Below are 57,671 nucleotides of genomic sequence, written 5' to 3'. Positions count from 1 at the left end.
TTCCTAGACTTTTTGTTTTAAACAATATTGATTTTACAGAAGGTGAGGGAAAACAGTGAAAAAAATTAGTTTAGCTGGCCAAATCTTTATCGGCCTGTTATTTGGGATTATAGTAGGTGCGATTTTTTATGGGAATCCAGAGGTTGCCTCATACCTGCAACCGATTGGAGATACATTTTTACGTCTGATTAAGATGATTGTTGTACCAATCGTAGTCGCCAGTATAGTCGTTGCCGTTGCTGGTGTTGGAGATATTAAGCAGTTAGGTAAAATTGGCGGTAAAACCATACTTTATTTTGAAATAATAACAACTATTGCCATCATCGTGGGAATTGCATCTGCAAATATTTTTCAGCCTGGTGCTGGTGTCAATATGACCGATTTGGAAACAACAGATATTAACAGTTATGTCGATACAGCTGAATCCGAGGAAAGTAAGACCCTGGTTGATAAATTAGTTCAGATTGTTCCGACTAATCCTATTGCAGCCATTGCAGAAGGAGACATGCTAGCGATTATTTTCTTCTCCCTAATGTTTGGATTAGGAGTAGCAGCCATTGGCGAAAAGGGAAAACCTGTTTTAGCCTTTTTCCAAGGAACAGCTGATGCCATGTTCTATATAACAAATATAATCATGAAATTGGCTCCATTTGGTGTATTCGCCTTAATTGGAGTGACCGTTTCAAAATTTGGATTATCATCACTTATTCCACTTGGAAAATTAGTGCTGACTGTATATGGAACGATGATATTCTTTGTACTGGCCATCTTAGGCATTGTTGCCAAAATGGCAGGATTCAGTATTTTTAAATTAATTAAGTTATTAAAAGACGAATTGATCTTAGCTTTTTCAACTGCAAGCTCAGAAGCGGTTCTTCCAAAGATAATGGAGAAAATGGAAAAAGCAGGTTGTCCAAAGCACATTACTTCCTTCGTCATACCGACCGGATACTCTTTTAACTTAGACGGATCTACGTTATATCAAGCATTAGCCGCTATTTTTATTGCACAAATGTTTGGAATTGATATGAGTATTTCCGAACAAATTTCCTTAATGCTAGTATTAATGGTTACGTCAAAAGGTATTGCTGGCGTTCCTGGAGTTTCATTTGTTGTCCTGTTAGCGACACTCGGAACAGTTGGGCTGCCGATTGAAGGTCTTGCCTTTATTGCAGGAATTGACCGAATCCTCGATATGGGACGTACAGCAGTAAACGTTGTCGGAAATTCCCTTGCAGCAATTGTCATTTCCAAATGGGAAGGCGTATTTAAACCGAAACAAGATAAAAATGTCTTAGAACAGGCATCGTAGACCATAAAAATAGTCAGGATTAGATCATACCTAATCCTGACTTTCTTTATTTTTGGATGAATTGGTTAGTTGTTTGACTCAGATTTGCTTGACTGTGTATGTCAGCCTCTGCTTCATTTTTGAGTTCTAACGCTTCTGGATTAAATCGGCGATTTTTCTTTTTGGAAATGATATCGGCAATGACGGCAAATGAAATTAATCCCCCTGAAAGAATTAAAATAACTGACCACAATGGCATAATCGCCACCTCCTAATCAATAATGACCCTACATATGCAACACTTCTTTATTTCTATTATAACACAAAAAGACTTAATTATCAGAAAACAAGTATAAAAGCAGGAGCCTGACTTTCATTGTGCTAAAGCCGACGCCAGGAAGCAAATTCTTTTATTGTACTTAATTTAAAAAGGAAACGCCTCTTTGATTCGCTTCGCAGCTTCCTGCAGCCGCGCTTCAGAGGTTAACAGCCCGGCTCGGACAAAGCCTTCCCCATGAGTCCCAAACCCGATCCCTGGTGCAACTGCAACATGTGCTTTTTTAAGTAAAATGTCTGAAAAGGCTTGTGATGTTTGTCCTTCTGGGACCTTTAGCCAAGCAAAAAAGGAGCCCGGTGGGGCCTGAACCTTCCAGCCAATTTCATGCAAGGCTGAAATAAAGGCATCTCGTCTTGATTCGTAGGTGACGCGAAGCTCATGAACACATGCCTGTGGTCCAAGCAGTGCTGCAGCAGCTGCTTCTTGAACGGCACCAAAAAGACTGACATACATATGATCCTGATAAAGCTCGATGGCTTGAATGACACTTTTGTTTCCGACAGCAAAACCGACACGCCAGCCAGCCATATTATACGTTTTGGAAAGTGTATAAATTTCAATTCCTACCTCTTTAGCTCCTTCAGCCTGCAAGAAGCTGGGTGGCTTTACTCCGTCAAATCCGACAGCTCCGTAGGCAAAATCATGGACGACACAAACATTATTCTTTTCTGCCCAATCCACTGTTTCTTTAAAAAAGCTGGAAGTGGCAACAGCGCCTGTTGGATTGTTTGGATAATTTAAAATCATCAGCTTAGCCCGTTTCCTCACGGCTTCGGGTATATCCTCATAAATAGGCAAAAATTGGTTTTCCTCTAATAGAGGCATTGTATACATTTCAGTTCGTGCCAGTGTAATACCAGACCAATAGTCAGGATATCCTGGATCTGGCACTAAGACGATATCACCCGGATTACAAAGGCATGTTGGCAATTCAACAAGCCCTGCCTTGCCTCCAAATAGCACAGCAACCTCTGTCGCAGGGTCTATTTTTACGCCATATTCTCTTTCATAAAAGGCTGCTACAGCCTCTTTTAAAAACAAATGGCCGCGAAAAGGTGAATATCTATGATGAATGGGATTACTTGCCGCCTTCTGCAGGGCTTCCACAATATGCGACGGGGTTGGAAGATCCGGATTACCCTGGCCTAAATTGATGACATCATGGCCTTGGGCTGTCAGACGCCCAACCTTTTCAACAAGAGCAGCAAAAAATTGCTTGGGCAGAGCATTGAGTATTTCCGAAGAAGGATAATGGACCAATGAAAACACCTCGTGAATTTATTTAAACTTTTTGAAAAGAAATTCTTTTCAATTTCTAGTTACAAATGGTATAACGGAAAAAGCAAACTGTAAAGAGTTCGTTTCAAAATAAAAAGGAGGAACAGGCCATGAAAATCGGTTGTATTCAAATGGATATCGCTTATGGAAAGCCGGAAATAAATTTTTCCAGAGTGGAACAATGGGTGAGCAAAGGTGCAAAAGATGGGCATGAAGTCCTTTTGCTTCCCGAACTTTGGAACACTGGATATGATTTAACGAGGCTTGATGAAATCGCAGATCAAGAAGCTCAAAAATCAATCGAATTTTTAAAGGGATTAGCCATGAAATGGAATGTCCATCTTGTAGCTGGTTCAGTTGCCAATCAAACAGAAGATGGGGTTAAGAATACACTGCTTGTTATTAATAAATCAGGAGAGCTTATTAAAAGGTATAGTAAGCTCCACCTTTTTAAACTTATGGATGAGCATTTGCATTTAACCGCTGGCAGAGAGGACGGGCATTTTGAGATCGAGGGGTTACCGGCAGCAGGATTTATTTGCTACGATATTCGGTTCCCAGAGTGGATTCGCAAACATGTGGTAGAAGGTGCTCATGTGTTATTTGTTGTAGCCGAATGGCCACTCCCTCGGATACAGCATTGGAAAAATCTTTTAGTGGCGCGTGCCATTGAAAATCAGGCGTTTGTGGTTGCTTGCAATCGAGTAGGAGAGGACCCGGCGAATACGTTTGGAGGTCACTCCCTGATTATAGATCCTTGGGGAGAGATATTGTCCGAAGGCGGAACGGATGAGGAGATTGTTTCAGCTGATGTTGACTTTTCAGTGATTGAAGATATTAGAAAAAGAATTCCTATTTTCGAAGACAGGAGACCAGATTTTTATTAGAATATTTGACATGGATTGTATTTCCTTGTATATTCAAAGACGAAACATATGAAAAACCAATAGTACTTTTTCTCTTATCAAGAGCAGGCTGAGGGAATTGGCCCAATGAAGCCCAGCAACCGACCGTAATACCATTGTGAGACGGGGCGAAGATTTCGCCATTTGTAAGGCACGGTGCTAAATCCAACAGAAAGATGACTTTCTGGAAGATAAGAGGTGAGAAGATTGTGACTTCAAGCCTCTTTCTTGTGAGAAAGGGGTTTTTTTGATTCCTTGTAACAAGGGAAAGAAAAAAGATCCCTGCCTCTTAAGAAAACAAGAAAAAGGAGCGGGACTCAGCATGAATATTCAACCTTTAAATCCACAATCAGTAGAATGGAAAGAAAATTATATCCAGGTTCTGAACCAACAATCTTTACCAGAACGCACTGAATATTTAAAACTGCACACTATTGAGGAAGTTCATGACAGTATCGCCACGCAAAAAGTAATAGAGGAACCAGACATTAGGGTAACTGCTGCTTTTGGCTTAGCCCTTGCAGCACAAGCTTATACTACTTGTGATTTAGAAGAATGGAAAGCCCAGCTAAAGAAAGACAGAGATTACATCGAAAAAGTAAATCCTACTGTGAATAAGCTTTCCGCAAGTCTAAATAGGATGATGAAATCTGTGGCTGATGCACGGACGCTTAATGAAGCCAAAACGGACATTATACATGAAGCGATCAAAATTCAAATCGAGGAAGAGAGCAAATTAATGAAACAGGCAGACCTATGAAGATCTGCCTGTTTCATTAATTATTGAACGAGCGGGAACCCAAATCCTGAGGCAATGTCATCCCCAGATGCTGCATATAGTCCGCCATTCACATCATTTGCACGTGCGCGGCTTTGCAGTTCACTTCGAAGCTGTAAATTTGAGAAATGAGGATTTTCAGCCCAGATTTTTGCTGCTAATCCTGAAATATGAGGCGTTGCCATTGAGGTTCCGCTAATTGTATAATAGCCCCCATCTTTCCAGGTAGACTCAATTGCTCTTCCAGGTGCTGAAACCTCAACATCTCCTTCTTCAATCACGTAATCTCCTGCCCCGCCAGACACTCCTCTTGAAGAGAAGTCGGCAACACGGTAATTTCCGTTTTCTTGAACATTTTCAAGAGCTGCTACTGCCACAGCATCGGCAAGGCCGCCTGGGTATCCAATTGTACCAGGGTTTGGTCCCTCGTTACCTGCCGCTGCAACAACTAATGCTCCGTTGTTGACCGCATAAGTCACGGCATCTGCAATAAGATCACTTTTGGTGCTAGAGCCTAGAGACATAGAAATCACTACATTTACACCAAGACGATTGCCTTCGTCCGCTGCGTGCTTAATAGCATTGGCAATATCGTCAGAATATCCGAATCCGCTGTTTCCAAGAACTTTATATGCCCATAGTTTGGCATTTGGGGCAACACCATAGACTCCCTGGCCGTCAGCGCCGCCATTGGCTAAAACAGTTCCAGCTACATGCGTTCCGTGCCCATTCTTATCTTCACAGGCCCCATTGATAATAGGTGAGCGGTTTTGACTAAAGTCTTTACATTGTTCTACATTTTGGGTGAGATCCACATGTGCAGTATAAGCACCTGTATCTAGTACGGCCACACGAATATTGTCACCACCGCTTGTAGCGCCAATAGTAGGATCCGCATAGATTGCTTGAATTCCCCACGGGGTTTGGTCAGAAGGAGTTGCTGTTCTAGTAGCCTCTGCGCTTACTTTTTCTAAATAAATTTTATCTACGAGTGAAACTTCAAGATTTTTATTATTCTTTAAGGCTTCTAATTGATTTTCATTAACATTGGTGGTAAACCCTTTATTGCCAAAATCCCAGCGTACACCGTATTCTTGTTGCAGATTTGCTTTATTTTGGCTATTTTTTGGCACAATCAAGACACGTAAATTTTTAGCCCCGCCATCACCAGCAGGTACGACCGCAAATGCACTGGAAGTGAAGCAGGAAGCTAGAAGAATAATAGTAAAGAGTAACCCGACCAATCTTTTCACAGTATCAACTCCTACATAATAGTGATGTGAAGTGAAAATCCAAAGTGCTTGTTTAATAGAAGATCATTTTTTGTGTAGAGTTTCTTATGTACGAAGAAGCAGGGGCTGCGGACGGAAGGTAATCCAGCGAAGATCATCACCTCCATTTTTCTGAAAGTTCAAAATCATCGTATCACGGTTAAGGATTTCCTTGTATTGGGAAAAAGGGGGTTATTTGAGAAGGATATCTTTCAAAAAAATAGGGCTGTTTTCCCAAGTCAATTGGGGCATACAAACCCAATTTTGTTCTAGTTCGATAGATTTCTTGATTTTGAAAATTTAAATTAATGGAGAAATGAAATTATCGATGTATCAGGGAAGTGGAGACTGCACCGTCGAGGTTGTGGTCCATAATGTCCCATTACGGGGGAAAAGTTCCTCAATTGCAGTTTTAAACTAAATTTCTATCCATTAACCTATTAAATGACGATCACCTTTACTGCAATTAGTGAAATAAGACCTAGATGCTTCCTAAAAAATGAGCAGAAATAACTATCTGATTTTTCAGACTAATTGGTATATCTAGGATATAATGAAATATACACTATGTAGTGAGGTTGATCACATGAAAATAGGGGAGAGAATCCGCTTTTATAGACTTCAGCAAAACAAAACCCAAGAAGAACTGGCAAGCGGGATTATTTCAGTATCTTACTTATCCAAAATTGAAAACAACCAATGCCTGCCTAGTGTAGAAGTTCTTACCTTGTTATGCAGCCGACTAAATATTTCATTGCATGATGGGGAAGAGTCCAATATTCATGAAAGACTAAAGGATTGGTATAAATCGATCATAAATCGGGACAAAGACTTTGCAGCTAAAGAGTATGAAGAGCTAAAAGGAATCATTAATCAAAAAGACTCTACAAGTTTGTTATATTTTATGATGTTTGAGCTGCGCTTTCATTTGCTAAATAGAAATATTCACTCAGCTGTTACACAAATCGAACGACTTCAAGAATACACTACCATTCTTTCAGGGGACTTGCTTTACTATTTTTTAAAATTTCAAGCTTTATGTGCGTATCTCCAAAACCAGTTTACAGATGCATATGAAAAATATAAAAAAGCTGAAGGTTTATTAGCCAGTAATGTATTCGAAAAATGGGAAGAGGCTGATTTATACTATTCAATCGCACTAACTAGCAGCCGATTGTGGAAAGTCAGTATATGTTTGCGATATACCAATCAGGCTCTTGGAATCTACCAGGCTATCTATGATTTTAAACGAAGTGCAGAATGCCAAGTTCTTCTCGGAATCAGCTATCAGAGAAGCGGGGAATGGAAAAAGGCAGAAGAAAGTTTATTGCTAACCAGCAAGATTGCCGATTCCTTGAACGATATAAATCTGAAAGGAATGGTCCATCACAATTTAGGCTATTTATTTTCTTTGCAAGAAAAATCTGACTTGGCAATCGAACATTATACAAAGAGTATTGAGTACCGAAATCAGGGCGATGACACGAGAAAATTGCATACGATTTTCTCTTTAGTTATGGAGTATTACAAGGTAAACGACTTTGACAAGGCACTTACGTGGGTTCATCTGGCATTTACAATTTTGGAGAGCCTGGATCAGAAATTAACTGAATATGAGTACCATTTTAAAACGTATTATTATTTGTTAAACCGGTGTGAATCTGAGGAATTTGAAAACTTCATGAAGGATGAAGTAATTCCATATTTTGCCGAACATAATATGTACGAATATTTGGCTACATATGCAGAAATTTTAGCGACGTATTATGAGAAGGCTTACCGATACAAGCTTTCATCTCAATATTTCAGGGTATCGAATGATGCCCTTAGAAATATATATAAACTTGTTTAAGGGGGTAGATGAAAATGAAAAAATGGTTTCTAGGATTCGCTCTGGCAGCCACTTTGATTACTGCTGCATTTGCCGGAGGCCAAGTTTTTGCCGATCAGGCCGATCATCCAGACCCAACTGGCTCGCCAGCTACAACAACTTTGTTAAAGATTACTCATAATTAGAGACGAAAAAAATCTCCATTCGTTACATCGAATGGAGGTTTTTTTGTTACAAAAATATTTCAATATGACCGTTACATGTTGAAAGTGGTTTTGTATAATAAATGAAAGGGAGCTTGTAAAGTCGTTATCGCGACAATTGCAAGAAATGGGGGAATTATATGGATTGGTGGATGTTTGTAATAAGTTATGTTTGCGGTTCTATTCCGTTCGCACTGATCATCGGAAAGACCTTCTATCGCATTGATATTCGGGAGCATGGCAGCGGAAATTTAGGAGCCACTAATGCGTTTGCTACACTCGGTCCTAAGGCGGGAATTGCTGTTTTTCTCGGGGATTTTCTAAAAGGATTCTTGCCCGTTTTGGCTTGTATATACTTTGGGCTTGAAGTTTCCCCGTTACTGGTCGGAATGGTAGCAGTAGCGGGTCACTGTTTTCCTGTTTTCGCTGGTTTTCGCGGCGGAAAAGCAGTTGCCACTTCTGCTGGTGTACTACTGGTTTATAATCCTTTGATGCTTATGGTCGCTGTGATCGTATTTTTCGGCATGATATGGATTACCAAATATGTGGTTTTTGGATCACTAACGAGCTGTTTTTCCATGATTGTTTATTCGTTTATTGATTACAATCAGCTAAATCTTATTGTATTTAGCGTTTTATTTATTGTTATGATTTATTTGCATCGGACCAATATCCGAAATCTATATCATAAAATCGAACCCACTATTTATGAGGGGAAACGGGTTGTATAAGGAGAGGCCATCCCGCAGGAGCTAATGAACGGTTAGCTTACGGGAGGGCCTCTTTTTAATTTTTTTTACTGCATCATATTTTGGTTTGTGGAAGGTGCGTAGGCATGAATCATAAAGTTTGTATCTTGTGCGCTTAATTGAGGTACCTGATAATATTGATGCTTATTCTGGTACAAGAATAATTCATAGCCCAGTTCAATATAGTTTGGCAGGCTATCTGCCAATACACGGCGTAATACCGGGTTGGCTGTTTCTAACGCAGCCATTGTCACCCCTGAACAAATTGCTTTCACCGATGCCATCATTTGCCCAGAAACCCATGCATCGTTAATCTCTGTGGCAGATTGAATCGGCTTTTTAGGCTGAGTCTGTTTGAGACCATACGTTACATCGTGGTTCTGTTTCATCATATAGGTAGTCGCATGATTGGACGGCTTTTGTCCAGTAGAAAGGGTTTCTACAATCCGGTTATACTGATCGGTTATAAAAGTGTATTGTCGATTTAAAATATCAGTTAACTCAGGATCTTTGGCATACTGACGGAACAACAAATATTGGTCCAATGTACCAACCAGGCATGATAAAACCTCGTGGGCATCAAAAATTTCATGTCCCCCATGATTTTGCTGGTATCCTACTTGATCGGAGTTACGAAGATTACCTAAGTTTTGACCTTGATTCATGTTCTGCTGATTCATGGTTTGTTGCTCCATTCGTATTCTACCCCCCCTAAGCATTTGGATAGAAAAAGCTATCCACGCTATAGTATTTGAAAGTGCAACGTAATCATTCAATTATAAAAAGGATATGAAGGGAAAAATTGCTGGAACAAATCATGAATTGATTTACTTCTCCCGTGAATGTGTGCAAAGTTCAGGCATACAATGTACAAGAACAGGCACGGGGGGATAGGGGCATGGATTTCATTCACTATATCGCAATGGGAATCAGTATGGCAGCTGTAGTGGGCCCATTCAATATAGAATTGATTAATCGGGGCATTAGAGGCGGCTTTTATCCCGTTTTGTTTTTAGCGTTTGGAGGAATAACCGCGAATATTTCCTTTTTTTTCATTATTTATTTTGGATGGTCCGAATGGATGCAAAATCAGGACATCGAGAGTGTATTTTTTACAATTGGTGCATTGATTCTTTTATATTTAGGTTATATGAGTGTTACATCTAGGTTTGTAAATAACAAAATAGCCCCTTCATTTTTATCTTCTTTTAGTACAGGCTTTCTTTTGGGATTTGCAAATCCTATCAATTTTATGGCTTGGTATAGCAGTTTTTCTCAAGCCTCTCATACTTTATTTGTTGAAAATCCGCCTATTACAATTTTTATTTATAGTTTTTTTATCATGATCGGTGTTTTTATTTGGATGATGAATTTATCATTGGCCGTTTCCTTTATTCGGGAAAGAATTAGTGATCCATACAGAAAAATATTGACACTTATTACTGGAATCATGCTTTTATGGTTCTGCTCTGAATATTTGCGACGCATTGCAGAAATGACTTTGAATTGGTAATAAAAAAATTTTTCTGACCCTATATCCTTTTTACTAGTTTAGCAGTAAAATATTTTTGAACTTGAGATGATTTTCTCCTTCTTACTTGTCCCTAAAGTCTGCAGCGCGTTCATATGGATGAAAGATGAGGGAAGGAATCGTGAAATTCGTTACGTTTAATCCGTTTCGAACCATTGGGATTGATGATGTTACTTACATCAAGCCAGAAAATAGTATGAAGGAAATAGATAAAATTTTAGAAGCAGATGTCTTGTTATTTCCCGAGTATTGGCAAGTAAATACTTTGGTATATGGGTTAAAAAAGAGAATTTTTCCGTCTATCGAAACGTATCATATTGGGCACACCAAAGTTGAACAGACTAGAGTCATGCAAGGTGTTTTTCCAGAACATGTTCCCTATACATTGATTAAAGGCTGTGCTGCCGATATGGAGAGGGACATTTTTGACCATATGCCATTTCCATTCGTTGCAAAAGAAATCAGGAATAGTATGGGACAAGGCGTCTATTTAATTCACAATGAACAGGATTTTATCGATTATGCTAAACGAAATGATGTGTGGTATGTACAGGAATACTTACCAATCACTAAAGATTTGCGAATTGTTTGGGTTGGGAACAAAGTAATTGAAGCATACTGGAGAATCAATCAAGGTCACGAATTTTTAACAAACGTTTCCCAAGGAGGCATTATTTCATACGATCATATCCCGAGTGAAGCGATTCAGTTAGTTGAAAAAGTTGCAACAACTCTTGGCATTGATCACGCAGGTTTTGATTTCGCCCAAGTAGGAGATAAACTGTATTTTTTTGAGTTCAATGTCATGTTTGGGAATCAGGGAATCAGAAATAAACAATATACCGATGCCATACTCGAGTATTTATATGGATATACGCCCTTTATTGTGCCGGCGTAATGGCGCAAATTCAAAAGGTTCAAATCCCATTACAGTGGGATTCGAACCTTTTTATTTTTTCACAGCATCCGGACGTACCTTTTACGCCAAGGATATGGTTCCTTGAAAACACCTTCCAATTTTAAGTATATGTATACGATTGTAATAAAGAAACAAGTTAATAAATAAGGAGTCCATTCAAGCGAACGTTAATTTTGAACATTTATATGAAAATATTTAACATTTTAGTTGACTTATATGTTAAAAAGTCACATAATAAAGAAGGTAAATGAACAAAGTTAACATTTAAGAGGTGATGGAATGCAGCCATCAGCACGCAGAAATTGGGTTTTACAGAAAGTTCAAAGTGAAGGAAAGGTTGAAATCGAACAGCTTTCCGAAGAATTGAACGTGTCTCCTATGACAATAAGAAGAGACTTGGCCCAGCTAGAGGATGAAGGGCACGTGATTCGTGTTCATGGTGGTGCTGTTTTACCTAAACCGCTTATTACTGAAACCCCTTTCTTAACAAAAGAGAGTATGAGAATCAGTCAAAAAAGGGAAATCGCTAAAAAAGCGGTTACCTTAGTTAAAGAGGGGCAAACCATTATTCTGGACTCTGGGACCACTACTTTAGAAATTGCCAGACTGCTTAAAGACCGCAAAAATATTACGGTCATCACAAATGACATAAAAATTGCGGCGGAGTTAGTTGAAAGTGATCTGAAAGTAATTGTTTCCGGCGGTGAACTGCAAAATGGCGTCGGTGCCTTATACGGACCGCAAACACATCATTTTTTGCAAGATATCCATGTCGATCTGTTTTTTCTTGGAGCGCATGCCATTGATATAAAAGCAGGAATTACTTCACCAACGCTTGAGAAATCACTGATAAAAAAATTGATGATTCAAGCAGCAGAAGTTACATGGCTGGTTGCAGACTCCAGCAAAATTGATCAAAAAGCATTTTCAAAAGTTTGTGATCTCCATGTGTTAACAGGATTTATAACGGATAACGACATACCCGAAGATACAAAAACTGCACTCTCTCCATATATAGAGGTTGTGTAGGTCTAAAAAGAGGTGGACAGCATGAAAGTCGGTGTAGTAGCTGATGACTTAACGGGAGCAAATGCTACGGGAGTCCGTTTAAGTAAACAAGGCTTTGCCGCTGCAACCGTTGTGTATAATGACAGAATTCCTGACTCAGGAGAGCTCGATGCAGTTTGTATAGATACAGATTCAAGATACGCACCAGATGAAGTAGTAGTAAGACGCGTAAAAAAAGCAATGGAAAGCTTCCGTGAATGGAATGCCAAAGTTTTTTGCAAACGGATTGATAGTACAATCCGGGGGAAAATCGGATTAGAAATCGATACGATGTTGGATGAATTAGGACCAGATAGTATTGCTGTTGTCGTAGCTTCCTTTCCTGATTCAGGAAGGGTTACATCAGGAGGATATTTACTTGTAAATGGAATTCCAGTTCAGGCTACAGACGTTGCGAAGGATCCGATTACGCCGATTACTTCGTCCTATATCCCTGCAGTCATTAAAGAGCGCAGCAAACATTCGATTAGCCATATTGGATTGGATAAGGTGTTAACCGGCGTTTCTGCATTAACCGAAGCTCTGAATACTGAAATTGCCCGGGGTAACCGAATCATTGTTGTTGATGCAGTGACCGATGAAGAAATTGAAACCATCGCGGAAGCAATGGCTGCGATTCAGCAGTTCCAAATGGTTCCGTGCGATCCGGGGCCGCTTACAGCAGCTTACTCTAAAGCATTCTTGCATCAATTTGTTGCGTCAAACAAGGTAATTGTAACCGTTGGAAGTGTAACTTCACTAACAGGCAGACAGCTTCGATATTTGATGGATAAAACGAATTCAAAACCGGTGTACGTTTCAGCAGAAAAGCTTGCTACTTTAGAAGCAAGCTGGGATGAAGAGGTCAGTCGGGCAACTAATGAAGCGCTTGAAAGAATCGCTGAAAATGATGTGCTCATTATAACAACTCATACAGAAGGCAATAACATTCTTAATCTGAAGCAAATTGCAGAGCAACAACAGACAACTCAGGATGCACTTGCAAAACGGATTACGGACGGTTTGGCGAAAATCACAAGACTTGTGATGGAGCAAACGAACTATCCGATTCAAGGCTGCTTTACTAGCGGCGGCGATGTAACCGCGTCTCTATGTGCTTTTAGTAAGGCCTCTGGAATTAAATTAGAGGACGAGGTTCTTCCTCTTGCTGCTTATGGTACCTTAATTGGCGGCCATTTTCCAGGTTTGCCGATTGTCACAAAAGGCGGCATGGTTGGGGATAAAACTTCAATCTATGCAAGTGTAAAATTTTTAAAGACCAAAAATGCAAAAAGGAGTGCTGTAAAATGACAACAGAAAGAGCAATCATTGCAATTCCAATGGGAGATCCTGCAGGCATTGGACCAGAGATTACAGCAAAATCATTAGCAAAAAAAGAAATCTATGATATGTGTAAACCGGTTGTAATTGGGGATGCAAAGGTTTTTGCAAAAGCGATTGAAATTGTCGAAGCCGAATTAAAAATAAACGTCATCAGCAAGCCTGAAGAAGGTAAGTATGAGTATGGCACTGTTGATTTAATCGACCTAGATAATATTAATATGGAAGAACTTGAATATGGTGTCGTTCAGGCTCAATGCGGTCAGGCTGCATTTGAATACATCAAAACATCTGTAGAACTAGCCAAAGCTGGAGAAGTAAAAGCTTTAGCTACAACACCAATTAACAAGGAATCATTAAAAGCAGCAGGTGTACCTTACATCGGTCACACCGAAATGCTTGAAGATTTAACGAATACCAAAGATCCGCTTACTATGTTTGAAGTTAGAGGTATGAGAATCTTTTTCTTAACACGCCACCTTTCTCTTAAAGATGCAATTGCGCAAATGACAAAAGAACGAGTTCATGATTATCTCATTCGTTGTGACAAAGCTCTACAACGTTTAGGAATAGAAAATCGAAGAATTGCAGTTGCAGGTCTTAACCCGCACAGCGGTGAACGCGGACTATTTGGCCGTGAAGAGGTAGATGAAATCGGACCTGGAATTGAAGCTGCAAAAGCTGATGGAATTGATGCATATGGTCCAGTACCGGCTGACTCTGTATTTTTCCAAGCGCTAAATGGAAAATACGATGCTGTCCTATCCTTGTATCATGACCAAGGGCATATTGCTGCGAAAATGACAGATTTCCACAGAACGATTTCCATAACAAATGGTCTTCCATTCTTAAGAACATCTGTTGACCATGGTACAGCTTTTGATATTGCAGGTAAAAATATCGCTGCAAGCACGAGCATGGAAGAGTGCATCAAACTCGCGGCACAATACGCACCAAAATTCACTGCTGAAACAATGGTGTAATTCTTAACAAAGGTTTTACTGCTGAGGATTGGGTTAACCCTCCTCAGCATTTGAATCATAAAAAATGAAAGCCGTTTCAAGAAAGGAGAAATTTAACAATGGAAGTATCTGGAGCTCAAATGATATTAGGCCTTGTTATTGGGGTAGCTGTATTAATCTTTTTAGTATTAAAAACAAAGATTCATGCATTTATTGCTTTATTAGTTGCTGCTTCAATTACAGGTATCGTAGGCGGAATGAAGCCTACTGATGTCGTAACACAAATTACAGCTGGATTTGGTAATACGCTTGCATCCATCGGGATTGTTATCGGTCTTGGTGTGATGATGGGAAGAATTTTAGAAGTCTCAGGAGCTGCTGAAACGTTAGCTTATACACTCATTAAAAAGTTAGGTAAAAAGAAAGAGGAATGGGCGATGGCAGCAGCCGGTTACATCGTGTCAATTCCAATCTTTGTAGACTCAGCTTTTGTTATCTTAAATCCATTAGTAAAAGCGCTTTCCAGAAAAACTGGTAAATCTGTAGTTGCTCTCGGTGTAGCTCTTGCCATTGGTTTGGCTGCCACTCACCATGCTGTACCTCCGACTCCTGGACCATTAGGTGTAGCCGGTATCTTTGGTGCTGACCTCGGTCTAATGATTATTGCTGGTCTCATTTTCGCTGTTCCAATCGTTATTGCCGGAGTTTTATATGCGAAGTGGATCGGGAAGAAAATATATCAGGTTCCTGAACAAGATGGAGACGGATTTGTCCGTCCAGAAGAAGGACAAGCGTATCAAGAGTTTTTAGATGCTGTTGATGAAAGACAAAAAGCGCTTCCTTCATTTGCTAAGTCAATTATGCCTATTCTGATTCCAATTATTCTGATTTTCTTGAATACTACTTTAGCTGCGTTGAATGATGCAGGTATCATTACGATAGGTGAAACTTTACTATCCTATATTCAATTTATTGGTAACCCTGTCATTGCGGTAGCACTTGGCGTCATCGTGGCGATTTATACATTGGCCAATAATCTTCGCCGCTCAGAAGCATTAGATCGGATGGAAGAGGGAATTACAACAGCAGGTATCATTTTATTAGTAACTGGTGCCGGTGGTGCGTTAGGTAACGTACTGCGTGCAAGCGGCGCAGGAGATTATATTGCCGGGCAAATCGCTGAGTGGCCATTACCAGCAGTTCTTATCCCATTTTTCATTGCTACGATTGTCCGTTTAATTCAAGGTAGCGGAACGGTTGCGATGGTTACGGCTGCTTCGATTTCAGCTCCGATTATTGCAGGTTTAGATGTAAACCTTGTTCTTGCTGCTCAAGCAGCTGCGCTTGGAGCCATGGTATTCTCATACTTTAACGACAGCTTGTTCTGGGTCGTAAACAGAATGCTTGGTATTCGAAATGTGAAGGAACAAATCATGGTATGGTCTATTCCAACGACAATTGGATGGGCCGTATCACTAGTAATGTTAGTAATCGCTGATTTTATTGTTTAAATCTTTTAAAGGATTTGGGTCTGCTTCTGCGCAGGCCCCTTTTCTTTGCTTAAAATATGAGGAGAAATTTGTAGAATCATTGCTGTTTTTCGTTTGAATCGTTACAATATAGGAGATTCTAAAAAGAGAATTTTTACATACAAGGAGGACGTTTTACATTGAATATTGGTTTAATTGGACTTGGAAAAATGGGCTATAACTTAGCATTAAATATGAAGAGTAAAGGTCATGATGTCTCAGCTACCGATGTGAATAAGGAAGCGTTAGAAAACATTGCAAAAGAAGGGATTACAACCTTCACATCTAACAAGGATTTAGTAGATTCACTTCCTTCACCCAAGGTTGTTTGGCTTATGGTCCCAGCCGGAGACATAACTGAAAAGGTGATGGACGAGGTAGCCAGTTATATGACTGAAGGCGATATCATTATTGATGGCGGTAACTCTAATTATAAAGATACCTTACGCCGTGGCGAAAAATTGAAAAAGCAAGGAATTCATCTGATTGACAGCGGGACAAGCGGCGGCATGGACGGTGCACGCTATGGCGTTTGTACGATGATCGGCGGAGACGAAGAAGCATTTAAACATGTTGAGGGGCTTTTCCGAGATATTTCTGTTGAAAATGGATATTTGTATACAGGACGTCCCGGCAGCGGTCACTTTTTGAAAATGGTGCATAATGGCATCGAGTACGGAATGATGCAGGCAATTGCCGAAGGCTTTGAAATTCTAGAGAAGAGTGAGTTTGATTATGACTACGAACAAGTATCCCGCGTTTGGAACAACGGATCTGTTGTTCGTTCATGGCTGATCGAGCTAATGGAAGAAGCGTTTAAAAAGGATCCGAAGCTTGAAAGTATTCGCGGTGTGATGCACTCTTCCGGTGAAGGAAAATGGACAGTGGAAACTGCTCTAGAACTTCAAGCATCCGCACCAGTTATTGCGTTATCACAATTTATGCGCTACCGTTCGCTTGAAGACGATACATTCCATGGAAAAGTCGTGGCGGCACTCCGTAATGAGTTTGGCGGACATGCAGTGGTGAAAAGTGAATAATAGATTTTGGAATGGAGCCCGGGGAGAGAGATCTTCCTGGGTTTTTTGATTGGATTGGTGTTTCTGGGTTCGGTTATTGTGGTGTGAGTTTGAATAATTCAGGTGTGAGTTCAGTTAACGGCGTGCAAGTTCGGTTAATTTGGTCTGAGTTCGTTTAACTTGGATTAAGTTCGGTTAACTGGGTTTGGTTCGGTTAACTGGGTTTGGTTCGGTTAACTGGGTCTGAGTTCGTTTAACTGGGTTTGAGTTCGTTTAACTGGGTTTGAGTTCGGTTAACTAGGTTTGAGTTCGGTTAACTTGGATTGAGTTCGTTTAACTGGGTTTGAGTTGGTTTAACTGGGTTTGAGTTCGTTTAACTGGGTTTGAGTTGGTTTAACTGGGTTTGGTTCGGTTAACTGGGTTTGAGTTGGTTTAACTGGGTTTGAGTTGGTTTAACTGGGTTTGGTTCGTTTAACTGGGTTTGAGTTGGTTTAACTGGGTTTGAGTTGGTTTAACTGGGTTTGAGTTGGTTTAACTGGGTTTGGTTCGTTTAACTTGGATTGAGTTCGTTTAACTGGGTTTGAGTTGGTTTAACTGGGTTTGGTTCGTTTAACTGGGTTTGAGTTCGGTTAACTTGGATTGAGTTCGTTTAACTGGGTTTGGTTCGGTTAACTGGGTTTGGTTCGGTTAACGGATTGTAAGTTCGTTTAAAGGACGTCTAAGTTCGGTAAAAGTTATCTGAATTCATTTATAGGGCTTCTGAGTTTGGTTAAACAAATCTAAGTTCGGTAAAATGAATGCTGAGTTCGGTTAAATAGGCCCTAAGTCCGGTTAAATGAATCTGAGTTCTGTAAAAGCGATCTGAGTTCTGTTAAAAAGGTGAAGATTGCTGCAAAAACTACCTGTTAGTTCCGAATAACGTAAAAATACAAGCTAAGTTCTAAACAATGCGGCTCCTGTTATTTGAAAAGAGGGTCTCTAGTCCGGAATAAAAGTTCTGAGTCCGGAATAAGAGGTGCTAGTCCAGAATAAGGGGAACTGAGTCCGGAATAAGAGGTGCTAGTCCAGAATAAGGGGAACTGAGTCCGGATAAGTGATGTCGAAAAAACGAATAATTGTTGAAATTTCCATCTTTAAATATGTACATTTAATATACAAGAAATACGCAACCTGTCGGAGGGAACCAGATGTACGAACAATTAAAACAACTTTCTACATACGATCAAATTGAGCTTATGACCAAAACACTCGTGTCTTATCCGAGCTATAGCGGGACAGAAGGGGAAGCTTATAAAGCGAATGTCATTAAGGAGATTATCTATTCTTTTCCTTATTTTATGGAGAATCCTGAGCTTGTGTGGGAGCAGCCGATTTCAGATGATTTGTTCCAGAGGAAAAATATTTTTGTCTTGCTTCCTTCACCGAATAAGACAAAAGAAACCATTATTCTACATGCCCATATAGATACTGTTCATACCTATGATTATGGCTCGATTCAATCCATTGCCCATCAGCCGGACGCTCTTCTTCGTTATTTTCAGCAGGAGCATGTATCAGAAGAGATAAAAAAAGAAGCCAATTCAGGCGAGTGGATGTTTGGCAGAGGGACGCTTGATATGCAAAGCGGAATAGCCGTCCACTTAGCTAACCTGCTTTATTATTCGGAGCATACCGACGAATTAGCTGGGAATCTCCTTTTTATTTTTAACGTCGATGAAGAGGCAGAACATACAGGAATTAAGGCCGCTGTCGGGGAGCTTTACCGTCTGAAGGAAGAGCAGGGCTTAGAGTATGTGGTGGCCATTAATGACGACTTTATTGCTCCACTTTATCAAGGCGATCAAACTAAATATCTATATGTAGGGAATGCGGGGAAAATCCTCCCTTCCTTTTATATTCAAGGCCGCGAATCACACGTTGGCGAGGCTGTAACTGCGATTGACCCAACTTTAATATCCTCGGAGCTAGTCAGCAGAATTGGCTATCAATTAGATTTAATTGAAAATCTTGAAGGGGAATTGGTGAATCCACCATCTGTCCTATTGCAGCGGGACCGAAAAGATTTTTATAATGTCCAAACACCGCTTGTTGCTATGCTGTACTTTAACTATTTTATTTACGAGAAGTCCGTTAAGGATATAATGGACGAATTAATAAAAATAACAGAAGAAGTAAGTGACGACATTATTTCAAGACTAAAGTCTACGTATAAAACCTATTGTCAGCAGAAGGGCATGCCGGAAAAAGAGGTGGACTGGCAGATCAAGGTTCAAACGTATAACGAATTTATTGGAGAATTGGAAGGTAAAGGCGTTGATACATCCGAAATTATAGACTCGTTTTTCTCTAGAAATTTGGAAAGGGACTCACGGTTAACCGCCTTTAACTTAATCAATGAACTAGTTGCGCATGACCCGGGAACGAACCCGCGAATCATCTTGTTTTTAGCTGCTCCGTATTTGCCGAATCATACGCTTCAGGAGACTGAAGAAAATGGAAGAAGAATCAGATCGGCAATTGAACAGGCTGCAAAAGAGATTTCAGAAAAAACAGGGGAACAATTTGCGATTAAACGCTTCTTTCCATTTTTATCGGACGGGAACTTTTTGAGCTTCAAAGGAAGTCAGCAGGATATTGATGCGGTAGTCCGTAATTTTCCGGCACAGGACAAGCTTTTTCCTATGCCTTTAACAGAAATGGAGAAGCTGCAAATTCCTTCCATTAATTTATGTGTGTATGGAAAAGATGGCCACCGTTGGACTGAACGGGTGTACAAGCCTTATTCATTTGGAACACTGCCTTTATTAATCAGATCCGTTATTCAGAATATTTTTTCCTAAAGTGAAATATTTGCAAGATTCGGAAAAGATTAAGTAAGATGTAAAGGGAGGGGACGAGATTCTCCTCTTAATTTTAATGAGGGGTGAAAGCAATGAAATTTCGCAAGCTTGGAAGAACTGGCCTAAAGGTGAGCGAAATCAGTTTGGGCAGCTGGTTAACGTATGGAAGTACAGTTGCTTCTGATCAGTCTGAAAAAATAATTGATACCGCATATGAAGCAGGGATTAACTTCTTTGATACCGCGAATGTCTACGAACGCGGGGAAGCTGAAAAAGTAGTGGGGAAAGCGCTAAGAAAGTATCCGAGAGAATCTTATGTCCTTGCGACGAAAGTGTTCTGGCCAATGGGAGAAGGTGTCAATGATCGGGGACTCTCCCGCAAGCATGTGTATGAACAGGCTAACGCAAGCTTAAAAAGACTGGGATTGGATTACATAGACATTTATTACTGCCACCGATATGATCCGGAAACTCCGATTGATGAAACCCTTCGCACAATCGATGACTTAGTAAGACAAGGAAAGGTTTTATATGTAGGTGTAAGTGAATGGACAGCTTCTCAAATTGCTGAAGCACTCCGTACCGCAGATAAGTATTTGCTAGACCGCATTGTCGTTCACCAGCCAGCGTACAACATGTTCCACCGCCGCATTGAAGCGGAGGTAATCCCATATAGTGAACAGCAGGGAATTAGTCAAGTTGTGTTTTCACCGCTTGCGCAGGGACTGTTGACTGGGAAGTACAAGTTAGGTAAGCCGCTGCCAGAAAATAGCCGAGCTGCGAACGAAAAAATAAACCGCTCCATGCAAAATCTATTAAAAGAAGAAAATTTAGTGAAGGTCGCAAAACTAGAAGAGGTAGCACAAGGCTTAAATATCACTTTATCTCAATTAGCCTTGGCCTGGATCCTCCGTCAGCCTAACGTAGCAAGTGCCCTAATCGGAGCAACAAAACCGGAACATGTTCTCGAAAATGTCAAAGCGATTGATGTGACTTTATCAGAAGATGTGCTGGAAGAAATTGAGAAAATCCTAGCTTAATAGAGAGAATAATTCTTATCAAAAGATTCTGTCCTTGGGGCAGAATCTTTTTTATAAGGGGAAAAATCTTGGGGCATACCACTGTGCAAGGGAAGGGAAAATAAAAAAATTAATTATCCAAGCATAGAATTTATTGCATCGAGGAAGTAATTTGGAAAACAAAAAATAAAGCATGCAGTGAAAAAAAAACCTTCTCTACATGCAAAACGCTAACATTATTTCGTCTAAGAATTGGTTATAATGATTGTACTCTTTGGAGTAATCTACGCAATAAATCAATTAAAAATCGAAAAACAGCTGTAGTTATTGGAAGAAAAAGAAAGGCATAGATCGTTCCCCAAATCAATATTCCTTCTATGTTTGGTGATGCTCCGTTTATTGGTTCCAGAGTACCTCGGATTAAAAATTCGGCAAAAATAGCTCCAATAGTACCGCTATACCATGACACAATGAACGCACAGCAAAGACTTATCAGCCATAACTTCTTATTTGCAGCTTCACTTTTATTATACAAATATCCAGCTAATATTGAAAACGTAACTGCGGATGGAAACACTATAGAATAATATAACCAGGGTTCTCCCCAAAAAGAAGTTATTCCGCCAGCAAGCATTTGACCCAAATACATTATTAGCCAAGCTGCGATAAGCGAAATTACTCCCCCAAATAACATACCTATTACCCAAGAAAGATATTTCAAAAAACCACCCTTTTTAGTAATAAGAAAATATAGGTATATCCCCTATATTTTCCTCCTCCTTTTTATTTTTGAAGAGAATCAATCGAATCATATCCCTACTTCAGCTAAGTTCTAATCGCCCTCCTTAAATAGAAACCCTATGCTCTTTAAACGGGATGGAGGTTCCTTAATTTTTTTGGTGGTCCCTATTATTTTTCATAAGGTACAGACGTATGAAACCGTCTTTTTAATTGAATAACTGCATGATAAAAACGATTGGAATCGTTTGTTTTATTGTTATTAGGAATCTATTTAAAGGTATAGTTCTCCATTGTCGCCCCCTTTCCTCCATTAATTTATTGAATTTTTAAGGAGTGGACGTACCCGCCGGCAATTTGACTGCGGTATTTTTTAAATTGACAGGCACAAATTGAGATCTTCTAAATGTAAAAAACAGACACAGCAAAGGGAAAGAAATGCCCCATCAACTCTTAATCATCGAATTTTCTGAATTTATATTGACAGAAAGAAAAGTTGTATTCTAGAATTAATATAACGCGAATATAGAAACTCGGTTTAATAACGTCACATTTAAATTTTTCCAAAAGATTTGAAAGCGTTTACGCGGGAGGGCGATTACGATGATTCTTCATGAGGTTGAGAAGCTAGAACGTTCGGAAATTGAGAAAGGTCAGCTGGAAGGATTAAAAAGAACGGCTAAAACGGTTTATGAAAATGTTCCGTTTTATAAGCAAGCCTTTGACCAAACAGGGGTGAAACCAGAGGACATCAAAGATTTAAGTGATGTAAGAAAACTTCCATTTACAGTAAAAAAAGACTTAAGGGACCACTACCCATTTGGCCTATTTGCGGTTAATAGGAAGAATTTAATTCGGGTTCATGCTTCATCCGGAACGAGCGGAAAGCCAACCGTAGTAGGCTATACGGAAAATGATATCTCAAATTGGGCTGATTTAATTGCACGGGCAATCACGATTGCTGGCGGTAAACCAGGCGATATGCTGCACAATGCGTATGGGTACGGTTTATTTACTGGCGGGTTGGGGCTTCATCATGGAGGAGAGCGCTTAAAAGTGACTGTTGTTCCTGCATCAGGAGGAAATACAGACCGACAAATTCAGCTTATTGAAGATTTTAAGCCGGACTTACTTGCATGTACTCCTTCTTATGCTATAAACATTGCCGAAAGAATGCAGGAATTAGGAAAGGACCCGAGCAAGTCGTCTTTAAAATACGGAATTTTTGGGGCAGAGCCATGGTCAGAAGAAATGCGAAACCGCTTAGAAGAACTTTTAGGAATTAAAGCTTGTGATATTTATGGATTAAGTGAAATTATTGGGCCCGGGGTAGCGATGGAGTGCCACGAGGCTCAGGATGGATTACATATTGCAGATGATCACTTTTTAGTGGAAGTCATCGATCCAAAGACTTTAGAACCAGTAAAAGAAGGAGAGCAAGGGGAGCTGGTATTTACAAGTTTAAAGAAGGAAGGGCTCCCGATTATTCGTTACCGTACAGGGGATATAGCTTCGATTACAACTGAAAAATGTAAGTGTGGAAGAACGACAACAAGGATGTCACGAATCAAGGGCCGGATTGATGACATGATTATTATTAGAGGCGTTAATGTTTTTCCTTCGGAGGTTGAACACCACCTGATTGGATTCTCGGAACTGGTTCCTCATTATCAGCTTCACCTAAAAAATGATGGGAAATTAGATCAGGTTTCATTGCATGTAGAAGTAAAAGAAAGTTTGTATCAAGAGTGGGATAGGCAGCTTGATTCACCTGGTGCACATGATCTGATTGCAAAGCTCAAGCACACGATTAAAACATACTGTCTGGTAAATATGGATGTCGTCCTAACAGAGCCCAAGGGGATTCCAAGATCTGAAGGGAAGGCAGTACGAGTCGTTGATCATCGCAAGAAAAATAAAGTTGTTCAAATATAAAAGCGCTTTTATTACTTTGCTTGAATATAATATAACAATAAAATATAATAACGTTAAATAAACGTTATATAACTAAAAAAGGAAGGGGTTAAAACTATGTCAATTTCTTCGACCTTCTCTTCTATGACAGAAGACGAGAAGTATCAGCGTTTTATGGAGCGGATCGAAGCAGGTGAGAAAATAGAAGCAGATGACTGGATGCCAGAGGAATATCGGATTGCGTTGATTAAGCTTATCTCGATGCACGGGATCAGTGAAATTATGGGAGCATTGCCTGAGAAAGAATGGGTGCCAAAAGCACCGAGCCTAAAAAGAAAGCTGGGAATTATGGCAAAGGTTCAAGATGAAATGGGGCACGGACAATTGCTTTTGCGCGTGGCTGAGGATTTGATGAAGCCATTAGGCAAAAACCGCGAGCATATTATGCAGGATCTGTTTTCAGGAGATTTAAAGTTTCATAATGTGTTCCATATGGAAGCGCCTACATGGGGAGATGCCGGTTTAATTGGCTGGCTTGTAGATGGAGCTGCTATTATCTCACAAACCAATATGTTAAATGCCAGTTATGGACCTTATGCCCGTGCACTTCAGCGGATTTGTGCGGAAGAAGTGTTCCATGCAGCCCATGGAGAATCTATTATTCTTGCACTAGCTGAAGGTACCGAGGAGCAAAAAGCGATGATTCAGGATGCAATCGACCGCTGGTGGCCAGCCTTACTGATGTTTTTTGGTCCGGCATCTGCAGAAACAACTGGTTCATCTAAGCAAGACATTACGATTAAATATAAAATTCGCAAGAAAACGAATGAAGAGCTCAGACAGCAATTCTTTGATAAATACATTCCAAGAATGCTAGCTCTTGGATTAAGACTGCCGGATCCAACGATGTATTATGACAAAGACCAAGAAAAGTGGGTTTACCAGCAGCCAGATTGGAATGAATTCAAGAAAATTATCAAAAATGAAGGACCAAAATCAAAAGCAAGACTCCGCCTCAGGGAAATTGCATACGAAAACAACAGCTGGGTTCGAGAGGCTCTTAAGCCTGACAGTGTAGCCGTTTAGGAGGGAACAGCATGGCTGACAATCATACAGAAGGCTTTTATGAAGTTTTTGAAGTATTTAGTAAACGTAATGAAAAAACAGATATGCAATATCAATTTAGTTTGCTTGCGCCTAACCATGAAATCGCGCTGGTAATGGCACAGGAAAATTTTATGCGGCGCGAGCCCGTTATAGATATTTGGGTAGTGAAGCGTTCAGACATTAGAAAAATGACTGAGGAAGAAAAAGAAACATTAAAGCGAATTGATAATAAAGATTACCGCCTTACGAAGGGTTACGGTTATTTAAAGAAAAAATGGCGTGAATATGAGCAAGGGGTATTAGACGAAAAAGAAATTCTATCATGGGGGGAGGATCAAGATGCTGCTAATCGAAAACGGACAACAAGCTAAAGAAAATCGAGCCTACTGTGAAGCCCTGACAGAGCTTCTATATCAGCTTGCAGACGACGATTTTCTCCTGGCATTTAGAGGATCTGAATGGTTAGGGCTTGCCCCTCATATCGAAGAGGATGTGGCTTTTTCCTCCATCAGTCAAGATACGATGGGTCATGCAGCCATGTATTACCAGCTTCTTGAAGAGCTCGGTGAAGGGGATGCTGACTTCTTGGCGCATGGCAGAAAAGCATCAGATAGAAAAAATGCGATTCTTTTAGAACTAAAAAATGGTACAGGAACGTATTTAGAAGAACCTAGGTACGACTGGGCTTTTACCGTAGTCCGAAACTATTTTTACGACACGTATAAAAAGATAAAACTAGATTCATTGAAAAACTCAAGTTATGTACCGCTGCGGAACGCTGCCATTAAAATCAGTATGGAGCAGTATTACCATATTATGCATTGGTCCACGTGGTTTAAGCAGCTTACACTTGCAAAAGGCGAAGCACGGGAACGCATGAGGGAAGCAATCGGTCGAGTGTGGGATGAATTTCAAGGGGTGCTTTCACTTGGCGCTTTAGCAGATGAGATGGTACATCATCAGCTGATTGATTGTGAAGATAAGCTGACAGAAGCGTGGATTTCTTATATGAAGCCAATTTTGGCAGAAGTTCAGGTGGATTTTCCGGGTCCGTGCAAGATGAAGCTAGGAAATGGACGCGAAGGAATCCATACAAATGATTTAGAGGACGCGCTTAACACACTAAGTGCCGTATATGCATCCGATCCAAATGCTGTTTGGTAGACTTCTGAAGGCGATGACTAAATTTTAGAAAGCAGTGGTGATATGAAACTCCAATCTGAGCTTCATAAAAAAGTTTTAGAGGTTCTTCATAATGTGAAGGATCCTGAAATAGATTCTGTTAGTGTAATAGATTTGGGGATGATTGAACGGGTAGAGGTTGAGGATGGCCGAGTACAGATTGAGGCTCTTCCTACTTTTGTCGGATGTCCAGCCCTGGATATAATTCGCAATAATATGGAAAAGGCAATTTATCAGCTTCCGCAGGTTCAGCGTGTTGAGGTTCGTTTTATTTATGACCCGCCTTGGACATCTGATCGTGTTACTGAACGGGGGAGGGAACGTTTAAAAGAATTTGGAATTGCACCTCCCCCAAAGTACTTGGAAAAGGATGGACTTTGGAAAGTAGATTGCCCTTATTGCGGGTCGCCATACACAACGATGGAAAACCTCTTTGGGCCAACTGCGTGCAGAAGTATCCTTTACTGCAAATCTTGCAAAAATCCGTTTGAAGCCATGAAGCCAGTATCTACCATGATGTAACTGATATACCAGCCTATCTTAGAAAGTCCCTAAAGCAAATCAAATCTATGTTAAGAAAGGAAGCCGAACTATGTATAAAGTAATCGTATTGTACAAAAAACCTGAAAATCCTGCGGAATTTGATGATTACTACTTTAACACCCATATGCCAATCACGAAAAAAATCCCTGGTCTGCAAAACATTAAAGTAACAAAGCTTAAAGGTGAGCATGACTATTATTTAATGTGTGAAATGTATTATGAAAATAAAGAAGCCTTTAAAGCTGCTTCACAGACGGAAGAGGCAAAAGCTTCGTTGAAGGATGCCAGTAAGTTTGCCGGACATTTAGCAACCTTTATGTTCGGGGAAGAAGAGAATGTCTAATTTTCAATATATTGAAGTGTCGGTGAAAGACGGGATTGGTCATGTTTGTTTAAATCGGCCAAAAGTGTTAAATGCATTAAACCGGGCAATGATTCGTGAAATTGTAGCCGTTTTTGATGAATTCGATCAGCGCGATGATGTGAAAGTGATTGTTTTGACTGGAAAAGGCAGGGCTTTTGCTGCTGGTGCAGATATCGATGAAATGGCCGATGATGATGCAATTCGTATGGAGCTTCTCAACCAATTTAAAGATTGGGACAGAATGAATATGATAAAAAAACCGATCATTGGAGCAGTTCAAGGCTTTGCACTTGGCGGAGGGTTTGAACTCGCATTAAGCTGTGATTTGCTTTTTGCAGCTGAAGATGCAAAATTTGGATTTCCTGAAATCAACATTGGTGTGATGCCTGGAGCAGGAGGTACCCAGCGTTTAACCAGACTTATGGGAAAAACGAAAGCCTTAGAGTGGCTTTGGTCTGGCGAGATGATGTCTGGAAAGGAAGCCCTTCATTATGGGGTGGTCAATCGGCTGATTGCGCCTGAGCTTTTGTGGGAGGAAACCTTTCAGTTTGCTAGAAAAGTAGCCTCCAAACCTGCATTATCGGTCCGTCTCATTAAGGAAGCGGTAGAAAAAGCAGAAGATTATACGTTAGCTGAAGGCATGCAGTTTGAAAGAAAGAACTTCTATCTCTTATTTGCATCAGAGGATCAAAAAGAAGGGATGAAAGCCTTTCAGGAAAAAAGAAAGCCATCCTTTAAAGGAAGATAGGTGAACGACGTGTTTGAAACGATAGTAACTGAAGAAAAAAATAACGTTCTTTGGCTGACCCTAAATCGTCCTGACAAACTCAACGCTTTTAATGAACAAATGAATAAAGAGGTAACGCGGGCTATCAAGGACGCAGGAAAAAACGCAAATATTAGAGCCGTTGTCATAACTGGAGCCGGGAGAGCGTTTTGTTCAGGACAGGACTTAAGTGATGTCGGCGAAGACTCCGATTTTGGCGAGGTTTTAAGAACACGCTACAATCCGATGATTGAAGCAATTGCCGGACTCGAAATACCAGTGATCGCGGCAATCAACGGTGTAGCTGCTGGAGCTGGGATGAGCTTGGCACTTGCTTGTGATTTTCGAATCGCTTCAGAGAAAGCTAGTTTCGTAGAGGCTTTTATCCACGTTGGATTAGTTCCAGATTCAGGCAACCTGTACTACCTGCCTCGTATCGTTGGACTAGCCAAAGCAATGGAGCTTGCCGTTTTAGGTGAGAAAATCAATGCAGAACAAGCCAAAGAGTATGGTCTTGTCACTCAGGTTGCTGCAGCTGAAGTATTTGATCAAACCGTAGAAGCTTTTGCATCGAGGCTTGCACAAATGCCGACCAAAGCAATTGGTCTCATTAAACGATACTTACGGATTAGCTTCGATGAAACATTAGAAGGAATGCTGGAAAAAGAAGCGTATGCTCAACAAATAGCAGGTCATTCAGCTGATCACAAAGAGGGCGTTCAAGCCTTTTTAGAAAAAAGAAAGCCTGTGTTTAATGGGAACTAAAAAAGAGGAGGAATGAACGATGGCAACAGTTAAGGAAGAAAAAATGGAAGTATTGCCGGTTAAAAGAGAACATTACTCACTAATCATTGGCGGAGAGCGGGTTGAGAGTGTTTCAGGTGAAACATACACTACATACAACCCAGCGACAGGAGAGGCAGTTGCAACTGTTGCAAAAGCATCCATTGAAGATGCAGAAAGAGCGGTTCAGGCTGCCAGACACGCATTTGACAATGGTAAGTGGAAGCGCTTTCCAGTAGGGAAGCGAGCTCGTGTTCTTAACAAAATTGCCTCGATCATGAGAAGCCGCTTTAACGAATTGGTTGAACTTGAAGTATTAGACAGCGGAAAAACGATTTCAGCAGCTCAAGGCCAAGTGATGCAGGCGATTGAGGATTTTGAATTTTACGCCGGAGCGATCGTAGGACACAGAGGAAATGTAAACAGCATGCCAGGTCAATTTTTTAACTATACCCAAAAAGAACCGGTTGGCGTGTGTGCACAAATTATTCCTTGGAATTATCCGCTGATGATGGCTGCGTGGAAAATAGCTCCTGCTCTTGCAGCTGGCTGTTCAGTAGTGCTTAAACCTGCGAGCTTAACTCCATTGACAGCCATTGTATTGACTGAAATTTGTCATGAGGCTGGAGTTCCAGAGGGCGTTGTCAATGTATTGCCTGGTTCAGGTTCGAAAATAGGGAACTACTTAGTGGAGCATCCAATAGTAGACAAGGTTGCCTTTACTGGGTCTACACCGATTGGGAAGGATATTATGGCAAAAGCATCCCAAACTTTAAAGCGAGTTACCTTAGAGCTTGGCGGAAAATCTCCTAGTCTGATTTTTGAAGATGCCGATGTTGAAGCAGCTGTAAATGGTTCACTATTTGGTATTTTCTATAATACTGGTCAATCATGTGAGGCGCGTTCTCGCATTTATATTCATGAGAGCATTTACGATCAATTCATCGAGAAGTTTGTTGAAAAAACCAAGCAATTAAAGCTTGGAAATACCCTTGATGCTGGGACACATGTGGGGGCTATTATCAGCAAAGATCAGCTGGAAACGATTGATAGCTATGTTCAATCGGCGATTGAAGATGGTGCGACAGTTTTAGCAGGAGGAAAGCCTGCCGTTGTCGAAGGATATGAGAAAGGATATTGGTATGAGCCAACGATCATAGCAGATGTCAATCATTCGATGAAGGCTGTAAAAGAAGAGATCTTTGGGCCAGTGGCTGTCGTCATGAAATTTAAGGACGAAAAAGAAGTGATTGGTCTTGCGAATGACTCTGAGTACGGTCTTGCTTCTGCGATTTGGACAAAAGACCATGCCCGGGCTACTCGTGTAGCGAACGAAATCAAATCAGGGATCGTCATGATTAATACACCTTTCTCTGCTTTCCCGGGCACACCGTTTGGCGGCTACAAGCAATCCGGATTTGGCCGTGAGCTAAGTATTGAAACATTAGACCTCTATTCAGAGACGAAGAGTGTTCTGTCTTACTTTGGAGCTAAGCCTTTAAATCCTTTTGGTTTGTAAGATTAAAAATTTCATAGATGCAAAAGTGCGAGCAACTCCTGCAGACTGCTCGCCTTTTGCCATTTAATGAGTTAAGGGGTGACGATAATGATTCAGCGTGTAACCGTAATCGGTTCAGGAGTAATGGGGCGAGGAATCGCGTATGTAGCCGCAGTTGGCGGTTTTGAGGTGGAATTAGTCGATGTGAAGGAAGAAGCCTTAAAAAGTGCTGAGAACGAGCTAAATCTGATCTTTGAAAAAGGGGTGCAGAGAGGGAAATTAACCTCTAAACAAAAGGAGGCAGCTAAAGACAGACTAGTCTTTACGACTGACCTTGAAAAATCCGCGGAAAAAGCAGATTTAGTAATAGAGGCTGTACCTGAAAATATTCAAATTAAGCAATCAGTGTTTGAAACAATTGACAAGCATGCCGGTCCACATGCCTTTTTTGCGACGAATACGTCGACGATGAGTCCGACAGAAATAGCCTCTTTTACAAAAAGACCAGAACGGGTTATAGCGATGCATTTCTTTAACCCTGTACATAAAATGCCTTTAGTTGAAATCATTAAAGGATTAGAAACGAGCGAGGAAACGGCAAAGATGGCACAGGAAGTTGCGGTAAAAATGGGAAAGGAGACCGTAATGATTAATGAATTCCCTGGCTTTGTTACAAGCCGTATTAGTGCCCTTGTCGGAAATGAAGCCTTTTATATGCTTCAGGAAGGTGTCGGAACAGCGGAAGAAATTGATAAAGCGATTAAACTGGGCCTAAATTACCCGATGGGTCCATTTGAGCTCGCAGATCTGGTTGGGTTAGACACCCGGTTAAATAATTTAAATTACCTTCATAAAATGCTGGGTGAAAAATATCGACCTGCACCACTGCTTGTTCAATATGTGAAGGCTGGCCGTTTAGGAAGAAAAACAGGCAAGGGTGTCTACGATTATACAGACATGGGAAAGGGGTTACAGTGAATGAGAGAGGTTGTAATCGTTGACGCAATCCGGACGCCAATCGGAAGGTATAAGGGAGCCTTGAAAAGTGTTAGACCGGATGATTTAGGAGCGATCGTGATCAAAGAATTGGTAAAAAGGAATCCCGAGCTTCCTGTGGAACAAATAGAGGAAGTGATATTGGGGAATGCCAATCAGGCAGGGGAGGATAATCGAAATGTCGCTCGAATGTCGGCTTTATTGGCTGGACTTCCGATTGAGGTTGCAGGGACGACGATTAACCGTCTCTGCGGCTCTGGCTTAGACGCTGTTAATTATGCCGCCAGGGCGCTTATGGTTGGTGACGGCGACATTATGATCGCAGGCGGTACGGAAAGTATGACAAGGGCACCATTTGTCATGGGAAAGCCTGAGAGTGACTTCCCGCGCGGAAATCTCGAAATGTTTGATACGACCATCGGCTGGAGATTTATCAATCCGGAGCTCGAGAGGGAATATGGAACCGATTCAATGCCGCAAACTGCGGAAAATGTGGCGAAACGATTTAACATTAGCAGAGAAAAACAGGATCAATTTGCTTATTCCAGTCAAATGAGGGCAAAAAGAGCAATAGAATCCGGAATCATGGCTGAAGAAATGGTTCCCGTAGAAGTGAAAGGGAAAAAAGGAGCCGTAACCTTGGTTGAACAGGATGAACATCCAAGACCGGATACGTCTTTAGAGGCATTAGCCAAGCTTAAGCCAATCTTTCCAGACGGTACGGTAACAGCGGGTAATGCGTCCGGCGTCAACGACGGTGCAGCCGCTTTATTACTCATGACAGCCGAAAAGGCAAAGGAATTGGGTCTCAAGCCGATGGCAAAATTCCGCGCTGCAGCTGTAGCTGGTCTTGAGCCAAGTGTGATGGGGTTGGGTCCGATTTTTGCAACGAGAAAAGCATTGCAGCGGGCTAGATTGCAGGTTCGAGACTTAGATTTAATTGAGTTAAATGAAGCTTTTGCATCACAGGCCTTGGAGTGTATCAAACAGCTAGAACTGGACCCTGAGAGGGTCAATGTCAATGGCGGTGCGATCGCTTACGGTCATCCGCTCGGTGCCAGCGGAGCCAGAATATTAACGACACTTCTATATGAGATGAAACGAAGAAAGGTTCAATTTGGTCTGGCTACCATGTGTATCGGAGTTGGCCAAGGGATTGCAACGATTATAGAAAACGCAGAGGAGCAATAGGGAGGGAACATAATGAAAAATCTATTATTTGAGTCTAATAACGGCATTGGCTATGTAACACTAAATCGCCCAGAAGCATTAAATTGCTTTAACTATGAAACTCTTGTTGAACTGGGAGAGTTAGTAGAATCGATTCGCTTTAATTCTGGTATTCGTGTCGTGGTATTTACCGGTGCCGGGGAAAAGGCATTTAGTACGGGTGCAGACTTAAAGGAAAGAAAAACGCTAACAGAAGATCAGGTAAGAAGAAACGTATATAAAATCCGTTCTGTATTTCAATCAGTCGCCGAACTGCCGCAGCCTACAATTGCCGCTGTAAACGGGTATGCTTTTGGCGGTGGCTTTGAATTAATGCTTGCCTGTGATTTCCGTATCGCTATAAAAGAAGCGGTGATGGGTTTAACAGAGGTAAGCTGGGCGATTATCCCAGGTGCAGGGGGAACGCAAAGACTGCCGCGCCTGATTGGAGAAGCACGGGCAAAGGAATTAATTTTAACCGCTAGAAAAATTAATGCTGAGACTGCGTATTCATACGGCTTGCTTACAAAAATCGTGGATAGGGAAGTGTTAATGTCAGCCTGTGAAGAATTGGCTAACGAAATGCTGAAGAATGGACCGATTGCCGTCCAGCAGGCGAAATTTGCGATTCAAAAAGGCATAAATGCTGACATGGCAACGGGGCTTGATTTGGAAGCGAAAGCCTATGAAGTGATTATCCCTACACAAGACCGTATCGAGGCGCTAGAAGCGTTTGCTGAGAAAAGACAGCCAAACTTTCAGGGGAAGTAAATAGAAGTTGGTTTCTAACCGCTTATTATAGTAAAATTTTTAATAGTTTAACTCGACTTTGGCATGGTGAATTCCGTCAGAACGACCTGCAAAAGCTGAGTCATTGTAATTTCATTTTATTGTAAGGAAAGTTGCCTAATGAATAGCAGTTTTAATACGAGATCGATGATATTTACGTTATATGGCGATTATATACGCCATTATGGAAATGAAATCTGGATAGGCAGTCTTATCCGGCTATTAAAGGAATTCGGACATAATGAACAATCCGTTCGGGCTGCGATTTCCCGTATGCATAAACAGGGCTGGGTTAAATCCAGAAAAGAAGGAAATAAAAGCCATTATTATTTAACAAAACGCGGCGTGGAACGGATGGATGAAGCAGCCAACCGTATCTTTAAGCTGAAGCCAGATACATGGGATGGCAAATGGAGAATGCTGATTTATTCGATTCCTGAAGAAAAGCGGACTATTCGCGATGAGTTGCGCAAAGAGTTGGTGTGGAGCGGGTTTGGCACGATTTCCAACAGCTGCTGGATTTCTCCCAATGATTTAACAAAACAAGTGTACGCACTAATGGATAAATATGATATTCGTGAGCATGTTCATTATTTTATTACCGAATATGAAGGTCCTCACGAAAACCACCGTCTAGTACAAGAGTGCTGGGATTTATCTGATATTAATCGCAAATATGAGCATTTTATTGCCAGGTATAGTCAGAAGTATGTGATTGATAAAAACAAAATTCAAAAAGGAGAAATGACTGAAGCGGAATGCTTTGTTGAACGGACCAAGCTCGTTCACGAATACCGCAAGTTTCTTTTTGTGGATCCGGGACTTCCGGAAGAATTATTGCCTGAACAGTGGTTAGGTCAGCATGCTGCCTCTCTTTTTGGAGATTATTATAAAGAGTTGGCAGAACCAGCCAGCCGCTTTTTTGAAGAAGTGTTTCAGCAGGGCAATGAAATTAAAAGGAAAGATAAAGAGTATGACGTGTTTCATCATCCACTCATTGTCGAAGATTAGGAAAGAGGTTGTCTTGTTAAGGGGCAAGACCCCTTTTACAAATGACAACCTCTATTCACAGTCTTTCATTAGCTTTGAGCGGCAAGCTGTTCTTTAAACTGCCGTGCCTTTTCTTCATAAATTTGCACCGTCATACGGAGCATTTCAAAATCTTTTTCCGTTAATTCTCTGACTACTTTTCCTGGTGAACCCAGGACTAAGGAGCGGGGAGGTATTTTCTTTCCAGATGGAATAAAGCTGTTTGCACCTATAAGGGTTTGCTCGCCGACTTCGACACCATCTAATACTGTGGCTCCCATTCCAATCAGAGCGCCCTTTTTAATATGGCAACCATGGAGAATCGCATTATGGCCAACTGATACTTCATCTTCGAGAATAAGCGGAAAGCCCTCGTACAAGTGAAGGGTACAATTGTCCTGAATGTTACAGCGTTTTCCAATGGTAATCGGACCTTCATCACCACGCAATACAGAATTAAACCAAATACTGGAGTTTTCCCCGATTTCAACCTGGCCAATAATATTGGCTCCTGGTGCAATAAAGACAGATGGGTGAATCTTTGGCTCATCACCATTTAGTTTTATGATCATGCTTTCATCTCCTTAGTTTTTGGACTATTTACTATTATTGTAATATTTTTTATATTAAAACACTAGATGTAAGGGGTGAGACAGATTGAATGAGCTTTGCAGATTACTGGACATTCAATATCCCATTATTCAAGGGGGGATGGGGAATATTAGCCATCCAGTATTAACCGCAGCTGTATCAAATGCGGGAGGACTAGGGACACTTGGAGTAGGTACGATGACCCCAAAAGAAATAGAGACCAAAATCATCGAAACGAAGCAAAAAACGGATAAGCCATTTAGCGTCAATATCCCGATTCAAGTAAGCACGGACCCAAAGGCCATGATCAAGCTCGTTATCGAGCATCAGATTCCAGCAGTCACCCTATCTGCAGGAAATCCTGCCCCCTACATTCCAAAGCTGCACGAGCATGGCATCAAGGTTTTGGTTGTTGTAGGTAATATACGTCAGGCTGCTAAAGCTGTGGAAGCAGGTGCTGATGTCATTATAGGGGAGGGGTTTGAAGCGGCCGGGATTAACTCCCCGCAGGAACTTACAACCCTAACACTGGTCCAGCAATTAACGGAAGCTGTGTCAGTTCCAATCGTGGCGGCAGGGGGAATCTCGAATGGCAGAGGTTTAGCTGCGATGATGATGCTAGGGGCTCAAGGAGTTCAAATGGGGACAAGATTTGTCGCGACAAAAGATGCACCTTTTTCATCTGCTTATAAAGAAAAAATTTTGCGAGCAACCGATCATTGTACGGTAGTTCTAGGAAGAAAAGTTGGAAGAGTAAGAAGGGTCTTAAAAACTGCTTATGCTGAAAGCTTGCTAGAAAAAGAGAATGAAAATCTGTCATTAGAGGAATGGGCACAGCTTACGAGTGAAGAATATCATATAAAAGGTGCCATTGAAGGAAATGAAATCGAAGGATTTATGAATAGCGGGCAAATTGCAGCTATTATCCATGACCTTCCATCCGTAGATGAACTGCTTCAAACTATGATGCAAGAATTAATCGATTCAGTCAAGAAAATCAATGAGAAATTGCAGTCTTCCATTTGATTTAAATCTTTTACAAGATTCCTAAAACAAATTGACTAGATTGATAGGAAAATGTTAATATTACTTAAAATTCGAAATCCTTAAAAAAGGTGGAATAATCATTTTTTATTTAAGGGTTATTATTATGAAAGCGATTACAAAAATGCGTATTTAGGGGGAAGATTTATGCTTCAAAAACGAAATTGGTTCAGTATTCTGATCCTAGCACTTGTATGGATGCTAGCTGCTTGCGGCAGTTCCGAAACAAGCGGGGGAAGCGGAGGGAATCAGCCGGAAGAAAACAATGGCGGCTCTTCGGATCCAGCTCCATCGGAAGAGGAAAAATCATACACAATTGGGATCACGCAAATTGCAGAGCATCCTTCTTTAGATGCTGCTGTAGATGGCTTTAAGGCTGCACTTGAACAAAACGGATTAAAAGAAGGCGAAAATGTTACATATGACCTTCAAATTGCTCAAGGAGATGGATCCTTAAGTGCTACAATCGCTACAAACTTTGTAAGCAGCAATGTTGATTTGATTTTTGCAAATTCAACTCCGAGTGCACAAACCGCTCTAGCTGCTACTGACACTATTCCGATTGTATTTACATCTGTAACAGATCCAGTCGGAGCCGAGCTTGTTGCTGCGCTTGACCAGCCTGGACCAAATATCACGGGAACAATGGATTTACATCCAGATGCGATTCCAAACACTTTAAAATTTATTAAAGATGAGCTTGGCGGAACGAAAGTTGGCTTAATCTATAATGCAGGTGAGGCTAATTCCGTATCACAAGTTAACTCTATTAAAGAACTTTTATCTGAATTAGGTCTTGAGGCAGTTGAAGCAACGGTTGCAACTACTGCAGATGTCAAACAAGCTGCCGAATCTTTAGTAGGAAAAATTGATGCGTTTTACATCATTACTGATAATACAGTTGTTTCAGGATTAGAAAGTGTTGTTGCTGTGGCAAACGAAAGAGATATTCCAATGCTTGCCGGAGAGTTTGATTCTGTTGGACGCGGTGCATTGGCAGCATACGGATTTGATTATTACGATATTGGATATGAAGCAGGAGTCATGGCCGCTCATATTCTCCTAGAAGGAAAAAGCCCAGCTGATATCCCAGTTCAAGTTCCTCAAAATCTGAAGCTTGTCATTAACAAACAAGCAGCTGCAGAACAAGGGGTTGAATTGAAGCCAGAGTGGGATAACATCGCAGAATATCTCGAATAAATTAGGAGTTGATACAATGTTCTCGGCCATTTTTGGGTCGGTAGAGTTAGGTATCATCTATGCCATTATGGCATTAGGTGTATACCTTTCTTTCCGTATACTAGACTTCCCAGATTTAACGGTTGACGGTAGCTTTGTAACGGGGGCAGCTATGGCTGCCACCTTATTAACCCTTGGGTATAGTCCCTTATTAGCAACGGGGGCCTCTATTATTGTAGGGTTTATTGCAGGAACTATTACCGGAGTCTTGCATACAAAAGGAAAAATAAATCCCCTGCTATCCGGAATCTTGATGATGACTGCCCTCTATTCGATTAATCTTCGTATAATGGGAACGACATCGGAAGCAGTCGGAAGACCTAATATTCCTTTATTGAATGTAGACACCATTTTTACACCTGTAGAGCAATGGGCCAGCAACCTTGGAATCAATACGTTTTTTAATAATATTTTCAGTTCGATGGGAGTAGAAATTCTTCCGACCGATTACGGTATTTTATTTATTATGATTGTGGTTACATTAGCAGTTAAAGTTGTTACAGACCTTTTCTTAAAAACAGAAATTGGTCTTGCTATTCGAGCAACAGGAGATAATCAGCGAATGATTAGAAGTTTCTCAGGAAATACAGATAGCCTGATTATCATTGGGCTGGGGATTTCCAACGCATTCGTAGCCTTTTCAGGTGCATTAGTTGCTCAATATCAGGGAAGTGCTGATGTTGGGATGGGTGTCGGTATGATTGTAACGGGTCTGGCTTCCGTTATTATTGGGGAAGCGATCTTTGGGTCTAAATCGATTGTCCGAACAACCTTTGCCGTTATTGGCGGTGCAGTTATTTATCGAATTGTTTTAGGTCTTGCCCTGCAATTGAAAATCTTAGATGCCAGCGATATGAAGCTTATTACTGCTGCAATTGTTATTCTGGCACTGGTTCTTCCAAAGATTATCGACAGCCAAAAAGAAAAGCGCAGAAAAACTAAAAGGCATCAGGAGCTGATGGCAAAATTACAGGTGGAAGAGGGTGATGGAGTTGCTACATCTAAAGGAAATTAACAAAATCTTTAACGAAGGCACCTTAGATGAAAAAATAGCTCTTAGTCACATTAATCTTTCCCTTAAAAAAGGTGATTTTGTCACAATTATCGGAAGTAATGGTGCCGGTAAGTCCACGTTAATGAATGTGATTTCCGGTGTGATAAAACCGGATATAGGAACTGTTACGATTAATGGCAAGGATGTTACCAATCTCCCGGAATATAAAAGGTCTAAATTAATCGGCCGTGTTTTTCAAGATCCGATGGCAGGCACCGCTCCAACAATGACGATTGAAGAGAATTTGGCGATGGCCTTTTCGAGAAATAAGAAACGTGGCTTAAGAAAAGGCGTAACAAAGGAAAGAAAGCAATTGTTTCTTGATGTGCTGAAAAGCTTAAATCTTGGTTTGGAATCCAGATTAAATGCTAAGGTCGGACTATTATCAGGGGGAGAGCGCCAAGCCTTATCTTTGCTGATGGCCACTTTTACTGAACCTGATATTCTTCTTTTAGATGAACATACAGCCGCTCTGGATCCATCGCGTGCCGAACTCATTACAAGATTAACAAAAGAAATTGTCGGTGAACATGGTCTTACTACATTGATGGTCACCCATAATATGCAGCAGGCGATTGATTTAGGAAACCGTCTCATTATGATGGATAAAGGTCAAATCATATTTGAAGCGAATGAAGAACAGAAAAAAACATTAACGGTCGAGGATCTTCTCAATGAATTCAAAAGAATTCGGGGAGAACAACTTGCAAGTGATCGCTCTCTTTTATCTATATGATAATCAGACAGCTCTGGTTTGTACCAGGGCTGTTTTTATGTATTGGGTTCAAAAAAATTATGAAGCATTTGAAAATTCATTTATCATCTTGACGATTTTTATAACGTAATGATATGATAACGTTGAATAAACGTTATAAAAATATCAAAATATACTTAAAAGAATAATAGTCTATTACTCTTTTTTTAATGCCTAAATTTGAATTGGAGCTGACGCGCTATGAAAGAAGGTTTGAAAGTCGGGCAAACAGCTACGATTGATGCAGTTGTTACACCTGATATGTACGCCCAATTTGAAGGAAAGGTCGTTCATCCGGCGTATTCGACCGTGTCCATGGTCTATCATATGGAATGGGCAGCAAGACAAATTATCCTTCCGTTTTTAGAAGACCATGAGGAAGGCATGGGTGGTGCTGTAACGGTTAAACATGTTGCTCCAACTGCTGCTGGTACACGGATTACAGCTACGGCCAAACTCACTTCCTTCACAAATCATAAGGTCGTGACTACGGTGGTTGTCCGTAATGAGAAAGGGATCATCGGTGAAGGAGAAGTGACTCAATACATTTTGCCTAAGCTTGAGATTGAAAAGAAAATTCGTGCCTCATTAGAATAATTTTTTTAATCCGAAAAAATGTAAGCGTTTTCTAAAAGGGAGTGACAGAAATGGATTTGTTTTCACATATATCTGAACATGAGCAGGTCGTTTTTTGCAATGACCCTTCGACGGGGTTAAAAGCAATTATCTCAATTCATGATACGACCTTAGGACCTGCCCTCGGAGGATGCCGGATGCGCAAATATGCCTCTTTCGATGAGGCTCTCCACGATGTGCTGAGGCTTTCGAAGGGCATGACCTATAAATGTGCAGCAGCAGATGTTGATTTTGGCGGAGGAAAGGCCGTGATTATCGGAGATCCTTCTAGGGATAAAAGTCCAGAAATGTTCCGTGCATTTGGCCAATTTGTAGATTCATTGAATGGAAGATTTTACACAGGAACTGATATGGGGACAACGCCAGAAGACTTTGTTCATGCAATGAAAGAGACCAATTGCATTGTCGGAGTTCCTGAAACCTATGGAGGAAGCGGTGATTCCTCCGTACCTACTTCTTTAGGGGTTATTTATGGAATTCAAGCTACTAACGAAGCTGCTTTTGGTTCTAAGGAGCTATCAGGAAAAACCTATTCGATTCAAGGATTGGGAAAGGTTGGGATGAAGGTAGCCGAAAGATTGCTTTCAGAAGGCTGTGACCTTTATGTCTACGATATTAATCAGCATGCAGTTGATTATTTGTTAGAAAAAGCTAAAGCAATAGGTGGAAAAGTAAAAGCTGTTTCTGAAGCTGAGCTTTATCAGGCACCAGCAGATGTCTTTGTTCCATGTGCACTAGGCGGAATTATTAATGATGACACGATTGAGGTGTTAAAAGTAAAGGCCATTGCAGGGTCAGCAAATAATCAGCTTTTGGAAGCAAAACACGGGGACATTCTTTTTGAAATGGGAATTCTATATGCACCAGATTACATAGTAAATGCAGGCGGCCTTATTCAAGTTGCGGATGAACTATACGGACCGAATAAAGAAAGAGTTTTACAAAAAACATCGACCATTTATTCTTCTCTCTTAGAAATTTACCGATACTCTGAATCGCATGGAATTCCAACTAGTAAAGCAGCTGACAGATTCTGTGAAGCCAGATTGGAAGCAAGAAAGAAAAGAAGCAGTTTCTTTTCTCACAGTAAAAGACCAAAGTGGGATATCCGAAATTAATCAAGGGGTGATTCCGATGAAAGAACATTTCCCGATTATTCAGTATGTTGATCCGCATGGAAACGTGAATCAAGAGATTGATACGACACTATTGTCAGAGGAATTGGTTAAAACCTTTTACAAACACCTTATTCGAATTAGAACGTTTGACCGGAAGGCAATTAGTTTGCAGCGCCAGGGAAGGCTTGGCACATACGCTATCTTTGAAGGGCAGGAGGCCGCCCAAGTGGGCAGTGCATTAGCCCTTGAACCAAATGATTGGTTATTTCCTACCTACCGGGATCATGGAGCAACCTTAACATTTGGCCATTCCATGCCACGTGTATTCCTTTATTGGAACGGGAGAGTTGAAGGATGTGTGCCGCCAGAAGGAAAAAAAATAGTGCCTCCAGCGGTGCCAATTGCTACCCAAATACCGCAGGCAACGGGAGCCGCTTTGGCTGAAAAGAGAAAGGGCACGAAAAATGCTGCGATTGTTTATTTTGGGGACGGAGCCACTTCTGAAGGAGATTTCCATGAAGGACTTAATTTCGCGAGCGTATTTAAAGCTCCAATCGTGTTATTTAATCAAAATAATAGTTATGCGATATCAGTTCCGATAGAAAAACAAATGAACTCTGAAACAATTGCACAAAAGTCAATTGCGTATGGAATCCCAGGAATTCGAGTCGATGGCAATGACGTTTTCGCTGTGTATTATGAAACAAAAAAGGCACTCGAACGCGCCCGCAATGGAGAAGGGCCTACACTGATTGAGGCGGTTACGCTTCGTCTAGGTGCACATACAACTGCAGATGATCCGACCAAGTATCGAAATCAGGATGAAATTAATCAGAAAAGAGAGCAAATTGATCCGATTTTAAGAATCGAACGATTTATGAAGAATCAAAACTTATGGGATGAGACATGGATTGAATCCGTTAAAGAAGAAGCTTCCGAAGAAATTGAGGCAGCAGTTAAAGAAATGGAGGCTTTCCCTAAACCTGATGTAAATGACCTGTTTGACTATGTGTTTGCAGAACCAACATGGACCATTCAAGATCAAAAGGAAGCTTACTTCCAAGTATTAAAGGGGGAATAGGCATGACAGTTGAAACCTCAACTAAAACAAAAAAACTGACGATGGTACAGGCGATTACAGATGCAATGCGGACAATGCTTCAGGAGAATGAGAATGTTTTAGTTCTAGGGGAAGACGTTGGAAAAAACGGTGGGGTGTTTCGGGCTACGGATGGGCTTCAGGAAGAATTCGGAGAGGATCGGGTTATTGACACGCCTTTAAGTGAATCGGGGATTGTTGGTGTTTCGATTGGCATGGCGATGAACGGACTTTTGCCGATCGCGGAAATTCAATTTTTAGGCTTTATTTATCCAGCCTATGAGCAAATTATGACTCATGCAACGAGAATGAGAATGCGGACAAAGGGAACATACACGGTTCCGCTCGTAATACGGGCTCCATACGGGGCAGGGGTTCGTGCTCCGGAAATTCATTCAGACAGTGTAGAAACCTTATTTACTCATATGCCTGGGATTAAAGTGGTTTGTCCGTCCACACCATATGATGCGAAGGGATTGTTAATTGCAAGTGTAGAGGATCCCGATCCAGTATTATTTATGGAACCAATGCGCTGCTATCGTTCAAGTCGTGAAGATGTGCCAGAGGAAAAATATACAGTTGAAATCGGGAAGGCAAAAACCATCCAAAACGGCGAGGACGTTACGGTTATTACCTGGGGAGCGATGGTGCCAGTATGTCAGCAAGCTGTAAAAGCCGCTCAAGAAAACGAAATTACCTGCGAGCTCATTGATTTACGGACTCTTTATCCGCTTGACCGTGATGCAATTAGCCAATCCGTTCAAAAAACAGGCCGGGTTGTGATCGTACATGAAGCTCATGCTACGGGAGGAGTTTCTAATGATGTGATGGCGATTATTAATGATACTTCATTTTTATACTTAAAAGCTCCGATTCAGAGAGTAACAGGCTTTGATGTACCTGTACCGTTTTTCGCATTAGAAGATCACTATTTACCTACGCCAAAGAGAGTTTTGAAAGCGATTGCAAACGCTGTTCAATTTTAGATAAGGAAGTGATTTCATGCTTGAGGTGAAGCTTCATGATATTGGAGAAGGCATGACAGAAGGGGAAATTCTCCACTATTTTGTCAAGCCCGGTGATCATGTGAAAAGTGATCAGCCGCTTGTGGAGGTTCAAACCGATAAAATGGTGGCTGAACTTCCTTGTCCGGCAGATGGGATTGTTAAAGAAATTGTAGTAGAGCCTGGTACGACGGTAACGGTCGGGACCACACTGATTTTAATCGAGGCAAAAGGTGCTGCTGCAGGTCAAGAAAAACAGCCCGTTATCGAGACAACGGACAACAGGGTAATAGAAGGTCCTCAGCAAGCATTCCAAACAATAAAACAAAGGAGGGTTGTATTAGCTGCACCTTATACGAGAAAAATCGCTCGTGAAAATGGGGTGGATATCGAACAGATTACGGGAACCGGACCTGCAGGGAGAATCACAGATGACGACGTCTACCGCTATATGGATTCGTTAAATGGAAGCAACGAGGCTGCGGTAGCTATTGAAACTAAGAATAAGGAAATAGAACTCTCCCCGCCACCTGTCTCAGTGAGGAATGATGAGGAAGTTATCCCTTTCAAAGGTCGGAGAAAACAAATTGCCAAAAAAATGGTTCAATCCCTATTTACAATTCCACATGTTACCCACTTCGAAGAACTAGAGATAACCGAATTGATGAAAATGAAAAAGCAATTAAAAGAAGCAGGAAAAACTGTTTCCTTAGGGGCATTTTTTGTTAAGGCAGTCCAATTAGCCTTACAGGATTATCCGGTCTTTAATGCTTATTTAGACGAGGCAGAAGGTGTTATAAGACTTAAAAAGGAATACAATATTGGACTCGCCACTGATACGGAAGAGGGTCTAATTGTACCGGTAATTCATCGGGTTGAAAAAAAGTCTATTTTAACGATTCATCAAGAAATGAAGGAATATACAAAAAAAGCACTAGAAAATAAACTCTCAGCTAAAGACCTGCAGGGAAGCACCTTTACGATTTCAAATGTTGGTCCCCTTGGCAGCATAGGAGCAACGCCAATTATTAACTATCCGGAAACGGCTCTCCTCGCTTTCCATAAAACGAAAGAAAGACCAATCGTAAAAAATGGAGAGATCGTAATTGGAAATGTAATGAATGTCTCAATGTCTTTTGATCATCGGGTTGCAGACGGAGCAACAGCCGTAGCCTTTACCAATCGATTAGCTGAATTTCTGGAAAATCCAAGTCTATTACTAGTGGAGCTGGTGTAAATGGTTGTTGGAGAATTAGCGATGGATCGTGATGTCATTATCATTGGCGGAGGCCCTGGGGGATATTCAGCTGCGATTCGTGCGGCACAATTAGGGAAAGAAGTGACACTGATTGAAAAAAATGATATGGGCGGTGTCTGTTTAAATGAAGGATGCATCCCTTCTAAGGTATTTGCGGAAGCAGCAAAGCAAAGTCAAGTATTTCCCCATTTAGAAAAGCTGGGCTTTGAGCTGGAGAAGCCCGGCCTGGATTTTACAAGACTGCAAAGCTATAAAAATCAAGTTATTTCACAGCTAAGAGCGGGTGTGGAGGCCTTATGCAAAGCGAATAAAATTGAAAGAATTGAAGGAAGTGCCTCCTTTTTATCTGAAGACCGATTGGGTGTAGAAAATGGCCACCAGTTTGATGTTTACCGATTTAATCATGCGATTATTGCAACGGGAAGCCGTGCTATTCCGCATTTTAACGGCACTAAAAATATTATCAATGAACGAACTGTATATAGTATCGAGAAAATTCCTTCCTCATTGATTGTAAGCGGAGCCGATTATTTGGCACTTGAAGCGGCATTTTGCTATTCTGCTTTAGGAAGCACAGTAACTTGTATCGTAGAAGACGATGAATTTACTTACCTGGATGGAGCTATTATAAAGGAATTAAAAAGGCAATGTAAAAAGAAAAAAATCACACTGTTATCAGGTCAGATTCAAAAGGTTGAGGAAAACGAAACAGGCATTGAGATTGATGTAAAGAATCCGAAAGGGGAAGTACAGCAGCTTTCTAGTGAATATTTTTATAGCCGTTCCAGCTATGAAGGTAATGTTTCTGATTTAGGAATTGACCGCCTCGGAATGAAGCTTGATTCATCTGGATTTATTTTAGTAGATTCCAAATGTCGTACCTCGATAAGAAATCTATACGCAATTGGAGATGTGACAGGCGGTAAACAGCTTGCGGTAAAAGCGATTCGACAAGGAAAAGTAGCAGCAGAAATGCTGGCAGGGATTCCTTCAGAATGGGATGATTCCTATGTGCCGACTGTGATCCATACGATTCCGCCAATTGCAGCAGTCGGAATGACGGAGGAAGAAGCACAAAATGAAAACCTGCCATATGAAGCTGGCCAATTTTTGATAGCGGGAAACGGCTACGCTGGTTTAAGGGAACAAAAGGACGGTTTTGTAAAAGTGTTAAAGGAAAGCGGAACGGACCGAGTTTTAGGTGTTCACATTATGGGGGACGGGGCAGTAGAATTAATTTCATCCGGCATTTTTGCCCTTGAAATGGTTGCTAGGGACGAGGATCTTCTCTTTCCAGCCTATCCGCATCCGAGTATGAATGAAGCTTTGTTAGAGGCAGTTGAGGCGATTAAAGGGAGGGCTATTCACCAGGCACCAGTAAAAAAAGAAGTTTCAGTCAAATAGACTGCGATTTAGAATCGCAGTCTATTTTTCTGCTTCTCGGGGAGACAAAACCGGGAAAGTCGAAGAATCAACTGTCCTTCATAAGGGTGATGAAGGACAAAATGAGGGAATTTTCTTATAGATCAGGTCTAAACCAAAGTATTCCCACATATTGTTTAATCACAACCAATTGAAAAAGGTGAGGGCCAGATGTTTTCTGTGTATTTTTTTGAAAATAAAGATCTCGTCTTAAATCAGCTGTTAAAACATGTTCCTTCAGCAGGCGACGAGATAAAAATTAAAGGCCGTAAAGGAAAAGTATTAAGTGTTGCTACCGTTGATGACAATAAAATCTATGTACAAGTTAACCTAGAAAAAGTGACCAAATCAAAAGCAGCCGCGTTAACTCCTTTAGACAAGAAGAAGAAAAGGTAATTCAGTGAAAAATATTTAGTACTTATGAGCAAAAATTAAATTAAAACAGCATTAGAAAAACCGGGAATTCCCGGTTTTTTTGTTTGGTATAAGTCCAAGACTCGCATACCGTTACAATTAACTCGTATACAAAGATTTCATGAAAAATGAAGCCGTATATCATCAGCCTCCTCTTTCCCTTTCCTACAATTAAAAGTAGCAGGCTCTGTTAGCGATAAGTGTTGAATTTTATCAAAAAGACCAGTCAGATTTTTTCTAACTGGTCTAGTATTGTAAATGAAGATTTAACGGAATGACACTTCAGTAAATATAATAATCATCTAAGTGTATCGCTAACTATTTTTTCTTTACTGGCATCCAAATTTCGCTATATACATTTTCCGAAGTGCCATTGTACTTTGTAAATGAAATCCCAGGTAAATCTGCTATTTCATATCCTGAAGAAGGCAGCCATTCAGAATAAATTTTAGCGGTAGTTTCTTGAAGCGTAGCAGGAAATGGTCCTTGATTAGGGAAAATGGCCCATAAACTTTCTTCAATTGAAAGTTGTTCTAAATCATCGAATGGATTTTCTTTTGTAGTTGCAAAACCAATCATATGAGTTAAGTGGCCTTTTTCTTCCAAGAAGCCATCATCAAAATCATAAGATACATTCAAGACCTGATGAGGATATAAATCAGCTAATTGATGCATTTCATTTCTTTGTTGTTCGGTAATTGACTCGGCTAGTTCTATAATTGCATTATTTTCATCTTCGAATTGAATGGGCACTCTTTTCGATACACCTACTATATTAAACTTCTCTTTCTTTTCAATTTTGAATTCCATTGATTTTCCTCCTTTTATATCTATAAAGAATGAAAATTTGGGAAATGATTTTTGAATTTTGTTTTTAGCTACTTCTGAAGGTAAAAAACCACTCCATTCACGAAAGGCTCTTGAAAATCCTTCTATAGATTGAAAACCATATTTATAGGCAACATCTGTCACCTTTGCTCCGTTAATTAACTCAACATTTGCAGCAGATAATCTCCTATTTTTGATATACTCATTCAATGATATTCCAGCCAAATACGAAAACATTCTTTTAAAATGATAATCAGATATTCCTACAATTTTTGATATATCTTTTCCAGAGATATCTTCCGTCAAATGTGTTTCAATGTAGTCCATTAAATGATTGAATTCTTGTAACATTCATTTCCCTCCTTTACAAATACATATTATCGGTAAAATTCATTATTTACTCGATATTTTATATACGGAATGTATCGGAATTTGTTTTTCATAAATATTATAATCGGCACTTTAACAATCATTTCATAACATTCTATATTAGTCATGTATGACGCTAAATAGCGTAAACTTACAGAAATCCCCCAAACAAATACCAATAACTATGGTACGATGTAAAAAACATGGAAACAGGAGGCATCTGAATGAAGGCAGTTATATTTGATTTTGACGGAACCATTATTGATACAGAAAGTGTATGGTTTGAAGTATATCGTGATCTTTTAAAGAAACGCTATGGATATTCTTTATCATTAAAAATGTTTGCACAGGTAATTGGAACCGTTAATGACGTGCTTGCCAATCAGCTAGAAGAAGAAATTGGGGATGCTTTTGACCGAAAATGGCTTGAAGAACAAGCAGAAGAGGAATTTCAAAACCGCAGGTCCGCGTTGGTTCTGAGGGACGATGTAAGAGAATTAATCGGTTTCTTAATTGAGCAAAACGTGAAGCTTGCGATTGCTTCAAGTTCTCGGTTGGAATGGGTTCAAGCCTATTTAGAAAAAGAGAAGTTAACTGACTATTTTCCAATTCTTTTAACTAGTGATGATGTAGCAAAAGTAAAACCAGATCCAGAACTTTACGTGAGAACTTTGGAAAAGCTAGGCCTCCATCCTGAAGAAGCAGTAGCGATTGAAGACTCAGGACATGGTTCACAGGCAGCAGTTGATGCCGGAATTCAAACTTTTGTGGTACCGAATCCTGTCACTTCTTTCATACAGTTTCCTAAAGAAGTTACGAAATTTGATAGTTTTCAAGATTTAAGAAAAGCATTAGAGGGAAGGCAGGATAATAAAACATCTGTGTAAATGGATGTCACATGGTTTATTTCATTGCTTTTTTGATTTTAGGGTACAAAATCTTAATCTAATGCCTGATATAGCTGGATGGAGAAACATTATTAATCAAGTAAGTGATTATCAAAAATAGTCTGTTTGATCAAAACAGACTATTTTTTTCGTTTTGGAAATTGATATATTTCTCTGCTTGTGGATCATGTTTGATAGCAGCATACGGATAATTCGTTTTTTCTTTTTATCATTTCCATTTCTGCCTATTTCTTTCTGGTTTTGAAACTTATTTGTTAGGGTATTCGTCATATTGTAAGTATAATGGACAATATAAAAAATAAAGGAGAGAAACCGATGAGGTTCTTTAAAATGATCGCATGTGGTACATTGTTGCTGCTTGTTTCATTTATAGGAAATATGAATGCTGTTCATGCAGATAGTAATGATCAGGGAGATAGCATTAATGAAAAATATGGACTTCCGGTTGTTGTGTATGGGGAAGCACTTTCTGAAGCGCAGAAAGAAGAAGTCCGGGAACTATTAAATGTAACAGACCCCACCATGGTGAAAGAAATAACGGTAACAGGAGAGGACCTTGTTCAGTATATTGATGGGGATCCCCATTCTAATATGTATTCCTCTGCGAAAATTACTAGAAATGATTCTGGAGAAGGTCTTGTTATTAACCAAGTAACTCCTGAAAATATTACCGAGGTTACCGATGAAATGTATGCCAATGCTTTATTGACTGCAGGCATTGAAAATGCGGTGGTAGATGTAGCATCTCCGGTAAAAGTAAGCGGCCACTCAGCTCTTGTTGGTATTTACAAGGCATATGACGAAGGAGAAGGAACAGAGCTTAACAAGGATAGGACACAAGTGGCTAATGAGGAGCTGAGTCTTGCAACCGAGTTAGCACAAAAGGAAGGGTTAGATCAGGACAAAGTAAGCGAACTGTTAACGGAAATTAAGCAGCAAATTGCAGAACAAAACCCTGTATCACGAGAAGAAGTGGAGCAAATCATTGATGAAAGATTAAAAGCACTTGAAATCAGCCTGAGTCCTGAAGATCGTCAGCTGCTAATCGATTTATTTGAAAAAATGAGGAATTTAAATATTAACTTTGATAATGTTCAGTCCCAGCTTGAAAACCTCGCAAACGATATCCAACAAAGGATCGAAGAAGCGGTAGGAGACAAAGGTTTTCTTCAAACTATTATAGATTTCTTTAAAAACTTAATTGAAAGTATAAAAAGTTTATTCTCTTAAACCAAAAATGCAGGGAGCATTTATGCCTCCTGCATTTTTTTTTGGAATAAGAACTTCATAAATCCCGGCTCCATTGTCGCTGCCATCCATTTAGCATGAACTTATTCCCATACAGCCAGTAGGCATAATTCCTCATTTTTCCATAATACCCTATATATTTACAAAATTCCCACAAAATTAACACATTTCTTTAAAAGAGAATCGCTAGGTTTAATAGTGAAAGACTCTATTTTTATGAAAAGGAGTGTTAATGGATGAAATCAAGATTATTACTGGTCTGGTCTTTAATGGTTTCAATACTATTCAGTCTAGTTTCTCCGGCACTAGCTGAAACTTTGCCAAAAAGTCTAGATCCATCCTCAGTCCTTGATGAGCGTCCCGCGCAATCATCGAAACAGGATGAGCCGCAGACGATCATTGAAGGTGACAGGGGAAAGACGCTTGTTACCAATCATCACACCGAACAGATTGGAAAAGGGGTTGAATTGACCACTTTTGAGCGATTTGATGCCCGTGGTTGGTTTAATGGAGAAATGCTGAAAGTAGATTTAAGCAATCCATCTGTTTTTGCCGACCTGCTCCATCCGGGAGTGGTATCAAAGGCAGAAGGGATTTCAAAATCTGCTAATCGTAAAGGGGCAATTGCCGGTGTAAACGGTGACTTCTTTGATATTAATAATACCAATGCCCCGCTTGGCGCGGAAATTGAAAATGGACAGCTTGTGAAAGGTGCTCAGCCTGGTCGGGAGAAATCAGCCGGAATTACAGAAAGTGGCATTGGACAGCTTGCCGACATTCTGTTAGAAGGAAATGTATCCTTTAACGGCAGCAAGCATTTACTTCATGCGTTGAATCAAAGCAGCATTCCTAAAGATGGAATCGGCTTATATACGGCACAATGGGGCAATTCCTCCCTAAGTGGAGCAGCTGGCGGAAGTACTTCCGTTCATGAAGTTTTGGTTGAAAATGGAAAAGTAGTGAAAAGCAGTCCAAGCATCACAAATAGCAATATTCCTGAAAACTCCTTTCTATTAATTGGCCGTGAAGCGGGGGCAGCAGCTTTACAACCATTGAAAATAGGAGATGAAGTTTCAGTAGAGTATGCGCCAAAGGTGTCTAATGGAGAACTCTTTACATTTGCTATTGGCGGAAATCCAACTCTTGTAAAAGATGGAGAAGTTCAGCCTGTCGATGATTCAGTTACTGCCCCTCGGACAGCGATTGGTTTTTCTGCTGATGGAAAAGAGATGTATCTTGTTGTTGTGGATGGCAGACAAGCAAGCAGCCGCGGCATGACTCTTCGTGAAATGGGAGAGCTCATGAAAGAGTTCGGATCTTATCAAGCGCTGAATCTAGATGGAGGCGGATCCTCTACACTGGTTGCACGTACGCCTGGTGAAGATCAGGTTGAAATTAAAAATAATCCGTCAGATGGAACAGAACGTGCCGTTCCGAATGGAATTGGCATTTTTACTGAAAAGGGTAATGGCATTCTTTCTGGTTTGAATGTACATACACAATCAACACTTGAACATTCAGATCGTGTCTTTCCTGGATTAACAAGGGTCTTTGCTGCAGCAGGCTATGATGATGCTTTTGGTTCTGTCCGGACAGAGGAAGTAAGCTGGCAAACCCTCCCTAGTGACGTTGGAAAGTTTGATCAGGATGGGACTTTCCATGCAGCGAAATCTGGAACTGCTCTTGTAGAAGTTCAGGCTAAAAATATAAAAGGGACAACCCCGATTACCGTTTTAGGCGAACTGGACAAGATCGAAACAAACAAGCCTAGACTTGGGTTAGCAGAAGGAGCCACTGAAACGTTCCATATCAATGGTTATGACGAAAATGGCTACTCCGCCCCAATCGAACCGAGTGATGTTCAGTTGGAGTATGACCGATCTGTCATTGAAGTTAGGAACAATACAGACGGAACATTTTCCGCGATTGCAAAGGTAAGCGAAGGCTCTACCTTAGTCACTGCGACCGTTAATGAAAAAAAAGCCTATCTTCCTGTGACGGTTGGATTAAAAACAGAAACGATTTCAGAAATGGAAGCTTTGTCAGATTGGCGCTTCTCCTCTGCCCGTGGTTCTGGAACGATTTCATCTGCAGCAGGCAGAAACGGGAATGGGATAAAGGTGAGTTTCGATTTTACAGCGTCTACAGGAACCCGTACGGCTAATATCCACCCTGTTCAATCGCTTATGCTTCCTGGTGAGCCGCAATCAATCGGTTTGTGGGTAAAAGGAAATGGAAAAGGCGAGTGGATGTCTTTTACATTAAGAGGTGCTAATGGAAGCTATCATTATCTTTACGGGCCATATGTCACTTGGACAGGCTGGCAAAAGGTTGAGATTGCTGTTCCTGCAGGAGTAGCTTATCCGCTTGAGTTACGAACCATCGGAGCAATTGAGACAAACAGAAATGACCAATACACAGATGAACTTGTGTATGATGATCTGTTTGTTAAAGTAAGCCCGACCGTTGAGGTGCCGGTCATCTCAGAGAAAGCCGATTCTTTAGTAATCCAAAATGGAGAAATTGAAAAAGATCGCTGGAAATTTGCGGTGATGTCTGACAGTCAGTTTGTAGCAAGCTCACCGAATAGTCAGCAGGTTCGTCTGGCTAGAGAAAGCTTGAAGCAGATCGTGGCGAATGACCCTGAGTTTTTAATTATCGGCGGCGATTTAGTAGATACAGCTTATCCAGAAGACTTTGAATTGGCAAAGCAGATCTTAGAGGAAGAGGTTGGCGATAAGTTCCCGATCTATTATGTACCTGGGAACCATGAAATGATGGGGACAGGGAACAAGGATAATTTTATGAAAGCTTTTGGGGAAAACAAGTTCTTTTTTACCCATAACGGGACGCAATTTGCATTGCTTGATTCAGCGACAGGCAGCTTCCGTACGTCTGATTTTGATCAATTAGTCGAGTTAAAGGAAACATTAGATAGGGCAGCTGCTGATCCAACTATTAAAAATGTAGTTGTGTTTGGCCACCATCCTACAAGGGATCCGCTTTCTACGGCGAACAGTCAGCTGAGTGACCGAAAAGAAGCAGAGCTGATTGAAACGTGGTTAACTGAGTTTAGAGAAAAATCAGGCGGCAAAGGGGTCATTTATCTGTCCGGACATGCACATACCGTGAATGTGGACCGCGTCGATGGCGTTCCTTACATGATTGTAGGTCCTGCCGGAAAGGCTCCATATGGTGCTGCGGATGAAGGAGGTTTCTATGCTTGGACTATGTTCGGAGTTGATCCAACCCCGATTCCATCTAAAGCGAATGGACCTGAAAAATCAAGTGAAATAAGTCCAATTGAAGATACAGAATGGATCCGGGCAGAAGTGAACCCGCTTCTTGAAGCTATAACAGTAGATGGACCAGAAACAATTGGAGCAGGGAAACCGTGGAGATTAAAGCAACCGGACATCAAGCAGGCAACTTAACCTTCCCTCTTATGTACCCAGCCAGCGTCAAATGGAGCGGAAGTGAAAATGTCTATATTGGAACAGGCGATGCTCTTAATAAAGCGAAAGAATCCAATCAGTATGATGCTGTTTTTGATACTGCTACAGGAATCCTCACTGGGTTAAAAGCAGGGGAAATTTCTTTGACGGTAGAATCCAATGGGGTTGAAGCAAACAAAGATATTACGGTTCACTAGTTAAAGGATGCTGGCCGCTGTGAAGGGGCCAGCATTTTTCCTTCTAAAATATAGGGAATCATTTTGTAAAGGATCATAAAGAAAAACATGAGGGGAAAAAGTCCTTCTTTTTTTATTAACAACAATTTAGTAGATTCAACCACAAATCGCAGAACGGTGTCTTCGCAGGAGCTCACTGCAATGACAGTAGTTTTTAACATTTATTTCTTTTCCTCTTGATTCCGTATTTCCCTTCGATTAGAATAATCTTTACCCTGTTTTTTCCACAACCATTATTGCTCCCGGCGAAATGACTGCCATGGTTTCCAATTTACCATTCTTTTAATCTATTTCACCGCTATTAAAGGAATGGACGTTTACGATTTCTAAACAGGAAAGGAGACCTTTATGTCTGTAAAAAATCATCCTGATTTTGAAGCAGAAGTCAAACGATTGCAATTTACGAAAAAGTATATGGACGCTGTGATTTTGACAGCCGAGACGAGTTCGGAGCAGTTTAAGGAGAATATGAAATTAGCATTTGAGGATCTTGTTGATGCTGATTCCAGTTTAAGCTATACGGAATTGTTAGCGAATGCCAGATTTTTCGAAATGTCCAAAGCAGATCTTGAAAAACTAAAAAAGCTCCGTGCCAAGCCATACTTTGCTCGAATTGACTTTTTAAGAGAGGGTCAGAAAGACAAGGAAATTTACTACATCGGAAAAACCTCCTTATACAAACGAGAAAATCAGGAACCAATCATTGTTGACTGGCGTTCACCGATTGCGAACCTTTATTACGAGGGACGAATCGGGGAAGAATCTTACCATGCTGAAGGAGAAGTCTATCATGGGGAACTGTCGTTAAAAAGACAGTACATTATTGAAGAAGGGGAACTTGAGGAAGTTCGCGATATTGACCTGACGACAAATGATGAAATCCTCCAAAAATCTTTAGCTAAAAGTGCCAGCAACCGCCTCACCGATATCATTAACACCATTCAAGAAGAACAGAACCGTGTCATCCGTGCAGATTTAAACAAACCGATTATTGTTCAAGGCGCAGCAGGAAGCGGTAAAACCACTATAGCATTACACAGAATTTCCTACTTCATTTACAACTATGCTGAGTATTTCCAGCCAGAAAATTTGATGATTTTAGCTCCTAGCCGGCTATTCATTGATTATATTTCAGAAGTACTGCCTGAGCTTGGAGTTGAAAAAGTGAAACAGTTTACCTTTACAGACTTTGTGCTTCAATGCATCGGAGTGAACATAAACCTAATCAATGACCAGAAGCTGATCCAGTTAGTTGAACAAGGTTCAGATGAAGTCAAAACTGCGGCATCTATTTCCGGGCTAAAAGGTTCCAAGCTTATGAAGAAAATTCTTGATCGGTATTTGCAGCATATTGAGCACACGTTTCATGCAACCGAAGATGTTTATGTCGACAAGTATAAAATTTTTACGGCCAAAAAATGGACCGCTCTTTTTCGAGATGACTATCAGTACTTACCTGTTTACCGACGTGTAGAGAAATTAAAATTGGTTTTACAAAATGATGTGCGGCAAAAGAAAAAGCTAATGGTCGATAAAATTATCCAGTTTTACGATGACAAAATCGAAAAAGCGATTTATCGGATGAAAGATCCTAAAAAGAGACAAGCTTACGTCTCGGAAGCTTTAGACCGAAAGGAAATGAGAGTGAAAGAGGTTCAAAAAGCGATTCGGACAGCGGTGCCGCAATATTTAAGAAAATTTCCAAGAAAAAAACTGCTGGATTATTACGAGGAGCTGTTTCATGACCCCGGCCGTTTAATGAAATTTGCCGATGGAAAACTTTCTTCCAAAAAGGCTGAAGCTTTATGTCGGTACAGTCTTCAATTAATGGCTCAGAAACAATTAGAAATGGAGGATCTCGCTCCACTTCTTTATTTGCAGCAAGCCCTATATGGTATTGACCCTCATTACCGTGCCAAGAATGTTGTGATTGATGAAGCACAAGATTATAGCTATCTTCAATTTGCTTCTTTAAAGGCAGCACTTGAAACAGATATGTTTACGATTGTAGGGGATTTAGCCCAGGGGATTCACGCTTATCGCGGAATCACTGACTGGCAATTAATCAAGAACGATTTGTTTCCGCGCGCGACTTATATAGAATTGCAGAAAAGTTATCGGACAACAGTTGAAATTATGGAGGAAGCAAATAAACTGCTTGCTTTGATTCCAGAGGAAACTCCGAAAGTTGAGCCGGTCGTGCGTCATGGGGAGAAGCCCAAATTTATAGAAATTAAAGAAAAAAAGGACGTTTTAGATCAGATTGAGCAATGGATCGCTGCTTATAAAGAAGAAGGGTTCCAGACTTTTGCGATAATCGGAAAAACGATGAAGGATTGCCGTAAAATCGCAAAAATTCTTGAGAGAAGCAGCAAAATCTCGATTCAGCTTCTTCATGAGCAAGACCAACTAAAAAAGGAGAACATTGTAATAGTGCCTTCCTATCTGGTTAAGGGACTAGAATTTGACGTGGTCTTTATTGTTTCCCTGGAGGAATCTTTTAGAAAAGAAGAGGAATTAGATGTAAAGCTGCTATATGTTTCCATGACAAGACCTCTTCATCGATTGCTGTTTTTAGGCAACAAAAACGATTTTATTTTAAATGGAGAGGAACAAAATCTATGACATATCACATTAGAGTCCGTGCTGGGGCTGTGATTATACAGAATCAATCGATTTTGCTCGTTGAATTTACAAATGAGCGAGGAGTTCATTATAATTTACCGGGTGGCGGGGTTGATCCCCATGAATCGATTCGGGATACCGTCCGAAGAGAGGCAATGGAAGAAGCTTGCGCTGATGTCGATGTAGGCCCATTAGCATTTGTCTATGAATACGCTCCACATTTAAGCAGCTATAGGTTTGGGGACACTCACACTATTAGCTTTTTCTTTGAAAGCAAGTTAAAGAATGGCTCTGTGCCAAAGTATCCTGATTATCCGGACCCATATCAGACAGGAGTTAAATGGATTCCTTTATCCGAGTTAGATCATATCGTTCTTTTTCCTAATATAAAAAAACAGATAATAGAGTATTCGTTAAAGAAGAGAAACATAGTTTGGATTTCAGAAGATGAATTGGAAGAGGCATATTTTAAAACCCAACCAAAAAAATAGCAGGGACTACCCTGCTATTTTTTTGGTTAGATAATGCCGAGTGTTTTCGAGAAATTCTATCGGTCAAAATCGATGTTTACGGGTCAAAATTATGTTCTATCGGTCAAAATTATGTTCTATGAGTCAAATCGAGGTGCTTATCAGTCAAAAATGGGTTTTTATCGGTCAAACCCGAAGTTCTATCGGTCAAAATCAGTTTCTGCGGGTCAAATCCGCGTTCTATCAGTCAAAATTGGCTTCTATCGGTCAAATCCGCGTTCTATCAGTCAAAATTAGTTTCTATCGGTCAAATCCGCGGTTCTATCAGTCAAAATTAGTTGATCTGGGTCTCTCAGTTCTTCAAGTCAAAATTTTTTATTTTGCCGGAAATCTCCAAACGGCTGCATCACCGTCAAAGGAAGCCATTGATTCATATCGAAGCTCCCACTCACCCTCTTGCGCGGGAACATCAAAGTAAACGGATCCTCGTGCTTTTTTCCCTCCAGGAAGTTCAGTTGATAGAGCCATATCTTCTGCCGGTAATGCTTGAGTTAATTCAAACCCTTCAGCATCATATAGAGTGAATTCAGTACTATCAATAAAATACGCTTCCTGATTCGTGTTCTCAACAACAAAGTTAGCTACAATAGCGTGGTCTTGGGTTAAGGGCTGAAATTCATTAATTTCACCTTGATACACTTCGACACTTTCAAGCGTAATATTGACTCCTTCAACAGTCACCGTATCACCGATTTTGGCCGCTTGTGCTTCTTGATTCTCTTCCTCTTGGGCATCTTCCTGATCCCCATTTCCTTCAGCAGCCCCGCCATTTTCTGCGGTGTCGCCGCCGTTATTATCTGCAGCATCATTGCCTTCATCGGTGGCTCCCCCACAAGCGCCCAATATCAATAAAAAACTTAATAAGATCGGAAAAAGTTTTAGTTTCATGATGGACCTCCTAATATTAGTATCGATTTTATTATGTTCAAATGGCACTTTTTCATTACTTTCTCATAACAAGTTTCAAAAGTGGAAGATGAATTAAGAGTTCGGTTATCATGGAAAAAGAAACTTATTTTAATGGAGGGCCAATATATGAGAAAAACCTTACAGGGGACAACAACCTTACATAATGGAATTGAAATGCCTTATTTTGGCTTGGGGGTATATAAAGTAGAAGAAGGGCAGCAAACAGAAGCAACCGTTCAGGCAGCCTTACAGATTGGGTATCGTCTGATTGATACGGCCGCCTTTTATGAAAATGAAGAAGGGGTTGGAAGTGCAATTAGAGAAAGCGGTGTTCCGAGAAAAGATATCTTTGTGACAACAAAAGTTTGGAATAGTGATCAAGGATATGACTCGACCTTAAAAGCATTTGAGTCCAGTTTTAATAAGCTGGGATTGGATTATATTGATTTATATTTAATCCATTGGCCAGTAGCTGCGAAGTACAAAGAGACATGGAAGGCTCTGGAACGTCTTTATCAAGAGGGGGCAGTGAAGGCAATCGGTGTCAGTAATTTTCAGCCTCATCATCTTGAGGATCTGATGAGTACAGCTAACGAAAAACCGACAGTTAATCAGATTGAATGTCATCCTCTGCTTACGCAGACAGAGCTTAAAAAGTTCTGTAAGAAGCATGACATTAAGGTAGAAGCATGGTCTCCCATTGCCCGTGGACGTGTGCTTGATCATCCGGTTTTGGTGAAGCTTGCTGAAAAGCATCAAAAGTCACCAGCCCAGATTATTTTACGCTGGCACCTGCAGCACGACGTCATCATTATTCCGAAATCAGTAAATGAAAAACGGTTAAAAGAAAATGCAGACATCTTCGATTTTGAATTAACCGCTGAAGATATGAATCAAATTGATAGTCTCAATCAAAATCAAAGATTTGGTTCAGATCCTGACAATTTTGATTTTTAAAAACTCCGCTTTTGCGGAGTTTGCTTTTGCGGAGTTTCAGATTGAAGACAAAAGGCATTTGGGAATGTTTTTATTCCAAAATGCCTTTATGATTTTAAGAATTTTTCTCAGAATCCATCTTAGAAATGAGTGTGATTTGTCTATTATTCTTATTCTTTATGCCATTTTTGGACTTACCCAAGTCCAGTTGGCTAATTTTTTAAGA

The 57,671-nt window shown here is 40.6% G+C and carries 54 protein-coding genes and 1 riboswitch; of the genes, 46 read left to right on the top strand and 8 right to left on the bottom strand.

The window, feature by feature from the left end:
• Positions 1 to 55: 55 nt before the first annotated feature.
• Positions 56 to 1,312 carry a cation:dicarboxylate symporter family transporter gene (locus MLE14_RS02190; protein ID WP_243296637.1) on the top strand — a complete coding sequence of 419 codons (1,257 nt, stop codon included), beginning with the start codon at positions 56 to 58 and terminating at the stop codon, positions 1,310 to 1,312.
• A 46-nt stretch (positions 1,313 to 1,358) separates the two neighbouring features.
• On the opposite strand, the gene MLE14_RS02185 is transcribed toward MLE14_RS02190, so the two are convergent.
• The gene (locus MLE14_RS02185) at positions 1,359 to 1,550 is read right to left on the bottom strand and encodes a hypothetical protein (RefSeq protein ID WP_243296636.1); all 192 of its coding nucleotides are present in this window, start codon (positions 1,548 to 1,550) and stop codon (positions 1,359 to 1,361) included.
• A 165-nt stretch (positions 1,551 to 1,715) separates the two neighbouring features.
• Positions 1,716 to 2,888: a pyridoxal phosphate-dependent aminotransferase gene (locus MLE14_RS02180; RefSeq protein WP_243296631.1), complete on the bottom strand. Its 1,173-nt coding sequence runs from the start codon at positions 2,886 to 2,888 to the stop codon at positions 1,716 to 1,718.
• Between the two features lie 128 nt (positions 2,889 to 3,016).
• On the opposite strand from MLE14_RS02180, the gene MLE14_RS02175 reads away from it, so the two are divergent.
• Both MLE14_RS02175 and MLE14_RS02170 read left to right on the top strand, forming a co-directional pair.
• Positions 3,017 to 3,793: a carbon-nitrogen family hydrolase gene (locus MLE14_RS02175; protein WP_243296629.1), complete on the top strand. Its 777-nt coding sequence runs from the start codon at positions 3,017 to 3,019 to the stop codon at positions 3,791 to 3,793.
• A gap of 71 nt (positions 3,794 to 3,864) precedes the next feature.
• Positions 3,865 to 4,009, top strand: a riboswitch (SAM riboswitch).
• Between the two features lie 124 nt (positions 4,010 to 4,133).
• The gene (locus MLE14_RS02170) at positions 4,134 to 4,571 is read left to right on the top strand and encodes a hypothetical protein (RefSeq protein ID WP_243296627.1); all 438 of its coding nucleotides are present in this window, start codon (positions 4,134 to 4,136) and stop codon (positions 4,569 to 4,571) included.
• A 20-nt stretch (positions 4,572 to 4,591) separates the two neighbouring features.
• On the opposite strand, the gene MLE14_RS02165 is transcribed toward MLE14_RS02170, so the two are convergent.
• A complete protein-coding gene (locus MLE14_RS02165) occupies positions 4,592 to 5,842 on the bottom strand; it encodes a S8 family peptidase (RefSeq protein WP_243296625.1) in 1,251 nt (416 codons plus the stop codon).
• 604 nt (positions 5,843 to 6,446) lie between these two features.
• On the opposite strand from MLE14_RS02165, the gene MLE14_RS02160 reads away from it, so the two are divergent.
• The 3 genes from MLE14_RS02160 to plsY all read left to right on the top strand — a co-directional run bounded on the left by MLE14_RS02160 (position 6,447) and on the right by plsY (position 8,625).
• Positions 6,447 to 7,712, top strand: coding sequence for a helix-turn-helix transcriptional regulator (locus MLE14_RS02160; RefSeq protein WP_243296624.1), 1,266 nt, complete (start codon positions 6,447 to 6,449; stop codon positions 7,710 to 7,712).
• Between the two features lie 14 nt (positions 7,713 to 7,726).
• Complete coding sequence (locus tag MLE14_RS02155) at positions 7,727 to 7,876, top strand: hypothetical protein (RefSeq protein WP_243296623.1); 150 nt, start codon at positions 7,727 to 7,729, stop codon at positions 7,874 to 7,876.
• A gap of 158 nt (positions 7,877 to 8,034) precedes the next feature.
• Positions 8,035 to 8,625, top strand: coding sequence for a glycerol-3-phosphate 1-O-acyltransferase PlsY (gene plsY, locus MLE14_RS02150; RefSeq protein WP_243296622.1), 591 nt, complete (start codon positions 8,035 to 8,037; stop codon positions 8,623 to 8,625).
• A 65-nt stretch (positions 8,626 to 8,690) separates the two neighbouring features.
• Here the strand turns inward: plsY and MLE14_RS02145 are convergent, their stop codons facing one another.
• Complete coding sequence (locus MLE14_RS02145; RefSeq protein WP_243296620.1) at positions 8,691 to 9,338, bottom strand: spore coat protein; 648 nt, start codon at positions 9,336 to 9,338, stop codon at positions 8,691 to 8,693.
• Positions 9,339 to 9,541: 203 nt separating this feature from the next.
• Between MLE14_RS02145 and MLE14_RS02140 the strand changes: the two genes are divergently transcribed.
• From MLE14_RS02140 to MLE14_RS02100, 9 genes are all read left to right on the top strand, one after another.
• A complete protein-coding gene (locus MLE14_RS02140; protein ID WP_243296618.1) occupies positions 9,542 to 10,156 on the top strand; it encodes a LysE family translocator in 615 nt (204 codons plus the stop codon).
• A gap of 139 nt (positions 10,157 to 10,295) precedes the next feature.
• Positions 10,296 to 11,072, top strand: coding sequence for an ATP-grasp domain-containing protein (locus MLE14_RS02135; RefSeq protein ID WP_243296617.1), 777 nt, complete (start codon positions 10,296 to 10,298; stop codon positions 11,070 to 11,072).
• Between the two features lie 300 nt (positions 11,073 to 11,372).
• Positions 11,373 to 12,122 carry a DeoR/GlpR family DNA-binding transcription regulator gene (locus MLE14_RS02130; protein WP_243296616.1) on the top strand — a complete coding sequence of 250 codons (750 nt, stop codon included), beginning with the start codon at positions 11,373 to 11,375 and terminating at the stop codon, positions 12,120 to 12,122.
• A gap of 21 nt (positions 12,123 to 12,143) precedes the next feature.
• Positions 12,144 to 13,451, top strand: a complete 1,308-nt coding sequence (locus tag MLE14_RS02125) for a four-carbon acid sugar kinase family protein (RefSeq protein ID WP_243296615.1) — start codon at positions 12,144 to 12,146, stop codon at positions 13,449 to 13,451.
• Positions 13,448 to 14,464 (top strand): 4-hydroxythreonine-4-phosphate dehydrogenase PdxA, encoded by a 1,017-nt coding sequence (gene pdxA, locus MLE14_RS02120; protein WP_243296614.1) that lies wholly within the window; start codon positions 13,448 to 13,450, stop codon positions 14,462 to 14,464. The genes MLE14_RS02125 and pdxA overlap by 4 nt, the downstream gene beginning before the upstream one ends.
• A gap of 98 nt (positions 14,465 to 14,562) precedes the next feature.
• Entirely contained in the window at positions 14,563 to 15,954 is a 1,392-nt protein-coding gene (locus MLE14_RS02115; protein ID WP_243296613.1) for a GntP family permease, read from the top strand.
• 158 nt (positions 15,955 to 16,112) lie between these two features.
• On the top strand, positions 16,113 to 17,012 hold the full coding sequence (gene gnd, locus MLE14_RS02110) for a phosphogluconate dehydrogenase (NAD(+)-dependent, decarboxylating) (RefSeq protein WP_243296612.1): 900 nt from the start codon (positions 16,113 to 16,115) through the stop codon (positions 17,010 to 17,012).
• 1,166 nt (positions 17,013 to 18,178) lie between these two features.
• Positions 18,179 to 19,831 carry a M20/M25/M40 family metallo-hydrolase gene (locus tag MLE14_RS02105; RefSeq protein WP_243296611.1) on the top strand — a complete coding sequence of 551 codons (1,653 nt, stop codon included), beginning with the start codon at positions 18,179 to 18,181 and terminating at the stop codon, positions 19,829 to 19,831.
• 92 nt (positions 19,832 to 19,923) lie between these two features.
• Positions 19,924 to 20,871: an aldo/keto reductase family protein gene (locus tag MLE14_RS02100; protein WP_243296610.1), complete on the top strand. Its 948-nt coding sequence runs from the start codon at positions 19,924 to 19,926 to the stop codon at positions 20,869 to 20,871.
• A 235-nt stretch (positions 20,872 to 21,106) separates the two neighbouring features.
• On the opposite strand, the gene MLE14_RS02095 is transcribed toward MLE14_RS02100, so the two are convergent.
• Positions 21,107 to 21,571, bottom strand: coding sequence for a hypothetical protein (locus tag MLE14_RS02095; RefSeq protein WP_243296609.1), 465 nt, complete (start codon positions 21,569 to 21,571; stop codon positions 21,107 to 21,109).
• Positions 21,572 to 22,191: 620 nt separating this feature from the next.
• On the opposite strand from MLE14_RS02095, the gene MLE14_RS02090 reads away from it, so the two are divergent.
• The 13 genes from MLE14_RS02090 (at position 22,192) to paaX (ending at position 33,750) form a co-directional block, all read left to right on the top strand.
• The gene (locus MLE14_RS02090) at positions 22,192 to 23,523 is read left to right on the top strand and encodes a phenylacetate--CoA ligase family protein (protein WP_243296608.1); all 1,332 of its coding nucleotides are present in this window, start codon (positions 22,192 to 22,194) and stop codon (positions 23,521 to 23,523) included.
• A gap of 96 nt (positions 23,524 to 23,619) precedes the next feature.
• Positions 23,620 to 24,588: a 1,2-phenylacetyl-CoA epoxidase subunit PaaA gene (gene paaA / locus MLE14_RS02085; protein WP_243296607.1), complete on the top strand. Its 969-nt coding sequence runs from the start codon at positions 23,620 to 23,622 to the stop codon at positions 24,586 to 24,588.
• Positions 24,589 to 24,599: 11 nt separating this feature from the next.
• A complete protein-coding gene (paaB, locus tag MLE14_RS02080) occupies positions 24,600 to 24,980 on the top strand; it encodes a 1,2-phenylacetyl-CoA epoxidase subunit PaaB (protein ID WP_243296606.1) in 381 nt (126 codons plus the stop codon).
• The gene (gene paaC / locus MLE14_RS02075) at positions 24,949 to 25,773 is read left to right on the top strand and encodes a 1,2-phenylacetyl-CoA epoxidase subunit PaaC (RefSeq protein WP_243296605.1); all 825 of its coding nucleotides are present in this window, start codon (positions 24,949 to 24,951) and stop codon (positions 25,771 to 25,773) included. The genes paaB and paaC overlap by 32 nt, the downstream gene beginning before the upstream one ends.
• A gap of 42 nt (positions 25,774 to 25,815) precedes the next feature.
• Positions 25,816 to 26,313, top strand: coding sequence for a 1,2-phenylacetyl-CoA epoxidase subunit PaaD (paaD, locus tag MLE14_RS02070; protein WP_243296604.1), 498 nt, complete (start codon positions 25,816 to 25,818; stop codon positions 26,311 to 26,313).
• A gap of 70 nt (positions 26,314 to 26,383) precedes the next feature.
• Complete coding sequence (locus MLE14_RS02065) at positions 26,384 to 26,677, top strand: EthD family reductase (protein WP_243296603.1); 294 nt, start codon at positions 26,384 to 26,386, stop codon at positions 26,675 to 26,677.
• Positions 26,670 to 27,446: an enoyl-CoA hydratase/isomerase family protein gene (locus MLE14_RS02060; RefSeq protein WP_243296602.1), complete on the top strand. Its 777-nt coding sequence runs from the start codon at positions 26,670 to 26,672 to the stop codon at positions 27,444 to 27,446. Before MLE14_RS02065 ends, MLE14_RS02060 begins: the two co-directional genes overlap by 8 nt.
• Before the next feature lie 9 nt (positions 27,447 to 27,455).
• Entirely contained in the window at positions 27,456 to 28,229 is a 774-nt protein-coding gene (locus MLE14_RS02055; RefSeq protein WP_243296739.1) for an enoyl-CoA hydratase-related protein, read from the top strand.
• Between the two features lie 19 nt (positions 28,230 to 28,248).
• Positions 28,249 to 29,766 (top strand): aldehyde dehydrogenase family protein, encoded by a 1,518-nt coding sequence (locus MLE14_RS02050; RefSeq protein WP_243296601.1) that lies wholly within the window; start codon positions 28,249 to 28,251, stop codon positions 29,764 to 29,766.
• Between the two features lie 87 nt (positions 29,767 to 29,853).
• The gene (locus tag MLE14_RS02045; RefSeq protein WP_243296600.1) at positions 29,854 to 30,723 is read left to right on the top strand and encodes a 3-hydroxyacyl-CoA dehydrogenase; all 870 of its coding nucleotides are present in this window, start codon (positions 29,854 to 29,856) and stop codon (positions 30,721 to 30,723) included.
• Positions 30,724 to 31,932 (top strand): 3-oxoadipyl-CoA thiolase, encoded by a 1,209-nt coding sequence (gene pcaF, locus MLE14_RS02040; RefSeq protein ID WP_243296599.1) that lies wholly within the window; start codon positions 30,724 to 30,726, stop codon positions 31,930 to 31,932. It abuts the gene before it with no gap.
• A gap of 12 nt (positions 31,933 to 31,944) precedes the next feature.
• Entirely contained in the window at positions 31,945 to 32,721 is a 777-nt protein-coding gene (locus tag MLE14_RS02035; RefSeq protein ID WP_243296598.1) for an enoyl-CoA hydratase-related protein, read from the top strand.
• A 138-nt stretch (positions 32,722 to 32,859) separates the two neighbouring features.
• Positions 32,860 to 33,750 carry a phenylacetic acid degradation operon negative regulatory protein PaaX gene (gene paaX / locus MLE14_RS02030; RefSeq protein ID WP_243296597.1) on the top strand — a complete coding sequence of 297 codons (891 nt, stop codon included), beginning with the start codon at positions 32,860 to 32,862 and terminating at the stop codon, positions 33,748 to 33,750.
• A 68-nt stretch (positions 33,751 to 33,818) separates the two neighbouring features.
• Here paaX and MLE14_RS02025 read toward each other — a convergent pair whose 3' ends face one another.
• A complete protein-coding gene (locus tag MLE14_RS02025) occupies positions 33,819 to 34,340 on the bottom strand; it encodes a gamma carbonic anhydrase family protein (protein ID WP_243296596.1) in 522 nt (173 codons plus the stop codon).
• 85 nt (positions 34,341 to 34,425) lie between these two features.
• Here MLE14_RS02025 and MLE14_RS02020 point away from each other — a divergent pair, with 85 nt between their 5' ends.
• From MLE14_RS02020 to MLE14_RS01970, 11 genes are all read left to right on the top strand, one after another.
• Positions 34,426 to 35,385, top strand: coding sequence for an NAD(P)H-dependent flavin oxidoreductase (locus MLE14_RS02020; RefSeq protein ID WP_243296595.1), 960 nt, complete (start codon positions 34,426 to 34,428; stop codon positions 35,383 to 35,385).
• A gap of 165 nt (positions 35,386 to 35,550) precedes the next feature.
• Positions 35,551 to 36,603, top strand: coding sequence for an ABC transporter substrate-binding protein (locus MLE14_RS02015; RefSeq protein WP_243296594.1), 1,053 nt, complete (start codon positions 35,551 to 35,553; stop codon positions 36,601 to 36,603).
• Between the two features lie 16 nt (positions 36,604 to 36,619).
• Positions 36,620 to 37,657, top strand: coding sequence for an ABC transporter permease (locus MLE14_RS02010; RefSeq protein ID WP_243296593.1), 1,038 nt, complete (start codon positions 36,620 to 36,622; stop codon positions 37,655 to 37,657).
• Positions 37,635 to 38,432, top strand: a complete 798-nt coding sequence (locus MLE14_RS02005) for an ABC transporter ATP-binding protein (protein ID WP_243296738.1) — start codon at positions 37,635 to 37,637, stop codon at positions 38,430 to 38,432. The genes MLE14_RS02010 and MLE14_RS02005 overlap by 23 nt, the downstream gene beginning before the upstream one ends.
• 219 nt (positions 38,433 to 38,651) lie before the next feature.
• Positions 38,652 to 39,047, top strand: a complete 396-nt coding sequence (locus MLE14_RS02000; protein WP_243296592.1) for a thioesterase family protein — start codon at positions 38,652 to 38,654, stop codon at positions 39,045 to 39,047.
• A gap of 50 nt (positions 39,048 to 39,097) precedes the next feature.
• On the top strand, positions 39,098 to 40,204 hold the full coding sequence (locus MLE14_RS01995) for a Leu/Phe/Val dehydrogenase (RefSeq protein ID WP_243296591.1): 1,107 nt from the start codon (positions 39,098 to 39,100) through the stop codon (positions 40,202 to 40,204).
• A gap of 16 nt (positions 40,205 to 40,220) precedes the next feature.
• Positions 40,221 to 41,285 (top strand): pyruvate dehydrogenase (acetyl-transferring) E1 component subunit alpha, encoded by a 1,065-nt coding sequence (pdhA, locus tag MLE14_RS01990; RefSeq protein ID WP_243296590.1) that lies wholly within the window; start codon positions 40,221 to 40,223, stop codon positions 41,283 to 41,285.
• 2 nt (positions 41,286 to 41,287) lie between these two features.
• On the top strand, positions 41,288 to 42,289 hold the full coding sequence (locus MLE14_RS01985) for an alpha-ketoacid dehydrogenase subunit beta (RefSeq protein ID WP_243296589.1): 1,002 nt from the start codon (positions 41,288 to 41,290) through the stop codon (positions 42,287 to 42,289).
• 16 nt (positions 42,290 to 42,305) lie between these two features.
• Positions 42,306 to 43,544, top strand: a complete 1,239-nt coding sequence (locus MLE14_RS01980; protein ID WP_243296588.1) for a dihydrolipoamide acetyltransferase family protein — start codon at positions 42,306 to 42,308, stop codon at positions 43,542 to 43,544.
• Positions 43,545 to 44,969, top strand: coding sequence for a dihydrolipoyl dehydrogenase family protein (locus tag MLE14_RS01975; protein WP_243296587.1), 1,425 nt, complete (start codon positions 43,545 to 43,547; stop codon positions 44,967 to 44,969).
• 189 nt (positions 44,970 to 45,158) lie between these two features.
• On the top strand, positions 45,159 to 45,383 hold the full coding sequence (locus MLE14_RS01970; RefSeq protein ID WP_243296586.1) for a hypothetical protein: 225 nt from the start codon (positions 45,159 to 45,161) through the stop codon (positions 45,381 to 45,383).
• A 336-nt stretch (positions 45,384 to 45,719) separates the two neighbouring features.
• On the opposite strand, the gene MLE14_RS01965 is transcribed toward MLE14_RS01970, so the two are convergent.
• Positions 45,720 to 46,580 (bottom strand): AraC family transcriptional regulator, encoded by an 861-nt coding sequence (locus MLE14_RS01965; protein WP_243296585.1) that lies wholly within the window; start codon positions 46,578 to 46,580, stop codon positions 45,720 to 45,722.
• 242 nt (positions 46,581 to 46,822) lie between these two features.
• On the opposite strand from MLE14_RS01965, the gene MLE14_RS01960 reads away from it, so the two are divergent.
• From MLE14_RS01960 to MLE14_RS01935, 6 genes are all read left to right on the top strand, one after another.
• Entirely contained in the window at positions 46,823 to 47,485 is a 663-nt protein-coding gene (locus MLE14_RS01960) for an HAD family hydrolase (RefSeq protein WP_243296584.1), read from the top strand.
• A gap of 336 nt (positions 47,486 to 47,821) precedes the next feature.
• The gene (locus MLE14_RS01955; protein WP_243296583.1) at positions 47,822 to 48,736 is read left to right on the top strand and encodes a DUF1002 domain-containing protein; all 915 of its coding nucleotides are present in this window, start codon (positions 47,822 to 47,824) and stop codon (positions 48,734 to 48,736) included.
• 254 nt (positions 48,737 to 48,990) lie between these two features.
• Entirely contained in the window at positions 48,991 to 52,188 is a 3,198-nt protein-coding gene (locus tag MLE14_RS01950; protein ID WP_243296582.1) for a phosphodiester glycosidase family protein, read from the top strand.
• Positions 52,149 to 52,406, top strand: a complete 258-nt coding sequence (locus tag MLE14_RS01945; RefSeq protein ID WP_243296581.1) for a hypothetical protein — start codon at positions 52,149 to 52,151, stop codon at positions 52,404 to 52,406. Before MLE14_RS01950 ends, MLE14_RS01945 begins: the two co-directional genes overlap by 40 nt.
• A 387-nt stretch (positions 52,407 to 52,793) precedes the next feature.
• Positions 52,794 to 55,070, top strand: a complete 2,277-nt coding sequence (helD, locus tag MLE14_RS01940; protein WP_243296580.1) for an RNA polymerase recycling motor HelD — start codon at positions 52,794 to 52,796, stop codon at positions 55,068 to 55,070.
• Positions 55,067 to 55,561: an NUDIX domain-containing protein gene (locus tag MLE14_RS01935; RefSeq protein ID WP_243296579.1), complete on the top strand. Its 495-nt coding sequence runs from the start codon at positions 55,067 to 55,069 to the stop codon at positions 55,559 to 55,561. The genes helD and MLE14_RS01935 overlap by 4 nt, the downstream gene beginning before the upstream one ends.
• Positions 55,562 to 55,915: 354 nt before the next feature.
• Here MLE14_RS01935 and MLE14_RS01930 read toward each other — a convergent pair whose 3' ends face one another.
• Positions 55,916 to 56,488 carry a DUF4352 domain-containing protein gene (locus MLE14_RS01930; protein WP_243296578.1) on the bottom strand — a complete coding sequence of 191 codons (573 nt, stop codon included), beginning with the start codon at positions 56,486 to 56,488 and terminating at the stop codon, positions 55,916 to 55,918.
• A 147-nt stretch (positions 56,489 to 56,635) separates the two neighbouring features.
• Between MLE14_RS01930 and MLE14_RS01925 the strand changes: the two genes are divergently transcribed.
• On the top strand, positions 56,636 to 57,466 hold the full coding sequence (locus tag MLE14_RS01925; protein WP_243296577.1) for an aldo/keto reductase: 831 nt from the start codon (positions 56,636 to 56,638) through the stop codon (positions 57,464 to 57,466).
• The last annotated feature ends 205 nt before the right edge of the window (positions 57,467 to 57,671 follow it).

Source organism: Bacillus litorisediminis (assembly GCF_022808645.1).
Classification (GTDB): Bacteria; Bacillota; Bacilli; order Bacillales; family JC228; genus Bacillus_BF; species Bacillus_BF litorisediminis.
This window is presented reverse-complemented; position numbering and strand designations above follow the sequence as displayed.

Excerpts from the sequence above, each read along its gene's own strand:
- MLE14_RS02100 (WP_243296610.1), top strand. The coding sequence starts at position 19,924 with ATGAAATTTCGCAAGCTTGGAAGAACTGGCCTAAAGGTGAGCGAAATC.
- plsY (WP_243296622.1), top strand. The coding sequence starts at position 8,035 with ATGGATTGGTGGATGTTTGTAATAAGTTATGTTTGCGGTTCTATTCCG.
- helD (WP_243296580.1), top strand. The coding sequence starts at position 52,794 with ATGTCTGTAAAAAATCATCCTGATTTTGAAGCAGAAGTCAAACGATTG.
- MLE14_RS01975 (WP_243296587.1), top strand. The coding sequence starts at position 43,545 with ATGGTTGTTGGAGAATTAGCGATGGATCGTGATGTCATTATCATTGGC.
- MLE14_RS02160 (WP_243296624.1), top strand. The coding sequence starts at position 6,447 with ATGAAAATAGGGGAGAGAATCCGCTTTTATAGACTTCAGCAAAACAAA.
- MLE14_RS02015 (WP_243296594.1), top strand. The coding sequence starts at position 35,551 with ATGCTTCAAAAACGAAATTGGTTCAGTATTCTGATCCTAGCACTTGTA.
- MLE14_RS02045 (WP_243296600.1), top strand. The coding sequence starts at position 29,854 with ATGATTCAGCGTGTAACCGTAATCGGTTCAGGAGTAATGGGGCGAGGA.
- MLE14_RS02115 (WP_243296613.1), top strand. The coding sequence starts at position 14,563 with ATGGAAGTATCTGGAGCTCAAATGATATTAGGCCTTGTTATTGGGGTA.
- MLE14_RS01980 (WP_243296588.1), top strand. The coding sequence starts at position 42,306 with ATGCTTGAGGTGAAGCTTCATGATATTGGAGAAGGCATGACAGAAGGG.
- MLE14_RS01930 (WP_243296578.1), bottom strand. The coding sequence starts at position 56,488 with ATGAAACTAAAACTTTTTCCGATCTTATTAAGTTTTTTATTGATATTG.
- MLE14_RS02060 (WP_243296602.1), top strand. The coding sequence starts at position 26,670 with ATGTCTAATTTTCAATATATTGAAGTGTCGGTGAAAGACGGGATTGGT.
- MLE14_RS01995 (WP_243296591.1), top strand. The coding sequence starts at position 39,098 with ATGGATTTGTTTTCACATATATCTGAACATGAGCAGGTCGTTTTTTGC.
- MLE14_RS02155 (WP_243296623.1), top strand. The coding sequence starts at position 7,727 with ATGAAAAAATGGTTTCTAGGATTCGCTCTGGCAGCCACTTTGATTACT.
- pcaF (WP_243296599.1), top strand. The coding sequence starts at position 30,724 with ATGAGAGAGGTTGTAATCGTTGACGCAATCCGGACGCCAATCGGAAGG.
- MLE14_RS01985 (WP_243296589.1), top strand. The coding sequence starts at position 41,288 with ATGACAGTTGAAACCTCAACTAAAACAAAAAAACTGACGATGGTACAG.
- MLE14_RS02025 (WP_243296596.1), bottom strand. The coding sequence starts at position 34,340 with ATGATCATAAAACTAAATGGTGATGAGCCAAAGATTCACCCATCTGTC.
- MLE14_RS02175 (WP_243296629.1), top strand. The coding sequence starts at position 3,017 with ATGAAAATCGGTTGTATTCAAATGGATATCGCTTATGGAAAGCCGGAA.
- MLE14_RS02130 (WP_243296616.1), top strand. The coding sequence starts at position 11,373 with ATGCAGCCATCAGCACGCAGAAATTGGGTTTTACAGAAAGTTCAAAGT.
- MLE14_RS02065 (WP_243296603.1), top strand. The coding sequence starts at position 26,384 with ATGTATAAAGTAATCGTATTGTACAAAAAACCTGAAAATCCTGCGGAA.
- MLE14_RS02140 (WP_243296618.1), top strand. The coding sequence starts at position 9,542 with ATGGATTTCATTCACTATATCGCAATGGGAATCAGTATGGCAGCTGTA.
- pdhA (WP_243296590.1), top strand. The coding sequence starts at position 40,221 with ATGAAAGAACATTTCCCGATTATTCAGTATGTTGATCCGCATGGAAAC.
- MLE14_RS01955 (WP_243296583.1), top strand. The coding sequence starts at position 47,822 with ATGAGGTTCTTTAAAATGATCGCATGTGGTACATTGTTGCTGCTTGTT.
- MLE14_RS02000 (WP_243296592.1), top strand. The coding sequence starts at position 38,652 with ATGAAAGAAGGTTTGAAAGTCGGGCAAACAGCTACGATTGATGCAGTT.
- pdxA (WP_243296614.1), top strand. The coding sequence starts at position 13,448 with ATGACAACAGAAAGAGCAATCATTGCAATTCCAATGGGAGATCCTGCA.
- MLE14_RS01925 (WP_243296577.1), top strand. The coding sequence starts at position 56,636 with ATGAGAAAAACCTTACAGGGGACAACAACCTTACATAATGGAATTGAA.
- MLE14_RS02105 (WP_243296611.1), top strand. The coding sequence starts at position 18,179 with ATGTACGAACAATTAAAACAACTTTCTACATACGATCAAATTGAGCTT.
- MLE14_RS02010 (WP_243296593.1), top strand. The coding sequence starts at position 36,620 with ATGTTCTCGGCCATTTTTGGGTCGGTAGAGTTAGGTATCATCTATGCC.
- paaB (WP_243296606.1), top strand. The coding sequence starts at position 24,600 with ATGGCTGACAATCATACAGAAGGCTTTTATGAAGTTTTTGAAGTATTT.
- MLE14_RS02185 (WP_243296636.1), bottom strand. The coding sequence starts at position 1,550 with ATGCCATTGTGGTCAGTTATTTTAATTCTTTCAGGGGGATTAATTTCA.
- MLE14_RS02125 (WP_243296615.1), top strand. The coding sequence starts at position 12,144 with ATGAAAGTCGGTGTAGTAGCTGATGACTTAACGGGAGCAAATGCTACG.
- MLE14_RS02090 (WP_243296608.1), top strand. The coding sequence starts at position 22,192 with ATGATTCTTCATGAGGTTGAGAAGCTAGAACGTTCGGAAATTGAGAAA.
- paaX (WP_243296597.1), top strand. The coding sequence starts at position 32,860 with ATGAATAGCAGTTTTAATACGAGATCGATGATATTTACGTTATATGGC.
- MLE14_RS01950 (WP_243296582.1), top strand. The coding sequence starts at position 48,991 with ATGAAATCAAGATTATTACTGGTCTGGTCTTTAATGGTTTCAATACTA.
- MLE14_RS02145 (WP_243296620.1), bottom strand. The coding sequence starts at position 9,338 with ATGGAGCAACAAACCATGAATCAGCAGAACATGAATCAAGGTCAAAAC.
- MLE14_RS01960 (WP_243296584.1), top strand. The coding sequence starts at position 46,823 with ATGAAGGCAGTTATATTTGATTTTGACGGAACCATTATTGATACAGAA.
- MLE14_RS01970 (WP_243296586.1), top strand. The coding sequence starts at position 45,159 with ATGTTTTCTGTGTATTTTTTTGAAAATAAAGATCTCGTCTTAAATCAG.
- paaA (WP_243296607.1), top strand. The coding sequence starts at position 23,620 with ATGTCAATTTCTTCGACCTTCTCTTCTATGACAGAAGACGAGAAGTAT.
- MLE14_RS02170 (WP_243296627.1), top strand. The coding sequence starts at position 4,134 with ATGAATATTCAACCTTTAAATCCACAATCAGTAGAATGGAAAGAAAAT.
- MLE14_RS02035 (WP_243296598.1), top strand. The coding sequence starts at position 31,945 with ATGAAAAATCTATTATTTGAGTCTAATAACGGCATTGGCTATGTAACA.
- MLE14_RS01965 (WP_243296585.1), bottom strand. The coding sequence starts at position 46,580 with ATGTTACAAGAATTCAATCATTTAATGGACTACATTGAAACACATTTG.
- paaC (WP_243296605.1), top strand. The coding sequence starts at position 24,949 with ATGCTGCTAATCGAAAACGGACAACAAGCTAAAGAAAATCGAGCCTAC.
- MLE14_RS02050 (WP_243296601.1), top strand. The coding sequence starts at position 28,249 with ATGGCAACAGTTAAGGAAGAAAAAATGGAAGTATTGCCGGTTAAAAGA.
- MLE14_RS01935 (WP_243296579.1), top strand. The coding sequence starts at position 55,067 with ATGACATATCACATTAGAGTCCGTGCTGGGGCTGTGATTATACAGAAT.
- paaD (WP_243296604.1), top strand. The coding sequence starts at position 25,816 with ATGAAACTCCAATCTGAGCTTCATAAAAAAGTTTTAGAGGTTCTTCAT.